General features: G+C 62.9%; 51 protein-coding genes (2 of these 51 running past the window's edge). 29 read left to right on the top strand and 22 right to left on the bottom strand.

What is annotated here, in order from left to right; genetic code table 11:
- Together purU and QRM57_RS07085 are read left to right on the top strand one after the other, a co-directional pair.
- Positions 1-604 carry the 3' portion of a formyltetrahydrofolate deformylase gene (purU, locus tag QRM57_RS07090; RefSeq protein ID WP_257368747.1) on the top strand. It extends 248 nt beyond the left edge of the window, so 604 of the gene's 852 nt are visible here — the last part of the coding sequence; the start codon falls outside the window, past its left edge; the stop codon is at positions 602-604.
- 30 nt (positions 605-634) lie between these two features.
- Positions 635-1,156 (top strand): gamma carbonic anhydrase family protein, encoded by a 522-nt coding sequence (locus QRM57_RS07085; RefSeq protein ID WP_257368748.1) that lies wholly within the window; start codon positions 635-637, stop codon positions 1,154-1,156.
- A 71-nt stretch (positions 1,157-1,227) separates the two neighbouring features.
- Here the strand turns inward: QRM57_RS07085 and QRM57_RS07080 are convergent, their stop codons facing one another.
- Entirely contained in the window at positions 1,228-2,925 is a 1,698-nt protein-coding gene (locus tag QRM57_RS07080) for a flavin monoamine oxidase family protein (protein WP_257368749.1), read from the bottom strand.
- A complete protein-coding gene (locus tag QRM57_RS07075) occupies positions 2,922-4,352 on the bottom strand; it encodes an amino acid permease (protein WP_257369018.1) in 1,431 nt (476 codons plus the stop codon). Before QRM57_RS07075 ends, QRM57_RS07080 begins: the two co-directional genes overlap by 4 nt.
- Before the next feature lie 194 nt (positions 4,353-4,546).
- On the opposite strand from QRM57_RS07075, the gene alr reads away from it, so the two are divergent.
- Together alr and QRM57_RS07065 are read left to right on the top strand one after the other, a co-directional pair.
- Positions 4,547-5,779, top strand: a complete 1,233-nt coding sequence (gene alr / locus QRM57_RS07070; RefSeq protein WP_284986085.1) for an alanine racemase — start codon at positions 4,547-4,549, stop codon at positions 5,777-5,779.
- Positions 5,769-7,376, top strand: a complete 1,608-nt coding sequence (locus QRM57_RS07065; protein WP_284986084.1) for a PucR family transcriptional regulator — start codon at positions 5,769-5,771, stop codon at positions 7,374-7,376. Before alr ends, QRM57_RS07065 begins: the two co-directional genes overlap by 11 nt.
- 248 nt (positions 7,377-7,624) lie before the next feature.
- On the opposite strand, the gene QRM57_RS07060 is transcribed toward QRM57_RS07065, so the two are convergent.
- Positions 7,625-8,467 (bottom strand): carbon-nitrogen hydrolase family protein, encoded by an 843-nt coding sequence (locus QRM57_RS07060; RefSeq protein ID WP_284986083.1) that lies wholly within the window; start codon positions 8,465-8,467, stop codon positions 7,625-7,627.
- Between the two features lie 329 nt (positions 8,468-8,796).
- On the opposite strand from QRM57_RS07060, the gene QRM57_RS07055 reads away from it, so the two are divergent.
- The 6 genes from QRM57_RS07055 (at position 8,797) to QRM57_RS07030 (ending at position 16,500) form a co-directional block, all read left to right on the top strand.
- A complete protein-coding gene (locus QRM57_RS07055) occupies positions 8,797-9,987 on the top strand; it encodes an ROK family transcriptional regulator (RefSeq protein WP_235519187.1) in 1,191 nt (396 codons plus the stop codon).
- Between the two features lie 130 nt (positions 9,988-10,117).
- The gene (gene mmsA, locus QRM57_RS07050; protein ID WP_284986081.1) at positions 10,118-11,674 is read left to right on the top strand and encodes a multiple monosaccharide ABC transporter ATP-binding protein; all 1,557 of its coding nucleotides are present in this window, start codon (positions 10,118-10,120) and stop codon (positions 11,672-11,674) included.
- Positions 11,675-11,719: 45 nt separating this feature from the next.
- On the top strand, positions 11,720-12,988 hold the full coding sequence (mmsB, locus tag QRM57_RS07045) for a multiple monosaccharide ABC transporter permease (RefSeq protein ID WP_284986080.1): 1,269 nt from the start codon (positions 11,720-11,722) through the stop codon (positions 12,986-12,988).
- A 53-nt stretch (positions 12,989-13,041) separates the two neighbouring features.
- Positions 13,042-14,139 carry a substrate-binding domain-containing protein gene (locus QRM57_RS07040; RefSeq protein ID WP_257368758.1) on the top strand — a complete coding sequence of 366 codons (1,098 nt, stop codon included), beginning with the start codon at positions 13,042-13,044 and terminating at the stop codon, positions 14,137-14,139.
- A 193-nt stretch (positions 14,140-14,332) separates the two neighbouring features.
- The gene (locus tag QRM57_RS07035; RefSeq protein WP_284986079.1) at positions 14,333-15,805 is read left to right on the top strand and encodes an ABC transporter permease; all 1,473 of its coding nucleotides are present in this window, start codon (positions 14,333-14,335) and stop codon (positions 15,803-15,805) included.
- Positions 15,806-15,807: 2 nt separating this feature from the next.
- Positions 15,808-16,500 carry an ABC transporter ATP-binding protein gene (locus QRM57_RS07030; RefSeq protein WP_284986078.1) on the top strand — a complete coding sequence of 231 codons (693 nt, stop codon included), beginning with the start codon at positions 15,808-15,810 and terminating at the stop codon, positions 16,498-16,500.
- Here QRM57_RS07030 and QRM57_RS07025 read toward each other — a convergent pair.
- From QRM57_RS07025 to QRM57_RS07015, 3 genes are read right to left on the bottom strand one after another with little or no spacing between them, the layout of a single operon-like run.
- On the bottom strand, positions 16,478-17,659 hold the full coding sequence (locus QRM57_RS07025) for an ABC transporter permease (RefSeq protein ID WP_284986077.1): 1,182 nt from the start codon (positions 17,657-17,659) through the stop codon (positions 16,478-16,480). The genes QRM57_RS07030 and QRM57_RS07025 overlap by 23 nt on opposite strands.
- Positions 17,656-18,378 carry an ABC transporter ATP-binding protein gene (locus QRM57_RS07020; RefSeq protein WP_257368762.1) on the bottom strand — a complete coding sequence of 241 codons (723 nt, stop codon included), beginning with the start codon at positions 18,376-18,378 and terminating at the stop codon, positions 17,656-17,658. The genes QRM57_RS07025 and QRM57_RS07020 overlap by 4 nt, the downstream gene beginning before the upstream one ends.
- 5 nt (positions 18,379-18,383) lie before the next feature.
- Entirely contained in the window at positions 18,384-19,466 is a 1,083-nt protein-coding gene (locus QRM57_RS07015; protein ID WP_284986076.1) for an efflux RND transporter periplasmic adaptor subunit, read from the bottom strand.
- A 535-nt stretch (positions 19,467-20,001) separates the two neighbouring features.
- On the opposite strand from QRM57_RS07015, the gene QRM57_RS07010 reads away from it, so the two are divergent.
- Complete coding sequence (locus QRM57_RS07010) at positions 20,002-21,072, top strand: Gfo/Idh/MocA family protein (protein WP_284986075.1); 1,071 nt, start codon at positions 20,002-20,004, stop codon at positions 21,070-21,072.
- 104 nt (positions 21,073-21,176) lie between these two features.
- On the opposite strand, the gene QRM57_RS07005 is transcribed toward QRM57_RS07010, so the two are convergent.
- A complete protein-coding gene (locus QRM57_RS07005; RefSeq protein ID WP_284986074.1) occupies positions 21,177-21,614 on the bottom strand; it encodes a DoxX family protein in 438 nt (145 codons plus the stop codon).
- Positions 21,615-21,839: 225 nt separating this feature from the next.
- Between QRM57_RS07005 and QRM57_RS07000 the strand changes: the two genes are divergently transcribed.
- The gene (locus QRM57_RS07000) at positions 21,840-22,949 is read left to right on the top strand and encodes an FAD-dependent oxidoreductase (RefSeq protein ID WP_284986073.1); all 1,110 of its coding nucleotides are present in this window, start codon (positions 21,840-21,842) and stop codon (positions 22,947-22,949) included.
- Between the two features lie 74 nt (positions 22,950-23,023).
- Here QRM57_RS07000 and QRM57_RS06995 read toward each other — a convergent pair whose 3' ends face one another.
- Positions 23,024-25,243, bottom strand: a complete 2,220-nt coding sequence (locus QRM57_RS06995) for an NADP-dependent isocitrate dehydrogenase (RefSeq protein ID WP_284986072.1) — start codon at positions 25,241-25,243, stop codon at positions 23,024-23,026.
- A gap of 216 nt (positions 25,244-25,459) precedes the next feature.
- On the opposite strand from QRM57_RS06995, the gene QRM57_RS06990 reads away from it, so the two are divergent.
- A complete protein-coding gene (locus QRM57_RS06990; RefSeq protein ID WP_502868633.1) occupies positions 25,460-26,566 on the top strand; it encodes a trypsin-like serine peptidase in 1,107 nt (368 codons plus the stop codon).
- A gap of 136 nt (positions 26,567-26,702) precedes the next feature.
- Here the strand turns inward: QRM57_RS06990 and purH are convergent, their stop codons facing one another.
- Entirely contained in the window at positions 26,703-28,373 is a 1,671-nt protein-coding gene (purH, locus tag QRM57_RS06985) for a bifunctional phosphoribosylaminoimidazolecarboxamide formyltransferase/IMP cyclohydrolase (protein WP_284986070.1), read from the bottom strand.
- A 292-nt stretch (positions 28,374-28,665) separates the two neighbouring features.
- Complete coding sequence (locus QRM57_RS06980) at positions 28,666-29,595, bottom strand: endonuclease domain-containing protein (RefSeq protein WP_284986069.1); 930 nt, start codon at positions 29,593-29,595, stop codon at positions 28,666-28,668.
- A 236-nt stretch (positions 29,596-29,831) separates the two neighbouring features.
- Between QRM57_RS06980 and QRM57_RS06975 the strand changes: the two genes are divergently transcribed.
- The 3 genes from QRM57_RS06975 to QRM57_RS06965 all read left to right on the top strand — a co-directional run bounded on the left by QRM57_RS06975 (position 29,832) and on the right by QRM57_RS06965 (position 33,115).
- On the top strand, positions 29,832-30,776 hold the full coding sequence (locus QRM57_RS06975; protein WP_284986068.1) for an N-acetylglucosamine kinase: 945 nt from the start codon (positions 29,832-29,834) through the stop codon (positions 30,774-30,776).
- Entirely contained in the window at positions 30,751-31,701 is a 951-nt protein-coding gene (gene murQ, locus QRM57_RS06970; RefSeq protein ID WP_284986067.1) for an N-acetylmuramic acid 6-phosphate etherase, read from the top strand. The genes QRM57_RS06975 and murQ overlap by 26 nt, the downstream gene beginning before the upstream one ends.
- A 61-nt stretch (positions 31,702-31,762) precedes the next feature.
- Positions 31,763-33,115 (top strand): MFS transporter, encoded by a 1,353-nt coding sequence (locus tag QRM57_RS06965; protein WP_284986066.1) that lies wholly within the window; start codon positions 31,763-31,765, stop codon positions 33,113-33,115.
- Positions 33,116-33,152: 37 nt separating this feature from the next.
- Here the strand turns inward: QRM57_RS06965 and purN are convergent, their stop codons facing one another.
- On the bottom strand, positions 33,153-33,716 hold the full coding sequence (purN, locus tag QRM57_RS06960; protein WP_284986065.1) for a phosphoribosylglycinamide formyltransferase: 564 nt from the start codon (positions 33,714-33,716) through the stop codon (positions 33,153-33,155).
- 11 nt (positions 33,717-33,727) lie between these two features.
- Here purN and QRM57_RS06955 point away from each other — a divergent pair, with 11 nt between their 5' ends.
- The gene (locus QRM57_RS06955) at positions 33,728-34,177 is read left to right on the top strand and encodes a hypothetical protein (protein WP_284986064.1); all 450 of its coding nucleotides are present in this window, start codon (positions 33,728-33,730) and stop codon (positions 34,175-34,177) included.
- A 31-nt stretch (positions 34,178-34,208) separates the two neighbouring features.
- On the opposite strand, the gene QRM57_RS06950 is transcribed toward QRM57_RS06955, so the two are convergent.
- Positions 34,209-35,540: a cell division protein PerM gene (locus QRM57_RS06950; RefSeq protein WP_284986063.1), complete on the bottom strand. Its 1,332-nt coding sequence runs from the start codon at positions 35,538-35,540 to the stop codon at positions 34,209-34,211.
- A 604-nt stretch (positions 35,541-36,144) separates the two neighbouring features.
- On the opposite strand from QRM57_RS06950, the gene QRM57_RS06945 reads away from it, so the two are divergent.
- Positions 36,145-37,623 (top strand): flotillin family protein, encoded by a 1,479-nt coding sequence (locus tag QRM57_RS06945; protein WP_235519159.1) that lies wholly within the window; start codon positions 36,145-36,147, stop codon positions 37,621-37,623.
- A 16-nt stretch (positions 37,624-37,639) separates the two neighbouring features.
- On the top strand, positions 37,640-37,852 hold the full coding sequence (locus QRM57_RS06940; protein WP_502868625.1) for an NfeD C-terminal domain-containing protein: 213 nt from the start codon (positions 37,640-37,642) through the stop codon (positions 37,850-37,852).
- Positions 37,853-37,873: 21 nt separating this feature from the next.
- Here QRM57_RS06940 and QRM57_RS06935 read toward each other — a convergent pair whose 3' ends face one another.
- The 3 genes from QRM57_RS06935 to QRM57_RS06925 all read right to left on the bottom strand — a co-directional run bounded on the left by QRM57_RS06935 (position 37,874) and on the right by QRM57_RS06925 (position 39,298).
- On the bottom strand, positions 37,874-38,251 hold the full coding sequence (locus QRM57_RS06935; protein WP_141283126.1) for a hypothetical protein: 378 nt from the start codon (positions 38,249-38,251) through the stop codon (positions 37,874-37,876).
- Positions 38,248-38,649: a J domain-containing protein gene (locus QRM57_RS06930; RefSeq protein WP_284986062.1), complete on the bottom strand. Its 402-nt coding sequence runs from the start codon at positions 38,647-38,649 to the stop codon at positions 38,248-38,250. Before QRM57_RS06930 ends, QRM57_RS06935 begins: the two co-directional genes overlap by 4 nt.
- Positions 38,650-38,875: 226 nt before the next feature.
- Positions 38,876-39,298, bottom strand: coding sequence for an Hsp20/alpha crystallin family protein (locus QRM57_RS06925; protein WP_235519155.1), 423 nt, complete (start codon positions 39,296-39,298; stop codon positions 38,876-38,878).
- 143 nt (positions 39,299-39,441) lie between these two features.
- On the opposite strand from QRM57_RS06925, the gene QRM57_RS06920 reads away from it, so the two are divergent.
- Positions 39,442-39,873 carry a MerR family transcriptional regulator gene (locus QRM57_RS06920; protein WP_284986061.1) on the top strand — a complete coding sequence of 144 codons (432 nt, stop codon included), beginning with the start codon at positions 39,442-39,444 and terminating at the stop codon, positions 39,871-39,873.
- Between the two features lie 259 nt (positions 39,874-40,132).
- On the top strand, positions 40,133-40,291 hold the full coding sequence (locus QRM57_RS06915; RefSeq protein ID WP_284986060.1) for a hypothetical protein: 159 nt from the start codon (positions 40,133-40,135) through the stop codon (positions 40,289-40,291).
- A 110-nt stretch (positions 40,292-40,401) separates the two neighbouring features.
- On the opposite strand, the gene QRM57_RS06910 is transcribed toward QRM57_RS06915, so the two are convergent.
- Together QRM57_RS06910 and QRM57_RS06905 are read right to left on the bottom strand one after the other, a co-directional pair.
- Positions 40,402-42,120: an FG-GAP-like repeat-containing protein gene (locus QRM57_RS06910; RefSeq protein ID WP_284986059.1), complete on the bottom strand. Its 1,719-nt coding sequence runs from the start codon at positions 42,118-42,120 to the stop codon at positions 40,402-40,404.
- A 248-nt stretch (positions 42,121-42,368) separates the two neighbouring features.
- Positions 42,369-44,171, bottom strand: a complete 1,803-nt coding sequence (locus QRM57_RS06905) for an FG-GAP-like repeat-containing protein (protein ID WP_284986058.1) — start codon at positions 44,169-44,171, stop codon at positions 42,369-42,371.
- Between the two features lie 257 nt (positions 44,172-44,428).
- Here QRM57_RS06905 and QRM57_RS06900 point away from each other — a divergent pair, with 257 nt between their 5' ends.
- The 3 genes from QRM57_RS06900 to QRM57_RS06890 all read left to right on the top strand — a co-directional run bounded on the left by QRM57_RS06900 (position 44,429) and on the right by QRM57_RS06890 (position 47,860).
- Positions 44,429-45,595, top strand: a complete 1,167-nt coding sequence (locus QRM57_RS06900; protein ID WP_284986057.1) for a glycosyltransferase family 4 protein — start codon at positions 44,429-44,431, stop codon at positions 45,593-45,595.
- Complete coding sequence (locus QRM57_RS06895; protein ID WP_284986056.1) at positions 45,592-46,983, top strand: UDP-glucose dehydrogenase family protein; 1,392 nt, start codon at positions 45,592-45,594, stop codon at positions 46,981-46,983. The genes QRM57_RS06900 and QRM57_RS06895 overlap by 4 nt, the downstream gene beginning before the upstream one ends.
- A 298-nt stretch (positions 46,984-47,281) precedes the next feature.
- Entirely contained in the window at positions 47,282-47,860 is a 579-nt protein-coding gene (locus QRM57_RS06890; protein WP_284986055.1) for a hypothetical protein, read from the top strand.
- 54 nt (positions 47,861-47,914) lie between these two features.
- Here QRM57_RS06890 and QRM57_RS06885 read toward each other — a convergent pair whose 3' ends face one another.
- Entirely contained in the window at positions 47,915-48,430 is a 516-nt protein-coding gene (locus tag QRM57_RS06885; RefSeq protein ID WP_284986054.1) for a nucleoside/nucleotide kinase family protein, read from the bottom strand.
- Positions 48,431-49,023: 593 nt separating this feature from the next.
- On the opposite strand from QRM57_RS06885, the gene QRM57_RS06880 reads away from it, so the two are divergent.
- Positions 49,024-49,437 carry a hypothetical protein gene (locus QRM57_RS06880; protein WP_284986053.1) on the top strand — a complete coding sequence of 138 codons (414 nt, stop codon included), beginning with the start codon at positions 49,024-49,026 and terminating at the stop codon, positions 49,435-49,437.
- Positions 49,438-49,471: 34 nt separating this feature from the next.
- Here the strand turns inward: QRM57_RS06880 and QRM57_RS06875 are convergent, their stop codons facing one another.
- Positions 49,472-50,743, bottom strand: coding sequence for an APC family permease (locus tag QRM57_RS06875; protein WP_284986052.1), 1,272 nt, complete (start codon positions 50,741-50,743; stop codon positions 49,472-49,474).
- A 66-nt stretch (positions 50,744-50,809) separates the two neighbouring features.
- A complete protein-coding gene (locus QRM57_RS06870; RefSeq protein ID WP_284986051.1) occupies positions 50,810-53,365 on the bottom strand; it encodes a LuxR C-terminal-related transcriptional regulator in 2,556 nt (851 codons plus the stop codon).
- Between the two features lie 936 nt (positions 53,366-54,301).
- Here QRM57_RS06870 and QRM57_RS06865 point away from each other — a divergent pair.
- The 3 genes from QRM57_RS06865 (at position 54,302) to QRM57_RS06855 (ending at position 56,420) form a co-directional block, all read left to right on the top strand.
- Entirely contained in the window at positions 54,302-54,784 is a 483-nt protein-coding gene (locus QRM57_RS06865) for a hypothetical protein (RefSeq protein WP_284986050.1), read from the top strand.
- A gap of 63 nt (positions 54,785-54,847) precedes the next feature.
- The gene (locus tag QRM57_RS06860) at positions 54,848-55,486 is read left to right on the top strand and encodes an ABC transporter ATP-binding protein (RefSeq protein ID WP_284986049.1); all 639 of its coding nucleotides are present in this window, start codon (positions 54,848-54,850) and stop codon (positions 55,484-55,486) included.
- A 205-nt stretch (positions 55,487-55,691) separates the two neighbouring features.
- The gene (locus QRM57_RS06855; RefSeq protein ID WP_284986048.1) at positions 55,692-56,420 is read left to right on the top strand and encodes a hypothetical protein; all 729 of its coding nucleotides are present in this window, start codon (positions 55,692-55,694) and stop codon (positions 56,418-56,420) included.
- A gap of 69 nt (positions 56,421-56,489) precedes the next feature.
- On the opposite strand, the gene cspE is transcribed toward QRM57_RS06855, so the two are convergent.
- Both cspE and QRM57_RS06845 read right to left on the bottom strand, forming a co-directional pair.
- Positions 56,490-56,693, bottom strand: a complete 204-nt coding sequence (gene cspE / locus QRM57_RS06850; protein WP_011773907.1) for a transcription antiterminator/RNA stability regulator CspE — start codon at positions 56,691-56,693, stop codon at positions 56,490-56,492.
- Between the two features lie 230 nt (positions 56,694-56,923).
- The gene (locus QRM57_RS06845) at positions 56,924-57,124 is read right to left on the bottom strand and encodes a hypothetical protein (protein ID WP_284986047.1); all 201 of its coding nucleotides are present in this window, start codon (positions 57,122-57,124) and stop codon (positions 56,924-56,926) included.
- Between the two features lie 101 nt (positions 57,125-57,225).
- Here QRM57_RS06845 and QRM57_RS06840 point away from each other — a divergent pair, with 101 nt between their 5' ends.
- On the top strand, positions 57,226-57,671 hold the start of the coding sequence (locus QRM57_RS06840; RefSeq protein WP_284986046.1) for a flavin-containing monooxygenase. It continues 799 nt past the right edge of the window; 446 of the gene's 1,245 nt are visible here — the first part of the coding sequence; it begins with the start codon at positions 57,226-57,228; the stop codon falls past the right edge of the window.

Raw genomic sequence — 57,671 nt, 5'->3', positions numbered from 1 at the left:
CGGGCAAAAGGTGCGCACCCTGATCCTGTGCTCCAAAGACGCCCACTGCCTGAACGACCTCCTGTTCGCACAGCGCGCCGGAACGTTGCCCATTGAGATCCCGGCCATCGTGTCCAACCACCGTGACCTGGAGTCCCTTGCGGAGTTCTACGGCATCCCGTTCCACCACATTCCCGTGACGGCCGATACCAAGGCAGACGCCGAGGCCGCGCTGCTCAAGCTCATCGCCGAACACGATGTTGAACTCACGGTCCTGGCCCGTTACATGCAGATCCTCTCCAATGACCTGTGCAAGGAGCTGAACGGCCGGGCCATCAACATCCACCACTCCTTCCTCCCGTCCTTCAAGGGCGCCAAGCCTTACCACCAGGCCCACGCCCGCGGTGTGAAGATCATTGGCGCCACGGCCCACTATGTGACAGCCGACCTGGATGAGGGCCCGATCATCGAGCAGGAAGTCATCCGCGTTGACCACGCCCGTACAGCGGAGCAGTTCGTTCAGATGGGCCGGGACGTCGAGGGCCGCACGCTGGTGCAGGCGGTGCAGTGGCAGGCCGAACACCGCGTGCTGCTCGATGGCACCCGGACCGTAGTGTTCAACTGAGGGCCCGCCGCGCCCAACTAAGCTGGGCGCATGGCTCCTTCCTACACGTTCGCCGGGGACACCCCGGACATCCATGAATCTGCTTTCGTGGCACCCACTGCGTCCATCATTGGCAAAGCCACGCTGGCCGAGGACTCCAGCGCCTTCTACGGCGTCTCAGTCCGGGCCGACACTGCCGCCATCAAGGTCGGCGCAGGCTCCAATCTGCAGGACAACGTAGTCCTCCACGCCGACCCCGGTTTCCCTTGCACCGTGGGCGAGCGCGTCTCCGTAGGCCACAGCGCTGTGGTCCATGGCTGCACTGTGGAGGACGACTGCCTGATTGGCATGAGCGCCACGATCCTGAACGGCGCCGTGATTGGTACCGGATCCCTTATTGCCGCCGGTGCCGTGGTGTTGGAGGGCACGGTCATTCCCCCGCGCTCACTTGTGGCGGGTGTCCCGGCGAAGGTCCGGCGGGAACTGACGGACGACGAGTTTGAGGGCGTCAAGCACAACGCAGCCCACTACAAGGAACTCGCGGCGGCGCACCGGGACATGCACTCGGCTTAAACGCGAATGCGAGGCCCGCTCTACGCGTCAACCAAGGGTTTTGGCGCGTAAAGCGGGCCTCGCAACAGAACCTAATCCAGGCTGATCGGACCGAGCTCATCCAAGAGGTCACCGGGGCCCGGGTTGCCGGCAACGGACGAACCGCCGAGGTGGTTCACCACGCCCCACACAGCGTTGAGGCCGGTGGTCACAGCTCCTTCGGCCCAGCCCGCAGTGAAGGACACGTCATCCCCGGCGAGGAAGATGCCGCGCTGGTGCTCGGGCAACTTGTCCTGCTTGAAGTGCGTGAAAAGCCGCTGCTGGTACCGGTAGTGCCCGGGCAGGTTGGCTTTGAAGGCGCCCATGAAGTTGGGATCCGCCTCCCAAGACACGGTGATGGGTTGGCCAACGATGTGGCTCGCGATGTCCACGCCCGGGTAGATCTGCTCCAAGGAGTGCAGCATCAGCTTCACGCGTTCCTCGGCGCTAAGCGCCAGCCACTTCAGGGCATCGTCGTTCCAGGTGTAGGACAGGAGGATGACAGCGGGCTTGTCCGGGCCGTCGTCGAGCAGGTACGTGGCCCGGTTGAGGCGGTCGGTGAGTGTCATCGACAAAACTTCGCGCCCGGTTTCCGGGTCGATGTCCTTCCAGAACGGCCGGTCCACCATGACGAACGTCTTGGACGACTGCATGTAGTGCGAGCGCTCGATCGCCGTCCACAGCTCGGCCGGGAACAGCGCTTCCTCGGTGTGGATGCGCGTCGACAACAGCCACGACTGGCAGGTGGTCACTACGGCCTGGTACGTCGCTTCGCGTCCCCAGTTCTCCCGGACCAGGAGGTCGCCGTTTTCTGCGCGGCGGATATTGTCCACGGCTCCGCGCGGGGATCCTGAGTGCAAGGACGAAAGCGAGGTACCTTCCGGCCAGTGCTTAATGCCCGACGGCGCGTGGTTCCAGAGTGCCTCGGGAAGCCTTTGCGCTCCTCCCGCAATGGAGCGGTGCTGATCGTCGGCGTCGGTGTAAACAACCCGGAGGATTTCGAGGATGGAGTTGGGGAAGTCCGTGTCCCAGCCGCCGGTGCCGAAGCCCACCTGGCCGAACGCTTCACGGTGGGCGAAGCCGGCTTCCTTGAAGGACTTACTGGCAGCGATGAAGCCGTAGAAGGTCTGCTCGTCCAGTTCCGGCAGGAGCGCGTTCCACAGCTCCTTGATCCGCCGGGTGTCGCGGGCCTTGATGGCTTCCTGCATTTCGGCGAAGGCCGCGCCGTCGTTCACTGCGGCCTTCCAGGCATCGGCGACTTCACGGAAGAACTCCGGCAGCTCATCAGCGGTGGTGGCGTAGTGCTTCTTGCCGGCGAGCTCAATGACGGTGCTGGACGTGGCCGGGGCCATGGGGTTGGGGAAGTCGTTGGTGTCCAGGCCCAGCAGGTCAACGTAGTGGTAGAACGCCTTACCCGAGACCGGGAAGCGCATGCCGCCAAGGTCGGCTGTGACGCCCGGGGCGGACGGGAAGCTGGCTGTCCTGAGACGGCCACCGATCTGGTCGGCCTCGTAGATGACCGGTTTGAGGCCGAGCTTCATCAGTTCGTAGGCAGTGACCAGTCCGGACAGGCCGGCACCGATGATGGCCACTTCGGTGCCGTACAGCTCTTCCGGAACGGAGCCCAGCCCGTCAGGGTGAGCCAGGTAGTGGTCGTAGCTGAAGGGAAAGTCCGGATTCAGCATGGTGATCGGTGCTTCTCCGGGCGCTCCGGCGTCATCGACGTGAGGGAGTTCGGTGGCAATGGTCATGGGTTGACTGCTTTCACAGGTTCCGGGCGGACGGCCCTGGTGGTCATTTCACGGTAGTCCTGCTCACTGAGCGCGGCTACCTTGGAGTTCCGGCGTCCATAGCCGAAGTAGATGGCGATGCCCACCAACATCCATACGCCGAATGTCACCCAGGTGTCGGCGCCGAGGTTGAGCATCAAGTACGCGCACATCAGGGTGCCCAGTATCGGCGTGATGGGGTACAGCGGAACCCGGAAGCTGCGCTCAAGGTCGGGGCGGTTGCGCCGGAGGTAGATGACGGCGACATTGACCAGGGCGAAAGCGAAGAGCGTGCCGATGCTGGTGGCGTCGGCCAGGGCCCCGAGCGGGACAAGCCCGGCGGTGAGGGCGACGACTGAGCCGATGATCAGGGTCCCGGCCACCGGGGTGCCGGTTCGGCGGGAGACGCGGCCAAAGACCTTGGGCACCATGCCATCGCGGGACATGGACAGCATGATGCGAGTCTGTCCGTAGAGGACGGTGAGAACGATGCTGGCGATCGCCAGGACGGCACCCACCGAGAAGACCAGTGCGATCCACGGCTGGCCGGTGATTTCGTGGAGGATCTGAACGAGTGCGGCTTCGGTCCCATCGAACCAACCCCAGGGACGGGCTCCGATGGCGGCGACGGAAACCAGGACATAGATGCTGGTGACGATCACCATGGAGAGCAGGATGGCGCGGGGAAGGTCACGTTTGGGGTTCTTGGCTTCCTCGCCGGCGGTGGAGGCGGCATCAAAGCCGATGTAGGAGAAGAAGACGCTCGACGCTGCGGCAGAAACACCGGCTGCGCCCATGGGCATGAGCGGCTCGAAGTTCCCTGCGTTGAAGGCAGTGAAGGCCACAGCGCAGAAGAAGATCAGGATACCCACCTTGATAATGACGATTGTGGTGTTGATCCAGGCGCTTTCCCGTGCACCCCGCACCAGCAGGATCATGGCAAGCACCACGATGATCAGCGCGGGGAGGTTGAGAACGCCCCCATCGCCCGGGGGCTGGCTGATGGCATCAGGCAGGACCTGCCCAAACGCTGCCAACGTCTCATTGACGTACTGCCCCGCACCCACGGCTACAGCTGCGACAGAGACCGCATACTCCAGCACCAGGCACCACCCGCAAATCCAGGCCATGCCCTCACCCATGGTGGCGTAGGAATAGGAATAGCTGGATCCTGCCACGGGGACGAGGCCGGCCATTTCGGCGTACGAAACAGCTGAGAGGAGCGCGGCCACGCCGGCGATGACGAAGGAGATCCAAATGGCCGGTCCCGCCAACGGCACGGATTCACCCAGGATCACCAGGATGCCGGTGCCAAGCGTGGCACCAACACTGATCATGGTCAGCTGGAGTACGCCGAAGCTGCGGACCAACGGCGTACCGCCCTCGCCGCCTCCGGCTTCATCGACCATCTGGCCGATGGGCTTGCGGCGCAGGAGCTGCGCACCGAGGCTCGGCCTCGTCACGCTCACCGCCGCTTCGTTTTCGGTGTTCACAGGCACGGTCACCCTTGACGTCCCTTCAAAGTAGTTTCGATTTCCCCTCCACAAGACTGGCATGTGAGCCACCTCTCACCGCGGTGCAAAATGACCTATAGTGTTCAACCATGAGACGTAATGCACAGTATCAAGGGGCAGCCCCGGCCGCCCTTTCCGGACAGGTCACCGTGGATCTGTCCGCAATTTCAGACAATGTCCGGTCCTTGAAAGAGCGCAGCGAAGCGCCGTATTTCATGGCCGTTGTGAAGGGCAATGCCTATGGTCACGGACTCGTGGAAGTGGCCCGCGAAGCAGTTGCGGCGGGCGCGGACTGGCTGGGAACCGCCCAGCTCACCGAAGCCATCGCGCTACGGCAAGCAGGAGTCACCGTCCCCATCCTTTCCTGGCTCTATCTGGCATCCCAGACAAGCGCCACCATTCTTGAAGCCCTCGAAAACGACATTGATGTTTCGCTTGGAAGCGTCGGCCAACTGGAGGTCCTGGTAGGCATCGCTGGACGCCTTGGCCGGCCCGCCGTCGCGCATTTGGAGCTGGACAGCGGCCTTAGCCGCGGTGGCGCGCGCAAGGAGGATTGGGCCGAACTGGTAGCCCGGGCGCGGGAGGCCGAACTCGACGGGACCCTGCGGGTTCGAGGCCTCTGGACCCACCTGGCCTGGGCCGATGTCCCCGCGCACCCCGGTAACGCCACCGCCGTCGCAGAGTTCGAAGATGCGGTCCGTCAGGCCCGGGAAGCCGGACTCACCCCCGATCTCCGGCACGTGTCCAGCTCCGCCAACATCCTGGACCGGCCCGAATTCCACTTCGACATGGTCCGGGCAGGACTGGCAATCTACGGCCTCGCCCCCGCCGATCACCTGGACCCGGCAGACTTCGGGCTGCGACCCGCACTCAGCGTCACCGCCCCGTTGGTGATGGTCAAAAAAGTCCCGGCCGGCACCGGCGTGAGCTACGAACACCAGGCCATCACCTACGAACCCCGCTACCTCGGACTGATCCCGCTCGGCTACGCGGACGGCATCCCCAAAGGCATCAGCGGACGCTCGGTGGTGAATATCGCAGGCCGCGCCGTACCGGTGATCGGCAAGGTCTGCATGGACCAGTTCATGGTCGACCTGGGCCCGGACGCCACGGGAATCGACGTCGGTGATACAGCTGTGCTGTTCGGGGACCCTGCCTGCGGGGCGGCGAGCGCCGACGATTGGGGCGCCGCAATCGGCAGCCACGGGGACGAAATCATCAACAGGATCGCCCCTCGCCTGCCGCGGGCCTACGCCACAGCCGCTTACCAGTGCCCCGACTACCAGGAGCCGGCAGCCGCCGGGCCGGGCAATGTCGCCTGAGCCCGCCACCGCCCGCCTGAGTTTCGTCACGCTGGAACAGTTCGTGGAGCAACTGCCGCCGGAGTTGAAAATGCTTCACGACGGCGGCAGCGGCTCCTCGCTGCTGCGATGGGTGGAACCGAGTGAGCTTGAGGACCCCACGCCCTACCTGCCTGAGGGCGAGTTCCTTCTCACCGCCGGGCTGCCTTTCCTTGGGGAGGGCGGCTCGGCGGAGAAGGTTGACGCCTACGTGCAGCGGCTGGTGGAAGCGAAGGTGGCGGCACTCGGATTCGGGATCAGGCCCTATTTCGACGGCGTTCCTGACGTGCTGCTGGACGCTTGCCGCAGGCACAACCTCACCCTGTTCGAGGTGCCCGAATCCGTTCCCTTCGCGGCGATCGGCTTGGAGTTCTCGCAGCTCCTGGAAAGCGACAACGCACGGGTGTTCCGCCATCTGGCCGACACCAACCGACAACTCATGCGGGCAGTCCTCTCCCCCAGGCCCGAACACGAACTGCTCGCCGCACTCGTGCAGCGGGTGCCGGTGTGGGCCGTGCTGGTGGGCGCGGACGGACGGGTCCGGGCGCGCGGGCACAATGCCGGCGGCAGCACCGGCGTCGAACATTCCCTCCTGGAACCGATGCTGGGCAGGTTGCTGTCCGGAAGCGGGCCGCGGGTGGAGATGGACGGCTTCGAACAGCCGGGGTCGGCACTGGTGTTCGGGCATCCGCTGCGCAGCACCAAGGACGCGAACCTGGGTGCCTTGATCCTCGGCTCGGACACGCCCCTGACCCCTGCGCAGAACAACGTTGTGCAAGCTGCGGTGGGGTTGCTGGAGCTGCTGGTGAGGCAGCGGACCAGCGGCTCCCTCGCCCCGAGCCAATTGGCCACAGCGGTCCTCCTGCACCCGGAATCGCTGGCCACGGGCGGGACCAAGCATGTCAACGGTTTGAAGGACCTGCTTGCGCAGAGCCTGTCCTCCACGCGATCCGCGCAAATGCGGGTTGTGCAGGGGGTCCGGGTGGACGGCGCGGCGGATGAAGGGCCCGTGCGGGAGCTGCTGCAATGGAGGCGGCTGTTCGACACCAAACTCGTGGAGATTACCGACTATGGTTTCGCGGCCATCACCCGGCTGCGCGTTGACGATTCCTTGCTGGCAGATGTCGAGAAACTCGGTTGGCGGCTGGTGATCGGAGAGCCAACGGAACTGACCGGGCTCACGGCAGCGTACCAGCGGGCAAGCTCGTTGCGGAGCCGTGTCGTGACAAGCGGTGTAAGTGCCCGCGTGGATGAGATTTCGTGGACCGTGGCTGGTCTCTTGGGTCGTGATGCGGGAACCATGTTGGCGTCACGGCTGTTGTCTCCCGTGCTGTCGCTGGAGCCGGACCGCAGGGATCCGCTGTTGGGCGTCCTGCGCGGCTGGCTCAGTGAAAATGGCAGCTGGGACGGTTCGGCCAAACTCCTGGGGCTGCACCGCAACAGCGTGCGTCGCCAAATCGGCGTGCTTGGGGAGCTGTTGGAGATGGACCTCAACCAGGCACAGGTGCGGGCCGAGTTGTGGTTTGCCCTGCAGTACGTGGACGATCTCCTGGCAGCGGGCGCCACCGCTTCAGAATAGGCTCGACCCTATGGAAACCTTGGCTGTCATAGCGGTGCCGATCGCACTTGCCCTCGGCGTCGTTTGGAGAAGCTTCCGCCAAAACAGGAAGGCGAAGGACAAGCCACCCGCCCACAGGGGGACGTTCCAATCCCAGCGTGGCCGGGTTTACCGGGACGGCGGTACGTACAGGAACGCTAACCCGAGTGACGGCACGGGCGGGGGCTACTAGTCCGCGCGGCTGCACTGAGGGTGGATAGCGGACAGCGTTAGTTGCCGCGTTCCCAGCTGCCATAAAGGTCCGGCCGTCGTTCGCGCAGGTATGGGACTTCGTCCCGTGCCGCCTTAACGGCTTCCGTGCCCACCTCGGCGAACAGCAGCGTCGCGGACTCCCCCGCGGCGGCAAGCAACGAGCCGTCCGGTCCGGCCACCACGCTGCCGCCCAGGAAGTTGTACACGTCCTCGTGTCCGGAGTGGTTGGCGTAGGCCACGTTGAGCTGGCTTTCCAAAGCGCGGGCCCGGATGAGGACCTGCGGGACGTTCTCGAATCCGGCGGACAGGGCCGTGGGCACGAGCAGAAGCTCGGCACCCCTGGTTGCCGCGGCCCTGACGGCTTCCGGGAATTCGACGTCGTAGCAGATCAGCATCGACGTCCGGATTCCATTGAAATCCACGACGGCGGGAGGTTCTTGGGCGCCGACGAACGCCTTGTGTTCATCCTGGCCAAAAAGGTGGACCTTGGCGTAGTTGAGGACCTCTGAGCCGGTTGCGTCCAGCAAAGTAGCCGTGATGTTCCAGGCGCCATGAGCTGCAGGCGACTCTGCGCCGTCGTGCGTTTCCTGGCCCGACGCTACGGCAGGAAGGCTGTAGACCAAGCCAATGCCGTGGGACTGCGCAATCGACACCAGCCGTGCGCGGATGCCTGGCAGCGTGGCGGGATCAAGTTCAGCATGGAGCCGCAGTGGCGCGTATCCAACGGGAAACAGCTCCGGCGTGAGGAGCAGCCCGGCACCGGCGTGGGCGGCTCGCTGCGCGGCGTCGTCGATAGTGCGCAGGTTCGCCTCGACATCCATGACGGAAGCGTTGGCCTGCAGGACGGATAGCAGCATCATTACCACCTAGGTTTTCGCTAAATCCCGGAGGCTCATCTCAAGGCCGGGAAGTTTCTTGATTCAAGCCTAGGCCGGGACCCGTCCTGATGATTGAGGCAATTGGACCCGCACACTTCCAAAATGGGACGCATTGCCCGCTCCCGTCGCGTTGTGAGGCCCGCTCTGCACGGTATGGCGCGCACTAACCCTGCAAACCAGGCCCCGCAATGCTTAGAGGGCTTCACAAGGGGTACATAGCAATTGCTCTTGTGTTGGAGTATCTCGGTGAAAGTTGACTCCCTGTGTTCACTTCTTGACTACAAGGATGCTTGTGGGGCAATCTTCTTGTCATGCCCGCTACACAGCGCTCAACGAAGAGCCACCCTCGAAAACCCGGCTCGCAGTCGGCGCTCCGCCACCTCAATCAACAGCGCATCATCGAGTGCTTGCTGAGCGGGCCATCCACGCAGGCAGAGCTTTCCCGTCAGACCGGGCTCTCAACGGCAACGGTGTCCAACATCGTCAAAATCATGCAGGATGCCGGCCTCGTCTCCACTGAGCCCACCACCAGTTCCGGCCGCAGAGCCACCAACGTGAGGCTGAACAGCAACGGTGCGGTCGCCGTCGGAATCGACTTCGGACGCCGCCACCTACGGGTGGTCCTGGCGTCACTGGGCTATCACGTCATTGCTGAGGATTACATCGAATTGCCGCTGGGCCACCAGGCAGAGGAAGGCATCGAAGCGGCCGTCCAACTGCTGGAAAAACTCCTCCGCGAAAACGGTATCGACCGCACTGCCGTGGTGGGAGCGGGCGCCGGCATTCCAGGACCAATCGACCGGCGGACAGGCACCGTGGCCCAAGGTGCCATCCTGCCTGAATGGGTGGGCATCGACATCCTCCACCGACTGGAGGAAGCACTCAATTGCCCCGTATTCGTTGATAACGACGCGAACTTGGGCGCGCTGTCCGAAGTGACATGGGGACCGCACAGCGGCGTCTCCAACCTGATGTTCCTCAAGATCGGATCCGGCATCGGCGCGGGCCTGATCCTCAATGGATTTCCCTATTACGGCAACGTGGGAATCACCGGGGAGATCGGCCACGCAACCATCCACGAGCATGGACTGGTGTGCCGGTGCGGGAACAGGGGTTGCCTCGAAACGATCGCCTCCACAACCACCATGATCGAGTTGCTGGGGCGTGGGCAAGAGTCGCTCCTGACACCCCAGGATATTGTCCGCAATTGCCTCGCCGGGGACTCCGCGACGCAGCGGGTGGTGGACGACGCCGGGCTGGCCGTCGGCCGCGCTTTGGGCAACGTATCCAACCTGATCAACCCGGAGGTGATCGTGGTGGGTGGTCCTCTCGCGGGGCTCGGTGACCTGCTGCTGGACCCTATCCGCCGCGGACTGGTCAGGCACGCAGTGCCCGTTGTGGGCGAGACGACACACCTGGCCATGTCCTCGCTGGGGGCACGTGCAGAGGCACTCGGAGCGGCCGCTTTGGTGTTCCAACACGCGGGTATTACTGGCAGGTAACGAAATCGTTAGCTGGATGATGCGTTCAAGTCTTGACGACAAGCCGGGTGATCCAGTTTACTTTTTCATCAGACAGCTCCGCCGTTTGCGGGGCCGACAACGAAGTCATGCATTGGAGGCGTAAGGGCTGATGACATCCCTCGACACGCAAGGTGATCCCATCCTTTTGGAGATGCGTTCGATCACGAAGGAATTCCCGGGCGTGAAGGCATTGTCCAATGTGAGCCTCCGGGTGATGGCTGGCGAAATCCACGCCATCTGTGGTGAAAACGGAGCAGGGAAATCCACCCTCATGAAGGTCCTCTCCGGCGTTTACCCTTATGGGAGCTACACGGGCGACATCGTGTACCAGGCCGAGACGCAGCAGTTCAAGGACATCCGTGCCAGCGAGGCCGCAGGCATCGTGATCATCCACCAGGAACTGGCATTGATCCCGGAACTGTCCATCATGGAGAACATCTTCCTGGGCAACGAACCCACCAAGTGGGGCGTCATTGACTGGGCGGAAGCCCGCAAGCGTTCCCTGGAACTGCTGGCCCGCGTCGGCCTGCGGGACGACCCCGATACCCCCATCAAGGAAATCGGCGTCGGCAAGCAGCAGCTCGTGGAAATCGCCAAAGCGCTGAATAAGTCGGTAAAGCTCCTGATCCTGGACGAACCAACGGCGGCGCTGAACGAATCCGACTCACAGCACCTGCTCGACTTGATCCTTGGCCTGAAGGGCAAGGGCGTCACCTCGATCATCATTTCCCACAAGCTCAACGAGATCGAACAGATCGCCGATGAGATCACCATCATCCGCGACGGCAAGTCGATCGAGACCTTGAACGTCAAACGCGACGGCGTGGACGAAGACCGCATCATCAAAGGCATGGTGGGCAGGACGCTCGAGTCCCGCTTCCCGGACCACGAGCCCAAGATCGGCGAAGTCTTCTTCGAGGTCAAGGACTGGACCGTGGGCCACCCGCAGATCCAGGACCGCCTGGTCTGCAAGGGCTCCAACTTCTACGTACGGCGCGGCGAGATTGTCGGCTTCGCCGGCCTGATGGGTGCGGGGCGGACCGAACTGGCCCGTTCCCTGTTCGGCCACTCCTACGGCCGCTTCATCAAGGGCCAGGTCTATAAGGACGGCAAGCCGGTGAACCTCCGCAGCGTCAAGCAGGCGATCGACGCCGGACTCGGTTACGTCACCGAGGACCGCAAGTCCCTGGGCCTGAACCTGTTGGATGACATCAAGACCACCACTGTGGCAGCGGCGCTAGACAAGATCAGCAACTACTCGGTGGTGGATACCCGCAAGGAGTTCTCCGTCGCGGAGGAATACCGCAAGTCACTGCGCACCAAGACCCCCTCGGTTGAGGAAGGCGTAGCCAAGCTTTCCGGTGGTAACCAGCAAAAGGTGGTGCTGGCCAAGTGGATGTTCACCGATCCGGACCTCCTGATCCTGGACGAACCCACCCGCGGAATCGACGTGGGCGCCAAGTACGAGATTTACGGCATCATCCAGAGGCTCGCGAACCAGGGCAAGGGAGTGATTGTCATTTCCTCGGAGCTTCCTGAGCTCCTGGGCCTGTCCGACCGTATCTACACCATCTTCGAAGGCGCCATCACAGGCGTCCTGGACAAGAACGAAGCAGACCAGGAAAGCCTCATGAAACTCATGACTTCCGCCCGCAAGACCGCCTGACCCGTTGGCCCAGACTTACCCCTTCCTGACACAAGGACCAAAACAATGAACGCGCTCAAGAAGCTATTTGGTGGCAATACCCGCCAGTTCGGCATGATCTTCGCCCTGGTGGCACTTATCGTCTTCTTCCAGATCTTCACCGAGGGACGCACGCTCACCCCCGGCAACGTGATCAACCTGTTCAACGGCAACTCCTACATCCTGATTCTGGCCATCGGCATGGTGCTGGTCATCATCGCCGGCCACATTGATCTTTCTGTGGGCTCGGTAGCCGCTTTCGTGGGCGTCTTCGTGGCTCTCGCGATGCGGGACTGGGGATTCCCCTGGTGGGTCGGGGTGCTCTTCGGCCTGTTCCTGGGCGCGGTGATCGGTGCCTGGCAAGGGTTCTGGGTGGCCTACGTGGGCATACCTGCCTTCATCGTGACACTGGCCGGCATGCTGCTCTTCCGTGGCTTCAACCAGTTCGTGGGCAAGTCCAACACCATTCCCGTTCCCAAGGAATTCCAGTTCATCGGCTCCGGGTACCTTCCCGAGATCGGGCCGAACACCGGCTTCAACAACCTCACATTGCTTATTGGCCTGGTAGCAGTCGCCTTCGTGATCATCATGTCCCTGCGTGCCCGCGCCGCCGCCAAGGCCCTTGGCGCCGAAGTTCCGGAACTCTGGGTTGAGGTCACCAAGCTGGTCCTGATCTGTGGCGCCATCCTTTACGCAACGTACCTGTTCGCCACCGGCCGTCCCGGCACCTCCTTCCCCATCCCCGGCCTGATCCTGGCTGTCCTGGTCCTCATCTACGGCTTCATCGCCGACAAGACGGTCCTGGGCCGCCACGTCTACGCGGTGGGTGGCAACCGCCACGCAGCCGAACTGTCCGGTGTGCAGTCCAAGAAGGTCAACTTCATGGTCATGATGAACATGTCCATCCTGGCTGGCCTGGCCGGCATGATCTTCGTAGCCCGCTCTACCGCATCGGGTCCGTTCGACGGCGTCGGTTGGGAACTGGATGCCATCGCCGCAGTCTTCATCGGTGGCGCTGCCGTCACCGGTGGTGTCGGTACGGTTATCGGCTCGATCGTCGGTGGCCTGGTGATGGCTGTCCTGAACAACGGCCTCCAGCTCCTCGGCGTTGGCGCCGACCTCACCCAGATCATCAAGGGCCTGGTGCTCCTGGCTGCCGTGGCCTTCGATGTCTACAACAAGTCCCAGGGCAAGCGCTCCATCACCGGACTGTTGATGAAGAACTTCCAGCGCAACAACGAGCTCAAGCCCGAAGAAGCCACCTCCACCAAAGAGGTCATTTCCAAGGAAGCCTGACCGGTTTCCGCACGACTCGCTCCACCCCACCCACACAGAAAGTGAACCAAGATATGCGAATGTTTGGTAAAGCAGGAAAGGCAGCAGCAGTCGCTGCCATCGCGGCACTGGCGCTGACGGCCTGCGGCCGCACTGACAGCGGCTCAAGCAGCAGCACAGCTGGCGGGGAAGCGTTCCCCAAGGACTCGCTGATCGGCGTCGCACTTCCGCAGAAGACCAGTGAGAACTGGGTCCTGGCGGAGAAGCTGTTCAACGACGGCCTCACCGGCGCCGGCTTCAAGGCCGACGTCCAGTTCGCCAACGGCGGCGTGTCCGAGCAGCAGAACCAGATCAGTGCCATGGTCACCAAGGGTGCCAAGGTGATCATTGTGGGTGCCATCGACGGCGCCCAGCTGGGTACGCAGCTCAAGCAGGCCAAGGATTCCGGCGCAACGGTCATCGCTTACGACCGCCTGCTCCTGAACACCGAAAACGTGGACTACTACGTGGCCTACGACAACTTCAAGGTTGGTGTCCTCCAGGGCCAGGCCCTGCTGGACGGCATGAAGGCCAAGAAGCCGTCCGGCCCGTACAACATTGAGCTCTTCGCCGGTTCCCCCGACGACGCCAACGCCAAGGTCTTCTTCGACGGCGCCATGAGCGTCCTGAAGCCGAAGATGGACGACGGCACCCTGAAGGTAGTTTCCGGCCAGACCTCGTTCGAGCAGGCTGTTACCCAGGGCTGGAAGGCTGAAAACGCCCAGCGTCGCGCTGACACGCTGCTCACCGGCAGCTACGGCACCGCTTCACTGGACGGCGTCCTGTCCCCGAACGACACCCTGGCCCGTGCAGTGCTGACGTCCGTCAAGGCCGCCGGCAAGCCGCTCCCCGTTGTCACCGGCCAGGACTCCGAAGTTGAGTCCGTCAAGTCGATCATGGCTGGCGAGCAGTACTCCACCATCAACAAGGACACCCGCAAGCTCGTTGAGCACGCCATCACCATGGTGAAGGACCTCCAGGCAGGCAAGCAGCTGGAGATCAACGACAAGGACTCCTACAACAACGGCGTCAAGACCGTTCCGGCATTCCTCCTGCCGCCACAGATCGTGACCAAGGAGAACGTCAAGACGGCTTACGTTGACGATCCGGTATTGGGCCCGATCACCAAGTAACACCTCTTTACAGCAAGCCCGGTCCGCCAAACAGGCGGGCCGGGCTTTTGCTTTGGCAGCCCACGCTTTGGCAACACGCTTTCACAGCCCACGCATAGCTTCGGCTGGTGCGCCGCACAGCAGTGCTCAGCAATGTTGGACCTGCGGCCCGCGCCTGAGCGGGCCGGACAATCTGCAGGTCCAGAGGAGAAACGTGAGCGTCCTTGCCCGAAGCGTAGGCAATGCCTTCCGCAACAAGATCAGAACGGCGGCGGTTGTTGCCGTCCTGGCCGTAGCCATCGGCTTGGCTTTGGCCATGCTCGTGGCCAACCAGGCCGTGGGTGCCAAGGTCCAGGAGCTGAACGCCTCCGTGGGGACCACCCTGACCGTCAACCCTGCAGGCGGCCAGGGCTTCGAAGGCGGCGGCGAACCGCTCACGACGACGGAAGCCCAGACCGTGGCCTCGGTGGCCAACGTGACGTCCGTGGTGGGAACCAAGGCGCTGCGGCTCCAAACCGCGAGCACGACGACGGGAAGCACCGGTGCGACCACCGGCACTACCCAGCAGGCCGGCCCGGGTGGCGGGTTTGGTCCGGGCGGGCAGCAGGCGACGGTGAGCACCAACCTGACGGCCGCCGTCGACGCCGGAACGCTTGGCAACCGCAACAGCTCCACCGGAACAACAGGCTCTACCGGTTCCACCACCCAGCCGACACGCACCTTGCCCATCACCGCAACAGGGACCGGCGCCGAGGTGGACAGCACGGGTAAGGCACTGAACATCACCAGCGGTACCGGCCTGGGCGACTACACCGCGGCCGAAGCCAAAGCCCTGGTGGGCAGCTCGCTTGCCGAGAAGAACAACCTCACCGTGGGCTCAACCTTCACCGTCCAGGACAAAACGTTCACGGTAGCTGGCATCTTCGACGCAGGAACCACGTTCGGCAACAACGCCGTCTACGTGACACTGCCCGAAGCCCAGGCCCTTGCCGCAACCCCGGATGAACTCTCCACCATGATCGTCACGGTCAACAGCATGGAGAACGTGGACAGCACCAAGACCGCCGTCCAAAATGCACTAGGCGCGGACAAAGCCGACGTCACGCAGGGCCAGCGCAACCTCGAAACAGCCGTCAGCTCCCTGAACAGCGTGAAGAACATCTCACTGATCGCTTTCATCGCCGCACTGGCCACAGCTGGCATCATCATCCTGCTCATCATGGTGATGTTGGTCCGCGAACGCCGCCGCGAGATCGGCGTCCTCAAGGCGATCGGCGCCCCGAACCGCACCATCGGCCTGCAATTCGTAATGGAGTCCCTGGTGCTCGTGGCCCTCGGCAGCGTAGTGGGTGCCGTCATTGCCTCCCTTGCCAGCGGCGGCATCGCTTCGGCGCTGATCAGTTCCAACACCACCACGACGGCGGCTACCAGGACCCAGCGGGGTGGCGGCCTGGCCGGGGCCGTACCGAACGGTTCACTACCCGGTGGTGGCGGCTTCCAGGGTGGTGGTCAGGGAGGTCCATTTGGCGGCGCTTCCCAACTGCTGACGTCCGTTACTGCAAGCGTCTCCCCCAGCGTCCTCGCTGCAGGCATCGCAGCCGTGTTCGCTGTAGCCATCATCGGCGCCCTGGTACCCGCGCTGCTGACTGCACGTATCCGCCCCATCGAAGTACTCCGAGGAGAATAGCCGTGATTGTAGTCAAGGATTTGGTCCGTCAGTTCAAGTCCGGCGACCGGACCATCAAGCCGGTCAACGGCGTCAGCTTTGAACTCGGGAAGGGTTCGCTCGCATCCATCGTCGGCAAGAGCGGCAGCGGCAAAAGCACGCTGTTGTCCCTCCTCGGCGCGCTGGACAAGCCCACTTCGGGAGACGTCGTCGTGGATGGCGTCAGCCTGGCGGGCCTGCCGGACGGCAAACTGACCGAATACCGGCGCCGGGACATCGGCTTCGTGTTCCAGCAGTTCAACCTGATCCCCAACCTCAGCGCCGTGGACAACGTGATGCTGCCCATGGAGTTCGCCGGTGTCCGCAAGTCGGCCCGTTTGCAGCGGGCCAAAGAGCTCTTGGAGCAGGTTCAACTGGATCCGGAAAAGCACGCGCGCAGGACCAACCGGCTCTCGGGCGGCGAGCAGCAGCGGGTGGCCATAGCCCGTGCGCTGGCCAACGAACCCAAGCTGATCCTCGCTGATGAGCCCACCGGAAACCTGGACGAGCAGACCGGTGAGCACATCATCGAGCTGCTCAGCTCGCTGAGCCGCGACCACAACACCACCATCCTGGTGGTCACCCACGACCGCAGCCTGGCCCAGAAAACCGAACGCTGCTTCCGCCTTCAGCAAGGCCGGCTCACGGAGGAGGTCAGAAGCGGATTGCGTCGATAACCTTGACGCGCACCGCCACCAGGGCGGGGATTGCTCCGGCGAGCGCACCCACCAGGACGGCGGCACCGAAGCCCAGAAGGGCCGCGTCGACGGGGAAGGCCGGATATTCAGTGAGTCCCGGAGCCACCTTAGATTCGATCCAGGGGTGTTTGACCACCGCGACGGCGAGCATCACTCCGGCGATGCCCGCCACCGCGGTGGCCACCACGGACTCCATCATGACGCCAACGAAGATGCGGCCCGATGTCGCTCCGAAGCTGCGCCGGATGCCGATTTCCCGCACCCGGTAGCGCACGGTGACCATGGAGATGTTCAGCATGCCGACCGCCCCAAGCAGCAGCACCAGCCCGGCAACTCCGCCGACCACCAACTGCACGGGAGCAAGCGGGTCGCCCCAGGCCGCGTAGTCGACACGATTGGCTTGGGCGTAGTAGCCGGGGAATTGTCCTTGCAGGTCTGCGGTGATCGCGGCCATGAGGACATCAGCCTGCTCCTCGCCCACCCACAGTTTGAACTCCGACATTTGCGGTTTCATCCCCGTCACGGCCGCACCCTCGGTGAGGATGAACGCAGCCGGAGGCATGTCCGGAAAAACGTCCCGCACCACGCCGATGATCACGGCCGTTGCCGGCTGGTCACCTGTAATGGTGACTGTGGGGTGGGTTGTCAGGTTGGGCCTGCCCGCTTGGTTGTAGAACGCTTCGGAAACCACGACGGCGGGGGCCAGCCTTTGGCCGTCGTCGGCAGCGAACCAGCTTCCCTGCAGAAGCGGTACGCGGTGGATGGTGCCGTATCCGATGTCCACGATGGTCATGCTCACCGGGGTCACTCCGCGGGGAAACTGGAAACCCGCCTGGGTCTGGCCCATGTGGGTGGAGGTACTGATGCCGTAGCGCTGCTGGATCCCTTGGTACACCTTCTCGATCTTCTCCGGGTCCGGAGGGGTGGGGCCGTTGACGCTGAGGGCCAGCGTGGCAACACGTCCCCCGTTGCGCTCCGACTGCACTTTGTAGCCTTCGCGGGCCAGGTTTCCCACGCCCACTACGGAGGTCAGGGCAGCCACGGACAGGGCAACGCCCATGAGCGCCAACAGAATTCTCACCTTGTTGATCCGGAGTTCCTGCCAGGCTTCCACCAACGTGGAGATCACGCCCGTCATGCGGACACCCCCGTGTCGGCGGGCGCGAGCGGGCTGAGGACCCCGGCATCCAGGCGGAAACAAGCCCGGGCCAGCGCTGCCACGTTGGTGTCGTGGGTAATGGTGACCAGGGCCGCGGCGGTTTCCGTGGCGACAGTATCCAGCAGCGCCATGACCGACTGGCCGGTCTCAACGTCCAGGGCGCCTGTCGGCTCGTCGGCAAGGATGAGCCGGGGCCGGCGGACCAAGGCCCGCGCGATGGCAACGCGCTGCTGCTCACCGCCGGAGAGCATATTGGGCATGGTGTTGGCCCGCGCCGCGAGGCCCACCCGCTCCAACATATCCATGGCCAGTTCCCTTCGACGCCAGAACTCCCGGCCTTTGGCGTAAAACAGCGGGGTGATCACGTTGTCCAACGCGCTGCGTCCCGGTAACAGGTTGAATTGCTGGAAGACGAAGCCCACGGTGGATCCGCGGAGGCGGGCGCGGGCGTTGTTGCCCAGCCTGTCAGCGGGCTGGCCCAGAAACTCCAGCTCCCCCGACGTCGGAACGTCCAACAGGCCCAAAAGGTTGAGCAGGGTGGATTTGCCGCACCCTGAACGGCCCACAATCGCAGTGTGGTCTCCGCTGTGGACCTCCAGGTCGATGCCTTTGAGGATGTGAAGTTGTTGTTCGTCCGGCAAGGTGACGGACCGGGTGACCGAGCGGAGGCTGACGAGTGTTTCCTTGGGTTGCTCCATTGCCGCTAACCCGCCGGGGCGACGGCAACCTGTCCAGGACCCATGGGCCCTGGGACAGCCGGCGCGCCGGGTACGAATTCAAGGACCTGCTCGCCCTCGGCCAGGCCAGACGTCACTTCCACCACGGAGCCATCATTAAGGCCCAATTGGACCGTGCGCTGCTCGGGTGCGGCCGCTGCCCCACCCGGCCCTGCGATCCAGACGATCCCGTCCTTCACGCTTCCTTTCACCGACGTCAACGGAACGGTCACCACATCCGGTGCGACGCCCGCACTGACCGTCATGGTGGCTCCCAAACCAGGGAAGACCTGCTGGCCCGACGGGACGGGGCAGCTCAACGTTCCTGTGGGGCTGCCGCCTTCTTCCGGTTGGCTCGGCGCCCCCGGGCCGGCAACAGCCATGCCCACGCCCATTCCAGCACCTCCACCGCTGGCGACAGAACCGCCGGAGCCGCTGCCGCCGTCGTCGGACGCGTTGTTCTTGAGCGTCACTTCGGTGCACTGGAACGGCGCCGGGCCGCCCACCAGGGCGATTTCTGCCGGACCGGGCTTGCCGAGCAGCCGGTACTGCTGGGCGGCGGTAACTGAACCCGCCACAGTGTAGGTTCCGGGATCGATCTTGCCCACGGGCTCACCAACGGTCACTTGCTGGTCAACGAGTGTGGAGAGTGACTGCAGGCTTCCTGCGCTGGGGGCAAGGATGTCGAAGTAGTCGTAGACAGGCTTCGGCGGGGTCCCGTCCTTGGAAGGTGCGCCGGTGACGGCGCGCTCGGCCTTGACCTGGAACAGCGCGTCACCCTTGGCAACGGTGGCACCCTGATCAACGAAGACCTTGATAACTTTTCCGGCCGAGGTGCTGCGGACGATGGCGGCTGCGTCGCTCTGGACGGTGCCCTTGATCTGGACGGTGTTGGTGACCGTGGCCCGGGTGGCCGGGACCACCGGAATGTCCACGTGGGCCAGCGGTGCCGGCTCCGATGCCGCTGACTCCATGCCATCGACAAAAGCGATCTTGACCAAGGCCACCGCGATAACGGCGAATATGGCCAACCAGGCAACCGGCAAAATGACGCGCCGAAAAATACCCATCCCTGCTCCATTTCGGTAACTCCCCACAGAACCTCTGCGAGGGATGATGGCCTAAGCCTAGGCGAGGAAATCCACGGCTCCGGGCATTCGTGTGACTTGACAGAAGGCTTACCGTGTCGCCGCCTGTTCCCTGCGGGCGCACCCGTTCCCGCCCGGCGCACCCCACGCTCCCGGTGTGCGCACCCGTTGCCGCCCGGCGCACCCCACATTCCACGCGGGCGCACCCATTGCCGCCCGGCGCACCAGAGGTTCCGGGTGCGAGCGGGGCAAAAGGGTGCGGCACCAACCACGCTCGAGACCCTCACACTCCAAGCCCCAGCCCTGACTGCATCGCGCACAGCGCACCCGTTGCCGCCGGGCGCACCCCACGTTCCCGGCGGCCGCACCCGTTCCCGCCCGGCGCACCAGAGGTTCCGGGAGCGAGCGGCGCGAAAGGGTGCGCACCGCAGCGGCTTGACCGCCAACCCTTGCGCCGAATGACTTGCGCCGAATGACTTGTGCCAAATGACTTGTGCCAAATGAGAGGATGGCACTCATGACCCTCCCCATCGCCAGGCCGTGGCTGTTCGAGCAAACCAACCAGGATCCCCGGGCAGCGACCGGACGGCCGTTGCGGTGGGGTGTGGTGTCCACCGGCAACATCGCCAACAGCGTGTCCCAGGACCTGGCGATGCTGGAAGACGCGGAACTCTACGCCGTAAGTTCACGGACCCAAGAGGCAGCGGATGCTTTCGCCAGTGCACTCGGCTTCGCCAAGGGTTACGGGGACGACGGCGGTGTTCCCGGCTACCAGCGGATGTTCGCCGACCCCGCGGTGGACGTGGTGTACATCGGCACTCCGCATGCCCAGCACTTCCAGATCGCCTCCGCGGCACTGCAGGCCGGCAAACCCGTCCTCTGCGAGAAGGCCCTGACCATCAACGCCCGCGAAGCGTCGGAACTGGTGAAGCTGGCCAAGGAAAACAAGGTGTTCTTCATGGAGGCCGTGTGGAGCCGCTTCCTGCCCAGCATGCAGCGCGCGTTCGAGATCGCCGGTTCCGGTGAGCTTGGGAACATCCAGTGGGTCAGCGCAGATCTGGGTTTCCCGGCGCCCTATGATCCCGCCGCCCGGATCTGGGCTTTGAACGATGGCGGCGGGGCGCTCCTGGACATCACCGTCTATCCCTTGCTCTGGGCGCTGGGAACCCTTGGCTTCCCACAGTCTGTAACTGCCATCGGATCGTTGAACGAGGACGGCGTGGACACCCAGAACGCACTGACACTCGGGTACGCCGACGGTGCGCAGGCCCAGCTGACGTCGTCCTTGATGGCGCACGGGCCCCGGACTGCCACGGTTGCCGGCGGGTTGGGCTTCCTGCAAACGGTCGGGTCGGTGAACAACCCCCGCGAACTGCTCATCCGGGTTGGCTGGGACGAGCCCCGGCACGAGCACTTCGACGTGGTGGGCATCGGCTACACGTACGAACTCCGCGAAGTGACGCGATGCGTCCAGCAAGGCCTCACCGAAAGTCCCGTGATGCCCTTGGAAGACTCGGTCAACGTGATGCGATTGTTTGATGGAGTGCGCTCACAGCTGGGTATCCGGTACCCGAACGACGCACGGTGAGTGCCGCCGTCGTGAGGGGTTAGCTCTCGGGGCTTTGGCGTGGGTTCAAGCGCCGAGACGTCGCCCCTCGACGAGTGCCGACGTCGTGATTTAACCCAGGTGGGCTAACGACCCCGAGCCGGCTGGCGCGCCAGTTTGCGGTCCAATGACAGTGCTCCGGGGCCCAGGAACACGAACGCTACCGAGATCGCGAAATAGACGATCAGGAGTTCTGCCGTCACGCCGGACGCGTCGGTCAGCAGCGGTTTGCCCGCCTCCGTCACGAACCAGATCGACGCGAAAAGGATCGCTGCGAGGAACCCGGCCACCCGGGTCAGCGCACCCAGGACCAGCAGCGTGCCAAGGCCGAGTTCGCCGGCGATGACCAACCAGGCGATGAGCTCGGGCTTCTGGACACCCATGGCGGCCACGGAGGCGGCGAAAGCTGCGTGTCCGGCCATGAGCTTCTGGAGGCCGTGGACCACCATGAGCGCACCAAACACCACGCGCAGGATGGTGACGCCGCGGGAGGATGACTGGGGAGAGGGGTGAAGGAATTTCACGGTCCCAATCTTCCATGTCCTCGGCCCAGGCGCCAACCAGAACAGTCGCGCGCCGCTCCCCTCCCCTGACATCCCGCGGTCCTCGACCCAACTGAGTATCAGCAAACGCTCCAATGAGCCCTCATTGCGACGTCTGCTGCTACTCAGTTGGGTGAGTGGGGGCAGAATGGGAGGTGGCCCTGGTTGGGGTTGTTTTACGGCGCGGACATTGTGGATGGAGCAGGCATGGAAGTTGATGTTGTAGTTGTTGGCGGAGGAGCCATGGGATCGGCTGCCGCGTGGCAACTCTCCCGGTCCGGACGCTCAGTGGTCCTCCTGGAACGGTTCGAGGCCGGCCACCACATCGGCGCATCCCATGGCGCAACCCGCAACTTCAACACCGCCTACGCCGAGGCCGACTACCTGGACCTCCTGGCTGAGTCCAAGACCCTCTGGGACGAACTCGCCGCAGAGCACGGCGCACCCCTGCTGGACCTGGTGGGGCTGGCGAACCACGGCAACATCCCCAAGCTGGAAAAGGTCCGCGAAGCCCACCAGGAACGCGGCATCGAGAGCTACTTCATTTCCGCGGACGACGCCGCCAATCGCTGGCAGGGCATGAACTTCGCCACCGACGTCCTGTTCGTGCCAGGTTCCGGACGGATCCGCTCAGCAGATGCCCTGGTGGCGCTCCGGAACAGTGCCGAGGCCCGGGGATCCATTTTCAAGTACTCGACGCCGGTCCGGGACATCAGCGTGGACGGCGCGGAATCTGTGGTCGTGGTGACCGAGGAAACCGAGTACAGAGCCAAACGGGTGGTGGTCACGGCCGGGGCGTGGACCCCCAAGGTCCTGAACGGCCTCGCCAAGCTTCCGTCCCTGGTGGTCACGCAGGAGCAACCTGCCCATTTCACCCCTACGGACAACACCCTGGTGTGGCCCAGCTTCAACCACAGCCCGGACCCGGACCCCAACAACGAGCTCTACGAATACTGGTTCAGCCCCGTGTACGGCATGCTCACACCGGGCGAAGGCGTCAAAGCGGGCTGGCATGGCGTTGGCCCCGTTATGGACCCCGATGAGCGCACGTTCGAACCCATCCCCCAGCAGCTCGAAGCCTTGGTGCGGTACGCAGAAGAGTGGCTTCCCGGCGTCGACCCCTCCACTGCGGTTCCCATCAGCTGCACCTACACCACCACCCCCACCGAAGACTTCGTGCTGGACAGTTTCGGGCCGCTGGTGGTGGGCGCCGGTTTCTCGGGTCACGGTTTCAAGTTCACGCCGGCCATTGGCCGGGTGCTGAAGGACATCGTCGACGGCGGCACCGCACCCGCCAGGTTCCACGCCGACCGCTAAGCCGACCTCCAACCGGGGCACGAACGCAAAAAAGACCCCGCAAGCTTGACGCTTGCGGGGTCTTTTCGCTTGGCTTAGCCCAAGGTCGAGAGAACCTTGTTGAACGTCGCCGACGGGCGCATGATCTCAGCGGCCTTGGCAGCGTCCGGACGGTAGTAACCGCCCAGGTCGACGCCGTGACCCTGCACTGCGGCGAGCTCGCCAACGATGGTGTCCTCGTTGGAGGTCAGGGCTTCAGCGATTGCTGCGAAGTCCTTGGCCAGCTCTGCGTCTTCGGTCTGCTTGGCCAGTTCCTGGGCCCAGTACGTGGCCAGGTAGTAGTGGCTGCCGCGGTTGTCCAGCTCGCCGACGCTGCGGCGCGGGGACTTGTTTTCCAGCAGGAACGTACCCGTTGCGCGGTCCAGCGTGTCAGCCAGGACCTGTGCGCGGGCGTTGTCCGTGGTGGTGGCAAGGTGCTCGAAGCTCACGGCCAGGGCAAGGAACTCACCCAGGCTGTCCCAACGAAGGTGGTTTTCCTTGACCAACTGCTGGACGTGCTTCGGAGCGGAGCCACCGGCACCGGTCTCGAACAGGCCGCCACCGTTGATCAGCGGAACGATGGAGAGCATCTTGGCACTGGTACCGAGCTCGAGGATGGGGAACAGGTCCGTGAGGTAGTCGCGGAGGACGTTGCCCGTAACGGAGATGGTGTCCTCGCCCTTACGGATGCGCTCCAGGGTGAAGGCCGTGGCCTCGACCGGGGAGAGGATCTCGATCTGCAGGCCTTCGGTGTCGTGTTCCTTGAGGTACTCGTTCACCTTGGCGATAAGGTTGGCGTCGTGCGCGCGGGTCTTGTCCAGCCAGAACACGGCCGGAGTCTGGGACGCGCGGGCACGGGTGACGGCCAGCTTGACCCAGTCGCGGACCGGGATGTCCTTGGTCTGGCAGGCGCGCCAGATGTCGCCCGGGGCAACTTCGTGCTCGATCAGGACCTTGCCGGCGCTGTTGACCAGCTGGACCGTGCCCGGAACCTCGATTTCGAAGGTCTTGTCGTGGCTACCGTATTCTTCGGCAGCCTGCGCCATGAGGCCCACGTTGGGAACGGTGCCCATGGTGGTGGGATCAAACGCACCGTTGGCGCGGCAGTCGTCCAGGACAACCTGGTAGACACCGGCGTAGGAGCTGTCCGGGAGGACGGCCAGCGTGTCGGCTTCCTTGCCGTCCGGGCCCCACATGTGGCCCGACTGGCGGATCATGGCGGGCATGGAAGCGTCCACGATGATGTCGGAAGGGACGTGGAGGCTCGTGATGCCCTTGTCGGAATCCACCATGGCCAGCGCCGGACCGTCTTCGAGGCCCTTGGTGATGGCAGCCTTGACGCCTTCGCGGACGTCTTCCGGAAGGTCTTCGAGACCGTTGAGGATAGCGGCCAGGCCGTTGTTGGGGCTGATGCCAGCTGCGGCGAGCTGCTTGCCGTAGGTCTCGAACAGCTCGGAGAAGTAGGCCTTGACCACGTGGCCGAAGATGATGGGGTCCGAGACCTTCATCATGGTGGCCTTCAGGTGCGCGGAGAAGAGGATGCCCTCTTCCTTGGCGCGGGCAACCTGTGCTTTGAGGAATTCGTCCAAGGCTGCTGCGCGGAGGACTGTGCCGTCAACGATTTCGCCGGCCAGGACCGGGAAGCCCTTCTTCAGGACCTTGACGGAGCCGTCTTCGCGGACGAGCTGGATGGTGAGGGAGTCATCCTTGTCCAGGACCACGGACTTCTCGTTGGAGCGGAAGTCATTCTCGCCCATGGTGGCAACGTTGGTCTTGGAATCTGCGCTCCAGGCACCCATGGAGTGCGGGTTCTGGCGGGCGTAGTTCTTCACCGACAGGGGTGCGCGGCGGTCGGAGTTGCCTTCGCGCAGTACCGGGTTCACGGCGGAGCCCTTGATCTTGTCGTAGCGCGAGCGGATGTCCGTCTCGGTGTCCGAGGAGGGGTTGTCCGGGTAGTCCGGGAGGGCGTAGCCCTGGGCCTGGAGCTCGGCGATGGCAGCCTTGAGCTGCGGCACGGAGGCGCTGATGTTGGGCAGCTTGATGATGTTGGCTTCCGGCTGCTTTGCCAGTTCGCCAAGTTCAGCCAGGGCGTTGCCCGTGCGCTGCTCCTCGGTCAGGAAATCACCGAAGACGGCGATGATGCGGCCGGCCAGCGAAATGTCGCGGGTCTCCACCTCTACACCTGCGGTCGAGGCATACGCTTCCACAATCGGCAGGAATGAGTAGGTTGCCAGCATCGGCGCTTCGTCTGTGTGGGTATAGATAATCTTGGCCATTGGCGGGGTTCTCCCTGAAAGTCTGCAGATTTCAACATCTCCTAACTTACCCGAGTAGGCCGTTTTGGCGGCTCTTCGTGTCCGGGATCACTCCTTTGGTTACCGGCCGGGAAAACGATTTATGCCGGGCGGTGACCTGCCCGCCGCCGCTGCGCACCGCCGTCGTACGCCCCCTCCAGTAGCACGACAAGAAGTGACAGCCAAATATCACAAACTCTGAAACATCTCTTTACAAACTTGTCATACGCGCGATACCTTCGATTCCGTCAGTCGGCGGTCGCCATCACTGGCCGCCTCACTCCCTCGATAGGTAGGAACAACGTGACGAAAACCAAGACCCTGGCCACAAGCCTGCTGAGTCTGTCCGCTGCCGCAATCCTGGCGCTGGTTGGAACCACCAGTGCAAACGCGGCACCGGTGAACACCACAGACTCCAGCGGCGCTTCGGTCAGCAGCCATGCAGCGTCCGACGCGGGTGCTGCAGACTACTGGACGCCTGAGCGCATGAAGAACGCCAAGTCCGGCGACATCCTCGGCGTCAAGGCACTGGAACGCGGCAAGCTCCTCAACCTCGGCAAAGCCCCGATCACCGAAGCCCCGGGCGCTGTCAGCAGCATTCCCGGGCAGGAAGCGGCCACCGACTCCACCACGATCGACCGCAAGGTCAACCAGAGCGAAACGCCTGTCAAGCACATCGGCAAGATCTTCTTCACCCTCGGTGGCTCCAACTACGTCTGCTCCGGCAACTCCGTGACCGCCGCCAATAAGAGCACGGTGTCCACCGCCGGCCACTGCGTCAACGAAGGACCCGGCGCCTACGCCACCAACTTCGTCTTCGTGCCGGCCTACCTCAACGGCGCAGCACCCTACGGGAAGTGGACGGCAAAGGCGCTGTACTCCCCCACCCAGTGGGCCTCCAGCGGCAACATGCAGTACGACACCGCTTTCGCCGTCATGAACACCCTCAACGGCCAGAAGCTCGCAGACGTCGTGGGCTCCTCCGGAGTCCAGTTCAACGCCGCACGCGGCCTGAGCTACAAGTCCTTCGGCTACCCGGCAGCTTCCCCGTTCAACGGCGAATCACTCAAGAGCTGCTCCGGCACTGCCACCAACGATCCCAACAACCCGCAGTTCAACACCCAGGGCATCCCCTGCAACATGACCGGTGGCTCCTCAGGCGGTCCATGGTTCATCGGCAACAGCTCCACCGGCTACCAGAACTCCATCAACAGCTACGGCTACGGCAGCAACTCCACCACCATGTACGGCCCCTACTGGGGCACCGTGATCCAGTCCACCTACAACACCGCGGCGGCTTCGTAACGGTTCCTCAGTAGCACGTCCCTGTTAAGTACGACGGCGGCCGTCCCCTACCGGGGGCGGCCGCCGTTGCGTTGTGGTGCTTATAGGGCGCGTGGTTTCGACACGCTTGGGTTCCTAGTGGAACGCACCTGGGTTCCTAGTGGAAGAAGTGGCGTGCGCCGGTGAAGTACATCGTGATGCCCGCGGCGTTGGCTGCGGCGATGACTTCCTCGTCACGGACGGAACCGCCGGGCTGGACCACTGCGCGGACACCTGCCTCGATCAGGATCTCCAGGCCATCGGCGAACGGGAAGAACGCATCGGACGCTGCAACGGCACCGCGTGCGCGCTCGGGTGCGTCGGCACCGCTGGCGTTGGACGCGCCGCCAGCACCTTCGACGTCGGACTCCACCTGGACGCCAAGTGTGTTGGCGCGTTCGACGGCGAGGCGGCAGGAGTCCAGGCGGTTGACCTGGCCCATGCCGATGCCCACAGCAGCACCGTGGTTGGCAAGGAGGATGGCGTTGGACTTGGCCGCGCGGCACGCGGTCCACGCGAACGCGAGGTCAGCGAGGGTTGCCTCGTCAGCAGCTTCGCCGGCAGCGAGCGTCCAGTTGGCGGGGTTGTCGCCGTCGGCGTCCACCTTGTCGGACATCTGGACCAGGACGCCGCCGGAAACCTGGCGCATCTCGGACGGGTAGCGGCCGTAGCCCTCGGGCAGGGCGAGCAGGCGGATGTTCTTCTTCTTGGAGAGGATCTCCACGGCCTCGGGCTCGAAGTCCGGGGCGATGACAACCTCCGTGAAGATGTCCGCAACCGTGCGGGCCATGCCGGCGGTGACGGTACGGTTCGCCGCGATCACACCGCCGAAAGCGGAGACAGGGTCGCAGGCGTGGGCCTTGGCGTGTGCGTCGGCAATCGGGTCAGCAGAGTCTGCAGAACCAACAGCAACACCACACGGGTTGGCGTGCTTGATGATCGCGACTGCGGGCTCGGCGAAGTCGAACGCAGCGCGGAGGGCGGCATCGGCGTCGACGAAATTGTTGTAGCTCATTGCCTTGCCGTGCAGCTGGTCAGCCTGGGCGATGCCGGCCGGAGCAGCCTTGTCAACGTAAAGTGCAGCCTGCTGGTGCGGGTTCTCGCCGTAGCGAAGGACCTCGGAGCGCTCCAACGCCAGGCCGGCGTAGGCGGGCCAGTCGATGATGCCGTCGCCGTCTTCGTCCAGGAACTGGCTGGCGGTCCAGGAAGCAACAGCGTTGTCATAGCTTGCCGTGTGCGCGAAGGCCTTGGCGGCCAGGCGGCGACGGGTGTTCAGGTCGAAACCGCCGTGGGCTGCGGCGTCGACAACAGCACCGTAGAAGTTCGGGTCCGTGACGATGGCGACGGCGGCGTGGTTCTTCGCAGCCGAACGCACCATGGCGGGGCCTCCGATGTCGATCTGCTCAACAACGTCATCCTGCGCTGCGCCGGACTTCACGGTCTCGACGAACGGGTACAGGTTAACCACCACGAGGTCGAAGGTTTCGATCTCCATGCCGGCCAGGGTGTCCATGTGGGCCGGGACGCGGCGGTCAGCCAGGATGCCGCCGTGCACGCGCGGGTGCAGCGTCTTGACGCGGCCGTCCAGCATTTCCGGGGAGCCGGTGACTTCTTCGACTTCCTTGACCGGGATGCCTGCGGCGGCGATCTTCTTGGCGGTGGATCCGGTGGAGACGATTGCGACGCCTGCTGCGTGCAGGCCCTTCGCGAGCTCCTCCAGTCCCGTCTTGTCGTAAACCGAGATCAGTGCACGGCGGATGGGAACACGGTCAAGCTGCGTCAAGCTCACAAAAGTCTCCGTCTTAGTTCGCGTAGATATCGCGGGTGGTGGGATACGGGCAGTTTATCGTGTTTCGTTGGTTGGCTCGTTTTGCGTCTTTGGGGACCCTTGCGTTGCGAGGCCCGCTCTGCGTGCCACTCGCGCACCTAAGCGCGCACACCAGGCCCCACAAATCACGCCCCCGCGTTGCGAGGCCCGCTCTGCGTGCCACCCCGAGCACGAAATGCGCACACCAGGCCCCACAAATCGCTGCCTCACGTTGCGAGGCCCGTTCCGCGCCAAGTGCGCGCCCAGACGTGACTTACGACGACGGCCCTCGCCAACCGCGCGATGTCAACGCGTCACGTACTTTGCGTTCTGCGTTGGCCCACCCGGCCTTCATTTGGACCTCAGAAAATTTCAGAACAATCCATCCCATGGCCCGAAGCCGATCGTCGCGTTCAATGTCCCTGCCCCACTGCACAGGGTCGGAGCGGTGATGGTCCCCCTCATACTCCATGGCAATTTTGTACTCCTTGTACTGGAGGTCGGGCGTTGAGACATAACGGCCATGATCATCCAAGATTGGTTGGGTTACTGCTGGCTCCGGCAGCCCGGCGTCGACTATCTTCAGGCGCAGCCTTGACTCCTGCGGCGAGTCGACGCCCGACCGCAACAATGGCAAAATTTCCCGCGCCATACGGATCCCCTTGACCTTCGGGCGCCGATCAACAACTTCTTGGAGCGCTTCGATCGAGGACAAAGGATTCTTCCTGGCCAGCAGCGAATCCCCTGCCGCCACCAGAGATGACCTGCCCATATGCCTGGCCAAATCTACCCATGTCCATTCCGGCGACGTCAGTTGAACTCCATTGAGCACGCGCACGTCCCGAGCGAGCAGAGGTGCCCGATGACCTATCACTCCGCGACGCTTGACCCTCCCAATTTCTTGCCGACGCGTCACGTGGATCAGCCCGCCCCTCCCCTCTTCCTCGAGGTAGATAGGAAGCGGAATAGACCACAAGAGTGCCGCCGTGACATGGCTCACTGCGCAGCGGGGTGTGACTGTGGTGTGCAGCCGTCCGAGCAGTTCGAGGTCGCGTTCGTTTGCCTCTGCAACACGAAGGCCCCGACTCGGCGTTAGGAGCCCTTTCGTCTGGAGCCGCCATCGCGGCACACCGGCGGCATATGCGTCTGCGACGAGAAAACCTCGGGGATCGACCTCCGGCGGCAAAGGGGTGAGATTTCGCATGGGTCCATAGTTGCCGGAAACGATGGCTCACATTCGGTTATCCACAGAAGACGCTGCCAGAGGCATCTCTGTCTACTCCTCCACAGCTGTTGTGAGGCCCACTCTGCGCCCCAAACACCCGAAGTGCCACGCACAGCAGGCCCCACAACGCGTGATCCCAGCACTGTGAGGCCCACTCTGCGCCCCAAACACCCGAAGTGCCACGCACAGCAGGCCCCGCAACATAGGGTTGTGCCATGGAAGACCCCCAGGATGTCGTTCTTGTTGCCGATGTAGGGAAGAGCCGTTGCCGCGTGGAGTTGCGCCGTGGTTCAGAGATGCTGGGTGCCGCGGACCAGCACGGGTTCCCGGGAGTTCACGTGGACAACGGCCCCACCCTCGCGTTCGACCTCCTGCTTGAGACCGTTGCGCTGCTGCCGCCGGGCCTGCCCTTGACGACGGTAACGGGTATCGGCGCTGCTGTGGCCGGCGTCGAGGCTTCGGCGCAGAAGTCACAGGAGCTTGCCACCATGTTGTCCCTACGCTTCGGAGTTCCCGCGGCGGTCCTCTCCGATGCCACAGCCGCCCAACTCGGCGCACTCCAGGGCGCCCCCGGCACGACGTTGATCGTGGGCACAGGCGCCGTGGCTTTCCGCTTCGACGAGCTCGGAGTCCTGCACCGGGCCGACGGCTGGGGACCTTACCTGGGTGATCGCGGCAGCGGCCGTTGGATAGGCCAGCAGGGTCTGCAGGCAGTTCTTGAAGCGCACGACGGCGGCCCGGCCACATCGTTGTCCGCTGCGGCCGGCGCTTTGGTTGAGTCGCCGGAGATGCTCCCGGGGTGGCTGGCCGACCAGGAAAACCCCTACAGGGCGATGGCCCGTTTCGCACCGCTGGTTCTGCAGGCAGCGGAGGCGGGTGACGCCGTCGCACTTAACATCGTTGGCGAGGCGTGCCGCATCCTGACTGCAACAGTGCAACGAGCCTCCGGCGACGACACCTCGCAACGCGTTGCGCTGCTGGGCGGTGTCGTCGGGTCGGACTTCTTCGCGTCGCTCTTGCGGAAGTCCCTCGCTTCGGCTGGGATTGAGGTGGTGGCCCCGCTGGGCGATGGCCTGGACGGCGCCGCCCTCGCTGCGACGCGCCGCGGGCTCATCCAGGAAAGGTACATCCACCGTGACGGAACAAACTGGCCCGACTGACGCCGACAAACTTGCGGGCCTGCGCACGGAACTCGCCGGATTGCAGACCGAAGCCACCGCGGAGGGCCTGGAGAACCTGGACATCCTTGGCACCGAAGAACTCGTGGCCGCAATGCTGGCCCACACGGCAGGCGTGCACGCTGCCGTTGAAGCGGCCAGTCCCGCGATTATCCAAACGGTCGACGCCGTTGCGGAGCGGCTCCAGCGCGGCGGCCGCCTTTTGTACGTGGGCGCCGGGACAGCCGGGCGGTTGGGTGTGCTCGATGCGAGCGAGTGCCCGCCAACGTTCGGCACACCGCCGGGGCTGGTCGTCGGATTGATCGCCGGTGGCGCCAAAGCGATCCAGCACCCGGTGGAGTACGCCGAGGACAACGCAACGGCCGGCGCTCGGGACCTGCACGACATCAACGTGACGGAAGCGGACGCCGTCGTCGGTATCACCGCCTCCGGTAGGACGCCGTACGTGATCGGCGCGCTTGAGGAGGCCCGGAAGCACGGTGCCTTCACGGCGTCGCTGGCCTGCAATAAGGGATCGGCCGTGAGCCATGTGGCCGATGCTGCGATCGAGGTTGTTGTGGGTCCGGAGTTCATCGCCGGCTCAACCCGGCTGAACTCGGGCACCGCCCAGAAACTTGTCCTCAACATGATCAGCACCTTGGTGATGGTCAAGCTCGGCAAAACCTACGGGAACCTCATGGTTGACCTGCGTGCCACCAACGAGAAATTGCTGGCCCGGTCACAGCGGACCGTGCAGCACGCCACCGGTGTTTCCGCGGCGGAAGCGGCAGCGGCGTTGGACTCCGTGGGCGGCTCTGTTAAGGCGGCAATCCTGGTGCTCCTCACGGGAATCGAAGCCTCCGCAGCGAAGGGTGCGCTTGAGGACGCGGGCGGCTTCCTGCGAAGGGCCATCGAGAACCAGAAGTAACGTCGGCCGCCAGGCCAAACGTGTTGCCCGGCAGGGCCTAAAGTTGCATGCAGGAGGCCCTATGAATACGTACACAACCGTGCCCAGCGGCGAACAAGTGGTGCAGGAACTGCCATGGCGCTGGAAGGTCCAAGGCAAGATCTTCGTCATCGGCGGCCTTGGATTCATGTTCGACGCCTGGGACGTGACGCTCAACGGCATCCTGATCCCCTTGCTGTCCAAGCACTGGTCCCTGCAACCCGCTGACGCGGCGTGGATCGGCACGGCCAACCTGATTGGCATGGCTGTAGGTGCGTTCGCATGGGGCACCATAGCCGACACCATCGGTCGCAAGAAGGCGTTCACTGCCACCCTCCTGATCTTCAGCATCTTTACGGTCCTTGGCGCGTTTTCGCCGGACATTGTGTGGTTCTGCATCTTCCGCTTCATGGCCGGCTTCGGCTTGGGCGGCTGCATCCCCGTGGACTACGCCCTGGTGGGTGAGTTCACGCCGCGCAAGCAAAGAGGCAAAGTCCTTACCGCCATGGATGGTTGGTGGCCGGTGGGGGCAGCACTGTGTGGTTTTCTGTCTGCGTGGCTGGTGGCGGCTTTCGGGGACTGGCGGCTCACCATGCTGATCATGGTGCTGCCCGCGTTGCTCGTGTTCTGGGTGCGCCGATCGGTCCCCGAATCGCCGTTGTTCCTGATCCGGAAGGGCCGTCGCGCTGAAGCTGCGGCTGTGATCGACGGCTTGGTCGACGCCACAGGGGCTGAACCCCGCGCCTACAGCCTGCCCGAGCCGGAGGCCGCACCCCGGCTCTCCGCCGGCAGTGCGTGGTCGCAGCTTCAGAAGATCTGGCAGTTCAACTGGAAGATCACCACCACGGCTTGGGCGTTGTTCTTCTCCGTGCTCCTGGTCTACTACCTGTCGCTGACGTGGATGCCGCGCATTCTCATCGGCGCCGGGTTCGAGGAGTACAAAGCGTTCGTAACGACGGCGGGTATGGCCGCCGTCGGGCTTTTGGGCGTGGTGGTTGCTGCGCTCCTGGTGGAGCGGGTGGGCCGCAAGTGGATCCTGGCCATCACCGGTCCCCTGTCCGCGGTGACGCTGGTGATTGTGGCGCTCGTGGTGGACGTTCCCTCGGCTGCGGTGTTCTGGCTGCTGGTGTTCGGGTTCGTGGTCCAGGTGGCCATCCCGGTGCTGTACGCCTACGTGTCCGAGCTGTATCCCACCGAGCTTCGCGGCTCCGGTTTCGGGTGGGCTTCGACGTTCTCCCGCATCGGCGCGGGCTTTGGGCCCTTGGTGTTTGCGTCATTCTTCTGGCCGGAGTTCGGTTTGGCGACGTCCTTTGCCCTCGCCGGTGGCCTGGTGCTCCTGTCGGTGCTGTGGATGGCGTTCTTCGCCCCGGAGACCAAGCAGCGCGAGCTCTCCTGACGCGAGCTCTCCTGACCTGGGCAGGGGCGGGTGCGAGTTAGTGGGCCGCGAGGTCCCGCATCGTCTGGACCAGCAGGCGGCGCTCCACGATCTTGATGCGCTCGTGCAGGGTTTCCTCGGTATCGTCAGGAAGAACACTGACGGCTTCCTGGGCGATGATGGGGCCTGTGTCCACGCCGGCGTCGGCCCAGTGCACGGTGCAGCCGGTGACCTTCACACCGTAAGCGATCGCGTCGCGGACACCGTGGGCGCCGGGGAAGGACGGGAGCAGGGCCGGGTGGGTGTTGACGTACTTGCCGTCGAAAGCGTTGATGAAGTCTTCGCTGACGATCCTCATGAACCCGGAGGAAACCACGACGTCCGGGCTGTAGGAAAGAACCTTGTCGCGCAGGGCAGCGTCCCACTCCGCGCGGGTGTCGAAGGAGTTGAAGTTCACCACGAACGTCTCGATGCCTGCTTCGTCGGAACGCTCCACGCCGTACGTGTCTGGGCGGTCCGCACCCACAGCGGCGATCTCGACATCCAGTTCACCCGACTTCACGGCGTCGATGACAGCCTGAAGATTGGAACCGGTACCGGAGACGAGGACAACAATGCGCATTGCACTAGCTTATGGGCGGCTCGCGTAGGCTGGAAAACATGAATCCCGACGTCGGTCCCAAGCCGAGCCAGCAATCCCGCTCCGAGGCCGAAAAGTCCGCGCTCGGCGTGACCCAGATCCTGTTCCGCGCATTCCTTTTGACGGCTCTGGGCGCGTTCTTCGTGTTCTCCCTCAACGTGGATTACGTCTGGCTGAGCGCCATCCTCACCCTCGCCGCCGGGGTGTTGGGCGTGGTGGTGCTGGTGCGGACAGTGAAGTTCAAGCAGCCCCGCCTGATCCTGTTCGGGACCATCTCCGGCCTGATCGTCACCGCCGTGATGTGCCTGCTCATCCTGACGTCCGTGCTTTTCTTCAAGCAGGTCAGCACGTACCAGGATTGTTCTCGTAGTGCCCTCACGGAATCCGCGAAGACACAGTGCCTGACCCAGCTGGAAAACTCCATGCCGGCGCCGATGCGCTGACCGGCATCCGCCTAAGCGGCCGCTGACCCGCTCAGGCGTGTTCGTCGTCGTACGCTGCTTCGTCGAGGTTCGCCTCGCGCTGCTTCTGGCTGCGTTCCAGCCAGGGCCCCACTGCGTACCCGATCACGACGCCGATCCCCACTTCGGCGGCAAGCCAGACTGCCGTCCACAGCGGGTGAGGTCCGATTTCCGTGAGCCGGCCAATGCCGGCAGAACCGCGGGCGATCCACGCCATCGCGCCACCGAGCAGCCCTGCCACAGCGCCGATGAACGCGCCGAGGAACAGCGTTGACGCCGCGGCAGTGAACCAGCGGGCTTTGATCTTGATGGAGAGCCATTCGTCGAAGTGGTTTTCGCCTTCGCGCAGGAACCACCACCCTGCCAGTATCCCGGCGACTACCGGCAGTGCCAGGGCGGCGGAGCCGAAGTCGAGCTGCCCGGCCGGGAGACCACCCAGAATGGGGACTGCCGGGAGCGGTCCAACCGTGGTGCCCAGTGGACCTGCCGTGGAGCCGACACCCAGTGAGAACCCCGCGCCCGAGGACCAGGAAAGCGCAAAGATCACCAGGTTCGGCAGGAAACCGAGCTGCGCAATGGTGAGCACGGCGCCGCCCAACGCGCCGGCCTGGATGCCCTCGTAGACGGCAATAATGTCTGTCCAGTGCCACACGATGGTGGCAGCCAGCAGTACCGCCGACAAGCTCACCGCGGCCATGATCGCCACAAAACCGGCCTTCAACCCGGAGCCGACATACGAGCCTGCCCACCGTGAATGCTGACTGGTTTTCGAAAGCCAGGCGACGGCGTCCACGCCAATCAGCCGGCTCCACGAACCAGCCTCACGCCGGGCACCGACGATCATGCCCAGGGCGAAGGAAATGAGCGGGATGGTCATGGCGTACCAAAGGTTGATGACCACTTCCGGGGTGCGGCACACGAACCCGGTAGCCATCCCGAACGCCGCGTACACAACGAAAGCGCCCAGGAACGCCTGCCACAGCTGGTCAGTGTACGAGGCACGGGCCAGTCGCCGGCCCGCACGCCAGGCAAGCAGGAACGGGACGAGCGTCAGCCCCAGCGGGTGCAGGGACAACAGGCCAGATCCCGGTTGTGCCGCCGTGCCCATATCGACGGGTGCCAGTCCAAGCGGAACACCGTGGATCAGCAGCCAGGCTTGGCCGGCCAGACGGGCCAGGGTGTCGACGTTGCGGTCCTTAAAACCGTCGGTCGCCCACACCCCAACCAGCGGCAACACCACAACAATGGCCGAAATGAACGCCGACTGAGCCGCTTCCAAACCGCCCTGCAGCCAAAGGGGCATGGGGAGGCCACGGTTTCCGGTCTGATCAGCGCGCAGTTTCATCGTGATCTATCGTGCCACGGTGGGCAGCACTCGCCCGTCAGACTCCCCCGAAATACCGCGAATTCCTGCGCTTTTTCCTATGGGCCGCCGTAAGATGGGAGGTGTTCTCCCGGGGCGGATGACGGCCCCCAACTGATGTTGAAAGACCCGGAAACAAACGAAGCCGGGAACTAGGAGCGGCCAATGGATAGGTGTCACAACTTCTAAACGGAAAGTCGTACTAGCAGCTGGTGCAGCCACCTTCGGATCTTTTCCCAGGCTGCACCAGCCTTCTTTTGTTCCACCCCTTCCTTGCGCCGAGGGGCGACGTCTCACCCCTTCCGCCCCGCCGAGGGGCGACGTCTCACCCCTATGAAGCCCTTCTAAGTCGCGAAAGCTCACCCCTCGCGAAGAAACGCACGACGGCGGCCGGCCCACCTAAGTGCCACTCCCGCCGAGGGGCGACATCTCGGCACTTTGGACCCGCCGGGTTGCCGCACAAATGACGCACAAATGTGCTGGACTCCCCGCTTCGGCGCAACGAGACTGTGTACACGAGCAACCATTTGGCCTATTGGGGGTCAACCAAAGTGTGTCGCTCACACCGTCTGAAGGGACAAGGTCAATGGACGACCTCGCAGCTTTCTTCCCGCTGATCGCCATCATTCTGGGCGTCGTACTCGTGATCGGCTTCATTTGGCTGGCCACGAAGGCGATGTGGAAGGTGGCGGAACCGAACGAGGCTCTCATCATCTCGGGCCTTACGCGCGGAACACTGGAAAATACAGACGGCATGGACTTCAAGATCGTCACCGGAAAGGGCGCCCTGGTGGTCCCGGGGTTGCAGACGGTCCGCAGCCTTGCCCTGACCCTGAATGAAACTGAACTCAAGGTCTCGTGCGTGACCTCGCAGGGCATCCAAGTGATCGTGGACGGTGTGGTGATCTACAAGATCGGCGACGCTCCCCCGTTCATCGCCAACGCTGCCCGGCGGTTCCTGGGCCAGCAGCCGAAGATGGAGAGCCAGGTCTACAACGTCTTCGAAGGGCACCTGCGTTCGATCATCGGCAGCATGACCGTGGAGGAAATCATCCGCGAGCGCGACAAGCTGGCTTCCTTGGTTCGCAGTGCCAGTGGCGTGGAGATGGAGAAACTGGGCCTGGTGGTGGATTCACTGCAGATCAAGGACCTGCAGGACCCCACCGGCTATATCCAGAATCTGGCGAAGCCGCACATTGCGCAGGTCAAGATGGAGGCCCGCATAGCGGAAGCCACCAGCAACCGGGAAGCTGCAGAGAAGGAAGCGGAAGCCGCGGCCCTGATCGCTGATGCGCAGAGCCTCTCCGCCATCAAGCAATCCGCAGCACAGGCCAACGCGGAGCAGGCACGCGCCCAGGCCGCGCAAGCCGGGCCGCTGGCCGACGCGACCGCCCGTCAGCAGGTGGTGGTTCAGGAGACCGAAGTGGCCAAGCTTGAGGCCGATCGCGAAGAGCAGAAACTGCAGACCACCATCCGCAAGCCCGCAGATGCCCGGGCATACGCCCAGCGTACCGACGCCGAGGCCAAGAAGGCCGCTGACATCAGCGCCGCGGAAGCTTTGGCCAAGCGCACCGAACTCGAGGCACAAGCAAACGCCCGACGGGTCGAGCTCGAAGCCCAAGCCAACGCAGGGGCGGCGGCAGCGATGGCAGGCGCAACGCGCGTCACGGGTGAAGCCGAGGCAGCGGCGACGACGGCACGCGGCAATGCGGCCGCCTCCGCTGTGAAGGCCAAGGCGTTGGCTGAAGCTGAAGGCATCAAGGCACGCGGTGAAGCGCTCGAAACCAACCAGGATGCCGTCATCTCCCAGCAGATCGCGGAGAACATGCCCGCGATCGTGTCGGCAGCTGCTGAACCGTTCTCACGGATTGGGCAGCTGACGGTACTCAATGGTGGCGAGGGGCTGAACAGTATGGTGGGTGGAATCCTCTCCCAGGTGGGGAACTTCCTGCCGTCGCTTGCTTCGGCGCTGCGGGGCAAGGAAACGCCTGCTCCTTCTCCCCGGCCGGCTCCGGTGAAGGCACCACCCGCACCGTCTCCCTCCGCCAAGGCACCAGATGCCTAGAGCGGTAGATCGAAGTTTGACCGGAAAGATCGGCAGGGTCACAGGCACCGTCGCGCCTGGAACCATTGGCGAAGTCATGCTTCCCTTCCATGGTGGGACCAGCGCCTTCTTCGCCTACCCATTTGACAAGACGAGTGTCTTTACCGTGGGCGAGAAAGTTCTGGTGATCTACTTCGAACCGCCGCAATCGGTCTACGTGGACGAACTGCCGGACGTCCTGCAGGAATAGCCGCCCTCGCGCGGCACGCCCTTACAACTGTGGCCCGTAGATGAACTCCTTGGCATGGTTGACCGCCTTCTTGAACGCGTCGTTCCGGAGTGTCACCTGCTCTCGACTCGCTCCCCCGCTGGGTTCCAGGAACGTGGTGGGTCCAGGCCGCAGCATCCAAATATCGCCGGCTGGCGGTAGGTAGAAGACGCCGAAGGATCTGTGCTCGGGGTCGTCGGTCCAGATAGGAACGACCGCCACGGCCGCGCCCGTATCGGGGTTGATCCACTGGGCACGGGGCATGGGCTGCTCATGGACCTCGGGATCGAGGAACGGCGCGGTCCCCCTCCCCCAGCGTTTCTCGAACCGTTCGTAGAAGGCCGGGATGATGTGGCCGTCGTAGGGACGCCATGCGCTCATGAATGTCTCCTTGGAAGTCGGGTGCTTCGGGGCAGGGGCTCCCATCGGGCCGGGCCAAACGACAGCGGTCCCTGCCCCGAGGTGGGACCGGGCGTAGCTTCCGGCGATCGATGGACTCGGACCTTCACAGGCGTCCCACGATCACCGGATGGAGCACTGGAGCGCCGCTCACGGTCGTATGCCGCCCGCTTTCCTGGGTCCGACAAAACGACGTACGCCTGCATGATGGCGTGCAGTTCCTGAACGTCGCTCGCTGAGGGGGTGCCGCCGTCGTCGGCTGCTTGGCGCGTGTCCGGGTGGTGGGTGCGCAGCAGCGCCCGGTAGGCGCGTGCGATCTCGCGCGGGGTGGCATCGGGCGTCACGTGCAGGGTGGCGTAGTGGTCTGGCTGGGTGTTCACTGCTGGTTCCGGGTGGGATGCGGTGGATGGGAGATGGCCCCCGGCCGAAGCCGAGGGCCATCCGATCGGGAGGCGACGTCAGGGGCCGCGTTTTCCTCTGCGCGTCAAGCGCTGTGGCGTGGCGCGAAGCCTGCGCCCATTTTCCGATGCTGCGGCCGATCCGAAGCTCCCGTCCTGCGCTCCGCTGAGGGCCACCCCCGGGCGAGCCCTCAGCGGAGAGGGTGGATTACGCGTTAATTTCTTGTCGTTGCTCGTTGGACGTGATTTCGATGCGCCGGGGCTTGGCCTTCTCGGCGACGGGGATGCGGAGTGTCAGCACACCTGCGTCGTAGCTGGCCTTGACGCCGTCGGTGTCCAGGGTGTCGCCCAGGATCAGTTGGCGGCTGAAAACGCCTTGGGGGCGTTCGGCGGCGATCAGTTCGGTGTTCTCGCCCGCTGGCGACTTCCGTTCTGCCTTAACGGTCAGGACGTTGCGCTCGACGTCGAGGTCCACCGATTCAGGATTCACACCAGGCAGATCGAAAGCGACCACAAACTCTTCGCCTTCCTGCCAGGCGTCCATCGGCATGCCGGCGGGGCGTGCTGTTGTGCCAAAAACCTGTTGGGCGAGCCTGTCGAATTCGCGGAACGGGTCAGTGCGCATCAGCATTTTGTTCTCACTCCTTAGATCTTGATGCTGACTTTTCTGTTGGTCCAGCCTTCCAGATCTGTGTTGGCTGGTATAGATTTTTTATAGCACTGGTGAGAGAGTGGTGCAAGTAGGTTTTCGGAAGAATTTTGGAGAGGTTTCGGATGGGTGCTACGGACAGTTCATCTGGAGGGCACGACGGCGGATTGGGTGCCGCCGCGTCCGACGGCGGGTCGGGTTCTACCGGCGACCGGGACGCGCTCGGCGTCTACGCGATCTCCGTTGCAGCTGAGCTCGTGGGCACCGGCCAGCAAAACCTTCGGCTGTACGAACGTAAAGGGCTACTCACCCCCGAGAGGACCGACGGCGGCACCCGCCGCTACAGCGAACGGAACCTGGCGACCCTGCGCCGGATCGGGGTGTTGCTGGATGAGGGGCTGAACCTGGCCGGCGTGAAGCTGGTGTTGGAACTGGAGGCCGAGAACCAAGGGTTGACGGAGGACAACCGGGGGCTGGCCCAGGACAACGAAGGGCTGCGGGAGGACAACCGGGGGCTGCGGAGGGATTTGAAAAGAGCGCGAGGTAAAGCAGGCTGACTTCAAGACGGTTAGTCCCGCTCAATATGCGGGGCAGTCGGGTTTTGGAAGCTGAGAACAACTCCAGAGCTTCCGGGGGCGGGCTCACAGCAGCCTTCGCCTCATCCCCAGCATCCTCAATTCGCACAAGGGCACCCTCAATATGCACAGGGCCCAGGCGTACCGCCGTACACTAATCAGGTTCCGCGACCTAATACGAGTATCAGTCGACTACGTCACTGCCGATGGAAACACGGTTGACGGCACCAAAACTTTCGCCGTGGCACCCGAGTCAATCGACAGCATGAGTACGCTCTACAAGGGGGCCACAGCAACCGGCAATAAAGCCTTCGAGGTTCCTGGTGCGACTGCTGGACAAGGCGTCCTCGCGGTCCGTGCTGGAATGCTCGGCGACAAAGTATTCGTAGCGACCAAATAGACGAGGCAACGGCAAAACCCCCGACCGCAGGGACCGCACTTGGAGAATGGACTGCACGTCGACTCTCAGCAGTGAAGTTCACTTCAGCGGGGGTTTTGCCGTTTTTTACTTTAGAGAATTGCGGTCATGCCGTTCCAGCCCTGGCCAATGACACTTCCAATGGGCCATTTGGCACCGCCGCTGCCGGAGAAGAGCCACAATGCGCCGAACGAATCGCGAGCCATGATGTCCGCCTTTCGATCGCCGCTGAAGTCACCCGTTGCGAAGAGCGCTGTCATGCCATTCCATCCCTGGCCGTACTGCACTTGTGGCAACCAGCCGCCGGCACCGTTTCCTGGGTAGAGCCAGAGCCGCCCACCGGAATCCCGTGCCATAACGTCGGAGGCACCGTCGGTATTAAAATCGCCCACGCCCACGATGTCCGTCATGGAAGACCAGCCAGAACCGATCTGGACCCTGGTCAGCCAGCCGCCCTTGCCATTTCCTGGGTACAACCACAAGACGCCGCTACCGTCCCGTGCCGCAACGTCCAGGTTGCCGTCGCCGTTGAAATCTCCTGCAGAGGTGATTGCGGTCATGCCGCTCCAACCCACGCCGATCTGCACACGTGGCAACCAACCTGCAGAGCCGTTCCCGCCATAGAGCCACAGCACGCCGGACGAGTCGCGGGCAAGCACATCTGAATAGCCGTCACCGTTGAAATCGCCAGGAGTAACCATGGACGTCATAACGTTCCACCCTTGGCCAACTTGGCGCCTGTCGAGCCAACCGCCAGCACCATCCCCCGGGTAGAGCCACAGGACGCCGGAGCCGTCACGCGCCAAAACGTCTGCATTCCGATCGTTGTTGAAATCGTTCTTCACGGGTCTGGGATCAGCGGACTGAACAACCGTCACCGAAGCACTTCCCTGATTCGCCACGTAGGTTGCGCCCGTGTACTCGTGAACCGCAACAGCTACAGGTCGAACTCCGGTTCGAACTACTGACGAGGTGTTGGATGAGTCGATGACGGAGACACCCCCACGGCTCAAGGGGGCATATGTCCTGTGGCGCGTGGAATCGACGGCCAATGCGGTGGGCTCGCTCGGGATGCTAATCTGGGCGATCTTCTGCCTCAGTGCCGGATCGACCAACACAATCGACGAACTGCCACCAGCATTCAGGGACTCGACGTAAACAATACCGGTCCAAGAATCCACAGCAACCTTCCCGAAGGTCTCATCCTGCCGGTACAGAAAGCTTGCATAGGCCGAGTCTTCAACTATTCCCAGATCGCTTTGTGGATGGCCAAGATAACTTCCCGCGAGAGTTTGGAAAACCTCGTTGGTCCGGGTGTTGACGGCATGATCAATCGCATCGCCCCCGCCCAACACATAAACGTTCTTGAAGTTCGTCTGTCCGTCAATGACCGTGAGAACGCCACCGTTGGTTGGGACGAACACCCTGTTTCGCGATGAGTCGACGACCACTCCGCCAGGAACGGACCCGTAGTAGGGGATGTCCACCGCCGAATGGCCCGTCCACGGATCAATAACAGTGATTCCATTGCCGTAGGCTACGTACACCTTTCGAGTGTCCTTATTGACGGCAATCTTGCGGGGGTTGGGCCCTGATTTTACGCGGCCCGCAATTGAGGCACCGTTCATAATCACTACCGACCCGTTGGCGCCAGCTTGGCCGTCAACACTGACGTAGGCTGTGCTGCTGCCGAAAGTGGCAACCCCCTGCGCCGGGCCGCCCACGTCTACCGTCGTGACTTTTCTTGTTTTTGCCTCGATCACTGACACCCCGCTGTCAGTAGCGACATAAACGTCTCCGTTGTCGGCCACCGCTAGGTCGTGAGGGGACTTCCCAACCGGTATGTCGAACGAGGTCGAGTCAGCTTCAGCGGGCGCGCCAGCCAACAGCGAAAGGCCCAGTGAGGCAATGACAGCGAGCGCAAACGTGGTGCGCTTAGCTCGGAACTTTCCGGCACCAGGAACGGCGGATTTAAACGCGACAGAACCCAAGGAGACCCCCAGAGAAGTGAGACGCGACTGTCGCGCCGATGAGCGGAGTCTACAGCGTGTGACCTGAACTACAGAATTGCCGTCATTCCGTTCCATCCCGTACCCACGCGGGAAGGCGAAGGCCACGCCAGTCCCCCGCTGCCCGCGTACAGCCACAGCTCGCCCGCGGCGTTCCGGGCCAGGATGTCACCACGTCCATCACCGTCGAAGTCACCCGGACCAGCCAGCGAGTTCATGACGTTCCAGCCCTGGCCGATTGCCCGCTGCGGCAGCCAGCCACCTGAGCCGTTGCCTGGGTAAAGCCAGAGCACGCCGGAAGAGTCACGGGCAGCAATATCGGGCGTGCCGTCGCTATTGAAGTCGCCGACGCCGGTTATCTCAGACATACCGTTCCACCCGGTGCCCACCTGGATGGCAGACAGCCAACCGCCAGAGCCGTTGCCCCGGTACACCCACAAAACGCCTGAGGCGGTACGGGCAGCGATATCCACGAAGGTGTCGCCGTTGAAGTCACCGACGGATTCGATCGCGGTCATTCCAGCCCAGCCTGTGCCCACCTGCACCCGGGGCAGCCAGCCACTCGATCCGTTGCCCGGGTAGAGCCACAGCAGCCCTCCGCCGTCACGGGCAAGGACGTCGGCGTTGCCGTCGCCATTGAAGTCGCCGGGAGCAACCAGAGCTGTCATCACGTTCCAGCCCTGCCCTACGTGCACCCGAGTCAGCCACCCGCCTGATCCGTCGCCGGGATAGAGCCACAAGACGCCGGAAGCTTCGCGAGCCAAGACGTCAGTGAACCCATCGCCGTTGAAATCATTCTTGACGGGCCGCTCCACGGTCCCATCGATGATCCGCACAGAGGCGGTGCCGTAGCTCACGATGTAAGCCCTGTTAGTGGAGGTGTTGACGGCAGCGGAGACCGGTTCACTGCCTGTGAAAACGGCGTAGCTGCTGTTGCTCTGGCCATCGATGATGACTGTGCCACCACCGCCTGTGGGAACGTAAACCTTATTGCTCGCGGGGTTCACTTCGATCTCACTCACACGCGTGGCGGTGCCAATGGTGGTGACCTCCGTAAAGGACGCGCCATCGATAATTTTGATGAAACCGTCCACGGAATCGCTGTCGGCCGCTACGTAGACCTTATTGGACGCCGTGTTGACGGCCAGAATCCCCACCACCCTGGAGGAGTCGATTGTGCCCGTGGTCTTGTCACTCACACCATCCACCACGTTGATGCTGGCGCCGTATCTGCCTAGCGTTGTGTAGTAGATCTTGTTGGTTACCGGATTGACGGCGATGGCCAGGATGCCACCAGCGCCGATAAGGACTTCACCAACGACAGTGCCGCCGGCGTTCAGTACCCGTATGGATCCGCCGGATTTAACGTAGACCTTGTCGGTCACAGGATTTACCACAATGTCCTGGGCACCGCTGAAGAGCGCCACAGAAGTAGTCGTGTTCGTAGCCCCATCAATGATCGTGACACCCGTTTTCACAGCCACGTAGATCTTGTTGTTTGTCTCGTTCACCGCCACGACGCCTGGCTCTGCCCCCACGGGAACCCATGTCACGGCACCGGAAACCCCATTTACAACGGCAACCGACCCGCCGATCTCGCTGACGTAGATCTTGTTCGTCGCCGAGTTCACGGCAACGTCCACGGGCATGTCTCCCGAGTACAGGAGGCCCCCCTCGGACGTTCCGTTGATGACCGAAACACCCTCGAACGAGGCGACGTACGCCTTGTTCGTCACAGGGTTCACGGCGATGGCACCAGGTTTGTCGCCTACGGGAACGATGTCCGTGACCGCATCAGCTACGGCCGGCGGAAGAGGCGAACCAAAGGTTCCCACCAACAGCGCCAGCCCCAATCCGACGGCGACACTACCAGCCGCTGTCCGGCGCCGCCGTCGTACGCCAACCCGCCGTCGTACTCCAAGCGCGCGCGAATTATCCCCAGTAGCAAACATGGCAAGACCCCCAGAAGTCATGACGCCCCAGCGCGTCGGTGAAGCAGAGTCTACGCGCGCCCCAGGGCAAACAGGAGAACCACCTGTTAACCAACTCTTCCTCCACAGGCCACCCGATCGAACCCGCACCGCCAACCGCCCCGACCACCGTTGAAGGCGTGAGGATCGCAATCGTCGCCGAATCATTCCTGCCACTGATGAATGGGGTAACCCACTCGATACTGCGGGTGCTGGAGCATCTGCAGGAGCGCGGGGATGAGGTGATGGTGATCGCGCCGTCGACGTCGGACACTGATGTTTCGAGCGTCGAGAAGGGTGCGTATGTGCACCGGCTTCCCTCGGTGCCGCTGGCCGGCTACACGAATGTGCGGGTTGCGTTGGGTGGTGTGAATCGGGTCAAGCGAATCCTTGCCGATTTCTCCCCCGATGTTGTTCATCTCGCCTCCCCGTTCGTCCTCGGCTGGCGCGCCGTGCAGGCCGCCCACCAACTCGGCATCCCGACCGTGGCGATCTACCAAACCGAGGTCCCCAGCTACGCCGCCCGCTACGGCGTGCCGTTCCTGGAGAACTGGGCATGGAACCGTGTGGACAACATCCACCTTCTGGCAACCCGAACCCTTGTGCCCTCCACGTTCGCGCTGAACCAGTTGCGCGGTCGCGGCATCCTGCGCGTGGACATGTGGCGTCGCGGTGTGGATACCGCGCGCTTCAATCCCGCAAAACGCTCGACGGCGTGGCGCAGCGAAGTAGCGCCCGACGGTCACCGCATCATCGGCTACGTCGGCCGGCTCGCCGTGGAGAAACAGGTTGAGGACCTCGCCGTGCTCGCTGATCTGCCGAACACGAAGCTGGTGATCGTGGGCGATGGCCCGCAGCGCACCTCCCTTGAAGCTGCGCTGCCGGGCGCTGTATTTACGGGCTTCCTTGGCGGGGACGCCCTGGCCGAAGCTGTTGCTTCCTTTGACCTGTTCGTCCATCCGGGCGAGTTCGAAACCTTCTGCCAAACCATCCAGGAAGCCATGGCGTCGGGCGTTCCCGTGGTGGCTACCGGCCGCGGCGGCCCCTTGGACCTCGTGGAAAACTCCCGCACCGGCTGGCTCTACGAACCAGGGAACCTCGCCCAGTTGCGCAGTTACGCGCTGGACCTAACGGGCGACGACGCCAAGCGCCGTGCGTTCGCAACGGCAGCAACCGCCTCGGTCCAAGGCAGGACGTGGCCGGTGCTCAGCGCCGACCTGGTCCGCCATTACAACGAAGTCATCGCCTCTTTCTCCCGGGAAAACGGCCCCACCGAATTGACCTCAAGCAAAGGACCCACCTCATGAAGATTTCCGTGATCGGCTGCGGCTACCTCGGCGCAGTCCACGCAGCAACGCTCGCTTCGATGGGCCACACCGTGGTGGGTATCGACGTCGACTCCTCCAAAGTCGAACAGCTCAACAAAGCACTGGCCCCCTTCCACGAACCCGGCCTGGACGAACTCCTGCGCGATGGCCGCACCACCGGCCGGCTCGAGTTCACCACGGACTTCTCCCTGGCCGCGGATGCCCAGGTTCACTTCCTCTGTGTAGGCACGCCGCAGTCCAAGACCTCGGATACCGCGGACCTGTCCTACCTGATGGGCGCCACGAAGAGCCTCCTGCCGCACCTGGCCAAGGGGGCCGCCGTCGTCGGTAAATCGACGGTGCCGGTAGGCACGGTGGAGAAGCTGCGCGAGCTGCTGGCACGACGCTCCGACGTACTGCTCGGCTGGAACCCCGAGTTCCTGCGCCAAGGCACTGCAGTCAAGGATTCGCTGGTTCCCGATCGGCTGGTCTACGGCGTCCCGGGTGGCAAGGATGCCGCGGCCGGGGCTCCAGTCACCGCCGTGCTCGACGCCGTCTACGAGCCACTGATCAGCGCAGGCATCCCGCGCTTGGTCTGCAACTTCGCGACCGCGGAGCTGATCAAGTCCGCGTCGAACGCGTTCCTGGCTACGAAGGTCAGCTTCATTAACGCGATGGCCGAGCTCTGCGACGCGTCGGGCGCCGACGTCAGCGAACTCAGCGAGGCGATGGGCCTGGACCCCCGCATCGGCAACCGGTACCTGCACGCCGGGCTAGGCTTCGGCGGTGGCTGCCTGCCCAAGGACATCCGGTCCTTCCGGGCACAGGCGCGTGAGCTTTCGGTGCCCTCGGTGGACGAGTGGATGGCGTTGGTTGATTCGGTCAACCTCGATCAGCGCTCCCGTGCCGTGGAGATCGCCCGCGAAATGTGCCGCGGGTTCCTGTCCGGCCGCACCGTGACTATCCTCGGCGCAGCCTTCAAGCCCGACACCGACGACATCCGCGACTCCCCCGCCCTGGACGTCGCCCAGCAACTCGCCTCCGCCGGCGCGCACGTCACCGTCACCGACCCCAAAGCCATCAACAACGCCTGGATCCGCTACCCGCAGATCCGCTTCGAAGCCTCCACCAAACGTGCCCTCGAAGGCGCCGAACTCGTGCTGCTGCTGACGGAATGGGACGAATACGTCTCGCTGTCACCCGTTGCTGTCGGCTCGCTGGTACGACGCCGGATGGTGCTGGACGCTCGCAACGTACTGGACGCTGAGGCTTGGCGGAGCGCCGGGTGGACGGTCCGCGGGTTGGGGACGGGTGCGGGTGTGAGTGTCGGTGCGGAGCGTGGGGCTGCGACGCCTGTCGCCACGCGACGGAAGCACGCGCGGGCTTAGAGCAAGGCTTGTGCGGAACGGCTGGTCCGTAACTTTCGCTCCATGCAAAGTCATAGATAACTTCCTCTCCCTTTGCTGTTCAGCCGGTGTTATGGTCGCAACACGCGCCATCGCATCGGCGCATCTAAAAGGGGGCATTACATTGAAAAAGGGTGCTATTCGCACGTCCAAAAATAGGCATTTCCGGCGCAAGTCTTCCTTGGCTCAAGGCAGTAAATCGCTCGCGCTGATCGCCTTAGGCTCTGTCGTTGTCCTGCTGTCGGCCTGCGGACAGGGGTCCACAACCACCGCCAGCTCGGTGAGCACGTCCAAGTCCTCGCCGTCGTCGACGCCGACACCAACTCCGAGCAAGGTCGCCGGAACGTCCTGTACAACAGAGAAGGCTACGCAGGTCGGCGCCGGTGACACCTATGTCTGTGGCATGGATCAATCCGGGAAATTGGTGTGGTTGGACTCAGCAACCGCACGGAAACTTTCGGATCAGCGCGCTGCCGAAGCCGCAGCTAAGGCTGCAGCGGATAAGGCCGCGGCCGATAAAGCAGCTGCTGATAAGGCCGCGGCCGACAAAGTCGCTGCGGACAAGGCAGCAGCGGACAAGGCGGCTGCAGAGCAGGCCGCAGCTGCTCAAGCTGCGGCAGCTAAAGCGGCTGCTGATAAGGCAGCAGCCGCGGTAGTTCCAAAGGCCCAAGCCCCCGCACCACAGGCACAAAATGGCTGCGATCCGAACTACAGCGGCTGCGTTCCTATAGCTTCCGATGTTGACTGCGCCGGTGGAAAGGGCAATGGTCCCGCATACGTTCGGGGTCCGGTGACCGTCATTGGCTCGGATATCTACAAGCTCGACTCGGACGGCGACGGAATCGGCTGCGAAAAGTAGCTTCTTCTGTGGGGCGGTCGTGGCGTGAAGTGCCGTGGTCGCCCCACACTGCTATCAGCGTCGGCGCTTCGACGCCTCACCTCCGGATAGCAACCTGGGTTCGTCCGGCTGAGTGTTGTCGACAACCCTGGTTGCGCGCGTCCACGGTTCCGCGGCCTCGAAGTAGAGACGCTGGCCGCCGACATACCGGCGCATGGACGGGTGTTCGGGGTCAGGGTTGCCGCCGTCCCGCACGGACATACGTCGTGCTGTTTCGCTGAACGGGACATCGAGGAAGATCGAGTAGTCCCACTGGCCCATCAGCTCCTCCCTGTGAAGGAACATCCCCTCGACCAGCACCAAAGATTCCTCCGGCGCTTGCCGTAGTGGTAACTCAAGTCTCTGGTTCTGACGGGCATCCGTGACGGCCGGGCGATACTTTCCGTCCCCGCTCCTTCGCAGCGGAGTCAGAACGTTGTCCTGGAAGGCCGCGTAGTCGTAGGTGTCCAGCCAGAACCCTTCGGGCGATGCCCGTCCGCGCCGATGCCGGACTTCCTGCAGGTTGAGGAAATCGTCGAGGTGAATGGTCACGACCGGGCGGTCCCGAATCGATGCTGCGAGGCTAGCGGTAAACGTCGTTTTCCCACTTCCGTCGGCGCCATCAATGCCAATCAGGCGGCGGCCCTCACCGAGTTCCACAATTTCTCTCGCCAGGAACTGCAAGAGTTCCGCTCTGCCAGCCAGTAGGCTCTCCCCAATCATCGGACCATCGTGGCACAGGATGACCTCATCCCCCAGCACCTAGGGCCGCCGAATCTCCACTCATCTTGGGCCATAAACCACACAAATCGGGCGTGCTCAGCACCTAGTTTCCCCCTCCCAACACCTAGTCCCGAAATCCGGTCATAGTCTCTTCTTGTGCCTCTGGGGCGGGATCCCGGTGTCCGGCGGGAAACCCCACCCGCCCCGGCGTCGGAGGCATACCGGCACGGCTCCACCCGATTACCCCCAGGTGGAGTCGTGCCCAGCCCGCCGAAGCCGCGACCAACTTCGGTGTTTGGGCGCGAGTTCCTAATATCACTAACGGCTCTGAGCGAGGACGCATTGAACTTTAGTAACGTCGAAAGGTTGTCCAAGTCCTTCGGAATCTTCCAAGCACTGAACACCATCCGGAATACTGCCTCATGCTGAGTCACGACTTCTCGCCTGCACTGCGCATTCTGGGCTTAGCAGTCGCAGTATGCTCGGGCCTTTCAACGGTCATACTCGGGCTCAATCCACCGCCCGCCGGCTTGTCAAAGCTCAACCCCAGTATCCTTCTCAGCTCAGTAATGATCGGATTGCTGCTCCTTGCTGTCCTAGGACCATTCGCACTTCACTTCATGAATCCGGACCGGCTCCTTGTACTCAGGGCAGGCATCTTCGCCAGCGCGGGTTTTGCCAATTCTGTAGCTCTGAGCCCGCCCCTTGCCGTGCCGATTCAGGAGATCATAGGCCTTGTCGCTGCGGTCTGCGCCCTAATGGTGGCTGTTCTGAGCCTCTACAAGTACATGGCTAGAGATGCCGAGAGCGCGCAAGAGTTCCCTCCCAACACCTAGTCCCGAAATCCGGTAATGGACGGCTCCACCCCAATTACCCCCAGGTGGAGTCGTGCCCAGCCCGCCGAAGCCGCAGCAACCGAAACACGATGCCCACAACGAACATCAGAACACCGAGCCCCACAGACAGTGGCGGCAGAGTCGCCACCAGGACCACACACGCCACGGCTCCAGCGACCTGCAGGGCCTTCGGGTACCGACGATCCTCAGCCGGCTGGGTGAACGCCGCAATGTTAGCCACCAAGTAGTAGAGCAGCACCCCGAATGAAGAAAATCCGATCGCACCCCGCAGGTCGGCCACCGCAACGATCCCGCAAATAACCACCGCCAGCGTCAGTTCAGCACGGTGGGGCACTTTGTACTTCGGGTGGACGGCGGCGAGCGCGTGCGGCAAGTCGTGCTCGCGAGCCATCGCCAGACTGGTCCTACCGAGCCCGGCGATCAGTGCCAGGAGAGCCCCGAGTGAAGCGACCGCAGCTCCGACCCGGACCACGGGAGCAGCCCACGCAAAGTTTCCCTGTTCGACGGCGGCGGCGAGCGGCGTCGTATTCCCCGCGATTCCGTCGGGACCGAGCGCAGCCAGCAGCGTGACCGCAATGACCGCGTAAATCAGGATCGTGATGCCAAGCGCGATGCTGATGGCCCGTGGGATGGTGCGGCGCGGCTCCCGGACTTCCTCGCCCATCGTTGCAATCCGCGCATACCCGGCGAAGGCAAAGAACAGCAACCCGGCCGACTGCAGAATCCCGTACCAGCCGTGGGCCAGCAGCCCCTCCCCCACCAGGTTGCCAAAGTCAGGCCCTGATCCGCCCCACACCGCACCGACTGCGATGGCCAGCGCAATCAACACAGCAACCACCAGGATCCGGGTCAGGCCTGCTGTGCGGGTTACGCCGTGATAGTTCACAGCCGTCAGGAGTACGACGGCGGCAATCGCCACCGGGCGTTCCCAGCCTTGGGGTGCGGCGTAGGCGGCGAACGTCATAGCCATTGCTGCGGCGCTGGCCGTCTTGCCGATGATGAAACCCCAACCGGCCAGGAACCCGTACCACGGTCCGAGTCGCTCGCGGCCATAGACGTAGGTACCACCCGATGTCGGGTAGGCCGCGGCCAGTTGAGCGGACGATGTGGCGTTGCAGAACGCCACGAAGGCTGCAACTACCAAGCCCACGAGCAGCCCCGAACCTGCAGCAGCCGCAGCGGGGGTGAATGCGGCGAACACGCCGGCACCGATCATGGAGCCGAGGCCGATGAGTGAGGCATCGAAGGTGCCGAGCCTGCGGGCCAAGGCCGGGGAATTGCTCACGGAAACCCTTCACGTGTTGGGAGTCTGAACGCCACAAAAGGTGCGTTACTCCGAGCGTATCCCGGGTCAGCGCGGTGGAAGTGAATTCCCCACGAGCATGAAAAGACTGTTCCGCGACGTTGCACCCGTTTTCCTGAGTGCGTTGGAAATGTGGTTCTCCACCGTTCTGGCGCTGATGCCCAGGTGTTCGCCAATTTCGACATTCGATCGATGTCCCGCCAGTACTGCCACCTCGATCTCCCTCTCGGTGAGCGGCGTAGTCCTGAAGGTGTTGAAGGACAGTTGCTCGTTGGCCGACGGGAACCGAACCGCGAACATCGAGGAGGCCTGGGCAAGAGCGTCAGCTGCAACACTGTCACCTTCGACGACGTGGCGTTTGAGGGCGCCGCGGAGCAGCATCCCTATTTGGTAGGTGTCGGGATCGGGTTCGTAGTGCTTGAGGAGGAGACCCAGCAGCTGGTGGTCCCCTTCAACAACTGCGGCGGCAATGGCCAGGAGGTTGTCGTGGATGGTTATGCCACTCTCCCTGAGGATCTTCTGCAGCAGGTCCAGTACTGGCCGCCCCGGGCACAGGCATGTGCACAGCAACGCCGTCATCATGGCTTCGAGAACGTAGCCGCTCTTCAGTTGGCGCTTGATGAGCTTGGTTGCTTTGCGATCGAACGTTGCGGGTTGGGCGCTGCTGTGGGCTATGAGTTCGTAGGCGCCTTTGCCAATACCGGGAAGCGGGCCGATATCGTGCATGTCTTCCCGCGCTTGTGCGGCGATGGAGAAAGCTGGTGAGACCACGTTGGTTGCGTGCCTCAGCCCGGCAAGCCGCAGCATGGCGTCGTACAGGGAGTCGACCACGAACCCGGGCCGGCCCATGGCGAAGACGCTGCTCATGAGGTACTCGGCCTCTTCGAAGTTGCCGCGGTACAGCAACCCGTGGGCAGCAATGTAGCTGCTGGTGACTACGCCAAACTGATCCAGGTTCCTGCGGGCTTCGGCACGCCACTCCAGAGCGAAGACAAGGGACTCGTCCACCCTTCCCGCGGCGAACATTGCGAACCCTCGGATGAAGGGGCGGAGATGCGGGAAGGCATCCTCATCGCCCTCACCATCCACACACTTGATGGCAGCGTCGGGCCGCAGTCGGTACAGCTCCAGCAGCCCGCACACCAGGTTCCGCATCCCCGGCTGCGAATCGGGATCTTCCGTCAGCTGCTCCCCGTTGCGCTGAATGCGACCATGGGATGCAGTGAGAAAGGCGATGGCATTTGTAACGTCTGACTCATACTCAGGGTTTGTTGCCGCCAAGGCTTGGAGAATTTCGACGGCGGCGCCCGGGCCTCGGCCCGTATGGATAGCGAGCATCGCCTCGGTAATGGTGAGAAACAGCAGGTCTGTCGGCTCGGCGTCGGCGGTTAGTGTTTCCGCACAGACGCGAGTGGCGCGTTGAACGTTCACGGGCGCGCCCCAATAGGTCCGGAGGAGCGCCACCGCGTTCGCCGCCGTCTTGTTGCCCTCCCATCGTTCGAAGCGGGTGCGTTCACGAGCTGCATTGTGGTCATGGAAATGGCGCGCGGTGACGGCGTCGTCGTCGCCCTTTTCGAGGCGGAGCCCGGCGAGCAGCTGGGTGAGGCAATCACTCGTCGAAGAGTTTTCGCCGGCCACCTGGGGAGCGGTCTCGAGGATCCCCGCGATCTTGCTGCGCAGCAGGTGCCGGTCACGGAGCATTTTCTGCCCACGGAAATAGTCGGCGATGACCGGAGGGCTGATAGCGGCGATAGCCCCGCTGTGGTGATCGTTCATGACAGAGAGAAACCCTCGGCGCTCGAGGTTCTCCAGGATTTCGAGGCTGACCACCTTCTGAAGGATGTCGATGCGCGCCGTGCCCAGTATCGCCATGATGTGGAGGGCAGTGAACTCCTCGGCGGTGAGCTCAGACAGCAGCGCTTCCAAGGTTCCCCGGAGGTGTTCGTTCCACAGGGAGCCGCTGGTCATACGCCATTGCTTGTCCTTCAGCACAAGGAGCTCGCTCAGCGAGGCCGTTTCGGCTATCCGGACAATGAGCCGAGGATTTCCCGCGGATTTGGTGAGGATGCTGGCTGTTGCCTCCGCATCCGCGGGCGCGCCGAGAACCTGCGCGATCAGCATGTGGACCTGCTCGTAGTGGAGAGGGTCCAGCTGCAGATGAGCCTCGCGGCCTTGGTTGAGGACAGCGAGTTGGCCCTTTGAAAACGCCCACGTGTCGGGAGCGGTGGCCACCATGGGGCAGTCCGATCGGCGGCGGACGGCTTCCAGGACTGCCAAGGACTCGTTGTCTACGAGGTGGATGTCGTCAGCCACCATCAGGTGCTTCCCCGGTTTCGCCAACTGGGCGGCGAAAACGTCCGCGATATCAAAGACCCCGCTGCGGCCGGGACGCATGTCCAGGCCCAGCCCTTTGATGGCCGAGTACGGGATGCCGCGGTGCGTACGCATTCCACTGATGAAGTGGACAGCGACGCCTGTCTTCTCCAGGTTGGCGATCACGTTATTGACGACGGCGGTCTTGCCGCTTCCGGGGGCGCCGACAACGCGCACTCCTATGCCGCGTGCAACAAAATCGAGGATTCGTTGAACCTCTGAATCGAACACTCGACCTGACCTTCTGTTTCTGTGGACGCCCGACATGCGGCTCACTTCGCAGGCTAGATCGAGGAAACAGGACTAGGTGGCAAAACGGCCTTGCACAGGCCATTTTGGGGGCTTCTAGGTGGCGATTTAGGCAAAACTAGGTGCTCGGCCGCCTCGTCTAGGTGGTGTGAGGCATGTTGCGCAGTGCTCGCGGTGTCCATCAGGATCCCTCCCCCGTGGTGGTTGCTTGGGTTCAACGCTACGGAGGGCCGAGGTCGAATTACATGGGTGTAATTCGCTATGTGGATATGTGTTCGAACGACCACTTGCTTTGTAGTACATATATCCACTCGGGCAGACAAAAAGCCGTACGCCGAGGAGTTGATCGCAGAGTAGTGAGCTGCCACCGCCCGGCACACAGACGGGATGCACCCGACCACCACTGTGTAGTCGCCGGGTCATCGAAGCTCGGGAATCACATGTCGCTCTCACCTTCTTTTATGAAGTTGCGTATGCAGCTCTCTCCGAGCGATACAGCGAGAAACATGAACTAGGTGGTAATTCGTTCTTGCACAGACTGTTTTAGGGCGTTCTAGGTGGCGATTTATCCAAAACTAGGTGGCGGCGCATCTTCCCTAGGTGGTGAAAGCATTGCTACATAGGTGACCGCAGTGAAACAATCCTTGGATTGTTTGTGCTCCTCGCAACGTACACGTTTGACAAATGCAGATCTGGGGTTGAGAGTGTTGCTCAATCACTTGAACGACTCGCGGAATGGCAACCGTAGAAGTGAAAGTGATTTCCCTTGCAATAACTCAATAATGCACTCAAACTAACCTCATCTCGCGAGAGAGTGTTGGGAAACATTAAATCAAGTAGGCCCGAGTGGCCCTTGAGATCACGTCCATTGGGGGACACAAGATCATGAAAATTCGCACCAGCATCACAGCAATATGCATGTCAGTATTCATCGCAACCCTGGCGACTCCGGCCCATGCAGCTGATGAGCCCGACAGCACGCAGACACTCAAAGACGTCACCGCACCTAGATCTGCATCAAGCGACGGAACCACAAATCACTTGAGTCTCAAGAAGGGCGAACCGACATATTCAACAACAGCTGTCGGATCGCGCCGTGCCAGTCTTTACGCCGGAAACTGGATGCTCTTCACGGAGGAAAACGTGGACTTCTACTACGACTGGAGCCGGGTGACGAGTAGCTACGGCTATCAACGCGTTGGTGCTTTCGGGTTCAACACGGTTCAGGCACTGGGCATCAATCGAAGTTATGTGAGCAACTGGCAGCACTCCTTCAGAGCATTGACCGACGCAGGCGTAGGCACCCCCACGCCTTGGGGAAATGTCAACATTTATCACTCAACCGTCATCCAGAGCGCAAACGTATATGGCGACGGCGCCTGGTATGCGTGGCAGGGCTAGTCAACGGACTTAGTGCCCAAAGGGGCCGGTCCTGAGCGGCCGGCCCCTCCTAAACGAGGACTCATGTTACGCATAACAGATCTTTCCAAACGGTACGGCCGAATAAACGTGTTGCACAACATATCATTGACTATTCCCTCAAGCGGCATATACGTGCTTCGGGGTGAAAACGGGAGCGGCAAGACCACCTTGCTGAAGTGTTTGGCTGGGCTTGAACGATACCAAGGAAGCATTCTCTGGCATAGCGAATCATTGTTGAAGAACATTGCCGTAGCCTTTGATGATTCCACATTGCACGGGCGACTCACAGGTTTGCAGAATCTGCGGGCCCTTCTAGATGCATCTTCAGAAGTCATTGAGGAAACTCCTGCAGTTCGGATGTTCTTCAATAATGATCTTCTCAGGAAGAGATCTGCAAACTACTCTCTCGGACAAAGAAAAAAGATCAAGATAGCAGCGGCTTTCACAGCACTGAAACCATGCATCTTGTTGGATGAACCGCTGTCTGGCCTGGATAAATCCGGTCGAGAGGGCCTGCTGCAATTGCTGGAGTCCAGCGCCGACACCAACTGTGTACTGATTTCAGATCACGAATCCGCGTTCTACCGCAGCGTTGCCTCATCTGAGTTCACCATTCGACGTGGCAAGATCCATCGAGATCCAGGCAACGAAGCTTCCAAGATCGATGAGTTTGATGAATAGCCTACTTCGTTCCATGAGGACCGAACTGAGGTATCAGCACTGGAGCAGAATGCTCTTGCTTCCCCTCGCTGGTCTCCTTTTGGCTCTCGTATTCGCATTCACCGGGAGTGCCAGCAACGTCGGTGCCAGCATGACTCGTCTCGAGGCGACGGCGGCACAAGCATCAGCCAACGGACTGTCCCTGGCTCAGGCCATAGAACAGCCCATGAGCTTGGTGGTTCAGGACGGTCAGAAGCTGGTGGACAATCCACTTCGCTATGACTATGAAAGGGCCTACCTTGCTTACCAAGCCCTCGAAGGAACGAATGGAGTCGGAACCGGACTTGAAATGATCACCTTCTTGGTCATCCCGCTACTCTTTTTCGTGTACGGGTGTGGCGTAGCGGCCGGCGACGCCCGCCGTCGTATTTTGAAGGATCGAGTGGTCACACAAGGCGCAACGCCATACGTCGTTGCCAAAGCGGCTATTGTTGTGGCCGTTTCCTTGGCTGCGGTCCTGGTTGCGGCGACGTTGAGCCTTGCTGTAGCGCCTATCGTCAGAGCGGCCTTTCTACCCTCCGTCGATCGCAGCTTTCCCTACCCTGTTGCAACACTGGCTGTTGGAAGCCCCGCCGTCCAAATTGCATTCAGCGCGTCTACGGCAATCATGTTCGGGCTACTGGGTCTGTTTGTCGGACTCGCGGCCAGAAGCATGCTGATACCGAGCTTGGCTGCCGGCGGGCTGCTTATGGTGGCACCTTTCGCTGGGCCCTACGATCCACGAAATATTCTTACCGCCGCTGCAGAGGGCGTCTTCAACTACTGGGGTGGGTTCAGCCCACGCCCGCCATTCCCAGTGCAGCTCGAACTCGGCCTGGCCGCCATGGCCGGGGGCTTGCTCTTTGTTGCCCTGGTGTCCGTCTTTGTCTGGTCACGGATGACGAAATTTGTGTAAAGGCCCACTTGGGCAGACAAAAAAGCACGGCCGGTCAGTGACCGGCCGTGCTTCTGAGTTATCCGAAGACTAGATAGCCTGGATGTTTACTGCCTGGGGACCCTTGGGGCCCTGCTCGACGTCGAAGGAAACCTTCTGGTTCTCTTCGAGGGAGCGGTAGCCCGAGGAGTTGATCGCAGAGTAGTGAGCGAAAACGTCCTGGCTGCCATCTTCAGGAGAGATGAAGCCGAAGCCCTTTTCGGAGTTGAACCATTTTACGGTACCTGTAGCCATTTTTTCAGTCCTTACTGAAGGTGGAGATTGTCCCGACTTTCGGGTCTCCGGGTGTGGGGTGTTCTCCACAGTTACTTCAGAAAGTCACGATCCGGAAGGATCGTGGGGACTGCCTGAACTACCAAATGCCAAACACAACAACACCGTCAAGTCTACAGAGTTTTGAGCAGATGGCTAGTGCTGGGAAATATTTATCCATCAGGTGTGTTCGGGACACGCCAACTTGGGCGTTACTGCCGCTCGTCGCCTTTGCCTACACTCTGGAGCCTTTCCTTGATCACCCAGCTGGAAATCGCCGGAGCGGCAGTCGCTATCAGGCACGCCGTTGCCCAGAGGTTGTCCAATAGTCCGCTGAAGAGCAGAACCAGGCTAAGGGCCGCCACCACCCACGTTGCGATATCGAGAGCCCGGATCAAGCTTGTGGTCGACATGTGCAAATCATCCCCCCAGATTGTCTTCCGGAAAGCCTACGTCTTTTCAAAACCTTCTTCGCCCATCCCCAAACGCCGCCCGCAAGCGTAACGTTCACCCCATGGGACCGACACCTGACACGGTCATCATCGGCGCAGGCCAGGCGGGCCTCACGACGAGCTACTGGCTCACGCAATTCGGCGTCGAGCATCAAATCCTCGAGCGGCGCGCCACTTTGGGCGGTGCCTTCCAGGATCGTTGGGACGGCTTCTACATGAACACTCCCAACCTTTCGCTGGACCTCCCTGGGATGCCGTACGACGGCGACGACCGGGACGCGTTCATCCCCCGCGATGCAGCGGTGAACCTCTTCAGGCGGTACGCGGAGCTGATCGCAGCGCCAATTCACACCGGCGTCGACGCGACCAAGATGTCCCCGACGTCGAACGGAGGCTTCCAGGTTGAGACGTCTCTGGGCAGCTTGAAGGCGCGAAACGTTGTTCTTGCAACGGGTGCCTACCAAGTGCCCAAGATCCCGGCTCTCGCCGCGAAGCTCCCAAGCGGTGT

This window comes from Arthrobacter sp. fls2-241-R2A-172, from assembly GCF_030208885.1.
GTDB lineage: Bacteria > Actinomycetota > Actinomycetes > Actinomycetales > Micrococcaceae > Arthrobacter.
The sequence above is the reverse complement of the archived record's forward strand: the minus strand, read 5'-3'. Positions and strand labels throughout refer to the sequence as shown.

Coding starts and splice junctions, on each gene's coding strand:
- QRM57_RS07085 (WP_257368748.1), top strand. CDS start 635: ATGGCTCCTTCCTACACGTTCGCCGGGGACACCCCGGACATCCATGAA.
- QRM57_RS07080 (WP_257368749.1), bottom strand. CDS start 2,925: ATGACCATTGCCACCGAACTCCCTCACGTCGATGACGCCGGAGCGCCC.
- QRM57_RS07075 (WP_257369018.1), bottom strand. CDS start 4,352: ATGGTCGATGAAGCCGGAGGCGGCGAGGGCGGTACGCCGTTGGTCCGC.
- alr (WP_284986085.1), top strand. CDS start 4,547: ATGAGACGTAATGCACAGTATCAAGGGGCAGCCCCGGCCGCCCTTTCC.
- QRM57_RS07065 (WP_284986084.1), top strand. CDS start 5,769: ATGTCGCCTGAGCCCGCCACCGCCCGCCTGAGTTTCGTCACGCTGGAA.
- QRM57_RS07060 (WP_284986083.1), bottom strand. CDS start 8,467: ATGATGCTGCTATCCGTCCTGCAGGCCAACGCTTCCGTCATGGATGTC.
- QRM57_RS07055 (WP_235519187.1), top strand. CDS start 8,797: ATGCCCGCTACACAGCGCTCAACGAAGAGCCACCCTCGAAAACCCGGC.
- mmsA (WP_284986081.1), top strand. CDS start 10,118: ATGACATCCCTCGACACGCAAGGTGATCCCATCCTTTTGGAGATGCGT.
- mmsB (WP_284986080.1), top strand. CDS start 11,720: ATGAACGCGCTCAAGAAGCTATTTGGTGGCAATACCCGCCAGTTCGGC.
- QRM57_RS07040 (WP_257368758.1), top strand. CDS start 13,042: ATGCGAATGTTTGGTAAAGCAGGAAAGGCAGCAGCAGTCGCTGCCATC.
- QRM57_RS07025 (WP_284986077.1), bottom strand. CDS start 17,659: ATGACGGGCGTGATCTCCACGTTGGTGGAAGCCTGGCAGGAACTCCGG.
- QRM57_RS07020 (WP_257368762.1), bottom strand. CDS start 18,378: ATGGAGCAACCCAAGGAAACACTCGTCAGCCTCCGCTCGGTCACCCGG.
- QRM57_RS07015 (WP_284986076.1), bottom strand. CDS start 19,466: ATGGGTATTTTTCGGCGCGTCATTTTGCCGGTTGCCTGGTTGGCCATA.
- QRM57_RS07010 (WP_284986075.1), top strand. CDS start 20,002: ATGACCCTCCCCATCGCCAGGCCGTGGCTGTTCGAGCAAACCAACCAG.
- QRM57_RS07000 (WP_284986073.1), top strand. CDS start 21,840: ATGGAAGTTGATGTTGTAGTTGTTGGCGGAGGAGCCATGGGATCGGCT.
- QRM57_RS06995 (WP_284986072.1), bottom strand. CDS start 25,243: ATGGCCAAGATTATCTATACCCACACAGACGAAGCGCCGATGCTGGCA.
- QRM57_RS06980 (WP_284986069.1), bottom strand. CDS start 29,595: ATGCGAAATCTCACCCCTTTGCCGCCGGAGGTCGATCCCCGAGGTTTT.
- QRM57_RS06975 (WP_284986068.1), top strand. CDS start 29,832: ATGGAAGACCCCCAGGATGTCGTTCTTGTTGCCGATGTAGGGAAGAGC.
- QRM57_RS06965 (WP_284986066.1), top strand. CDS start 31,763: ATGAATACGTACACAACCGTGCCCAGCGGCGAACAAGTGGTGCAGGAA.
- purN (WP_284986065.1), bottom strand. CDS start 33,716: ATGCGCATTGTTGTCCTCGTCTCCGGTACCGGTTCCAATCTTCAGGCT.
- QRM57_RS06955 (WP_284986064.1), top strand. CDS start 33,728: ATGGGCGGCTCGCGTAGGCTGGAAAACATGAATCCCGACGTCGGTCCC.
- QRM57_RS06950 (WP_284986063.1), bottom strand. CDS start 35,540: ATGAAACTGCGCGCTGATCAGACCGGAAACCGTGGCCTCCCCATGCCC.
- QRM57_RS06945 (WP_235519159.1), top strand. CDS start 36,145: ATGGACGACCTCGCAGCTTTCTTCCCGCTGATCGCCATCATTCTGGGC.
- QRM57_RS06935 (WP_141283126.1), bottom strand. CDS start 38,251: ATGAGCGCATGGCGTCCCTACGACGGCCACATCATCCCGGCCTTCTAC.
- QRM57_RS06925 (WP_235519155.1), bottom strand. CDS start 39,298: ATGCTGATGCGCACTGACCCGTTCCGCGAATTCGACAGGCTCGCCCAA.
- QRM57_RS06920 (WP_284986061.1), top strand. CDS start 39,442: ATGGGTGCTACGGACAGTTCATCTGGAGGGCACGACGGCGGATTGGGT.
- QRM57_RS06895 (WP_284986056.1), top strand. CDS start 45,592: ATGAAGATTTCCGTGATCGGCTGCGGCTACCTCGGCGCAGTCCACGCA.
- QRM57_RS06880 (WP_284986053.1), top strand. CDS start 49,024: ATGCTGAGTCACGACTTCTCGCCTGCACTGCGCATTCTGGGCTTAGCA.
- QRM57_RS06865 (WP_284986050.1), top strand. CDS start 54,302: ATGTCAGTATTCATCGCAACCCTGGCGACTCCGGCCCATGCAGCTGAT.
- QRM57_RS06860 (WP_284986049.1), top strand. CDS start 54,848: ATGTTACGCATAACAGATCTTTCCAAACGGTACGGCCGAATAAACGTG.
- QRM57_RS06855 (WP_284986048.1), top strand. CDS start 55,692: ATGAGCTTGGTGGTTCAGGACGGTCAGAAGCTGGTGGACAATCCACTT.
- cspE (WP_011773907.1), bottom strand. CDS start 56,693: ATGGCTACAGGTACCGTAAAATGGTTCAACTCCGAAAAGGGCTTCGGC.
- QRM57_RS06845 (WP_284986047.1), bottom strand. CDS start 57,124: ATGTCGACCACAAGCTTGATCCGGGCTCTCGATATCGCAACGTGGGTG.